The organism is Bacillus sp. lyk4-R2A-2, from assembly GCF_030209735.1.
Classification (GTDB): domain Bacteria; phylum Bacillota; class Bacilli; order Bacillales; family Bacillaceae; genus Bacillus; species Bacillus pumilus.
Map to the genome: position 1 here is coordinate 1 of NZ_JARVRK010000016.1, position 55,209 is coordinate 55,209.

Genomic DNA, 55,209 nt, shown 5'->3' on the forward strand with positions numbered 1-55,209 from the left:
TATAAAAACTCGAATTAACAGGTACGTTTTGTCTTGTTTAGTTTTCAAAGATCATTTTCGTTATCGCTCGTAAGCGACTTTAATATCTTAACATTTCGTATTGGTTAAAGTCAAGAATTTTTTTCAATTTCTTTTTTTAACCTCGTTGCTGTTTTGCGGCAACGAATAATAATATACCACCTTGATTCTTTCCTTGCAATAGTTTTTTTAAAAAAAGTTTCATTTTATGAAAAATAAAAAGCGCCATAGTTAAAATGGCGCTTTAATTGATGTATTAGCGGTTTCTCATTTGTGGGAAAAGCAGTACATCTCTGATTGATGGAGAATTTGTTAATAGCATGATTAACCGGTCGATACCGATTCCTAGTCCGCCTGTTGGAGGCATACCATATTCTAATGCTTCAACAAAATCGTCATCCATTAGATGCGCTTCGTCATTTCCTTCTTCACGTTCTTTTAATTGAGCTTCGAATCGTTCTCTTTGATCGATTGGATCGTTTAGCTCTGTGAATGCATTAGCATGTTCACGGCGTACGATAAATAGCTCAAAGCGATCAGTGAAGCGAGGATCTTCAGGATTTTTCTTAGCTAATGGAGAAATCTCCACTGGGTGTCCGTAAATAAAGGTAGGCTGCACCAATGTTTCCTCAACTTTTTGCTCGAAGAACTCATTGATGATATGACCTACTGTCATGTTTTTCGTAATTTCAATTCCGTGATCAGCTGCATGCTGTTTCGCTTCTTCTATAGACATCTCCTGCCAGAAGTCTACACCAGTTGCTTCTTTGACCGCTTCAACCATATGGAGTCTTTTCCATTCAGGCTTGAGATCAATTTCATCTTCTCCATATTGAATCGTGGTTGTCCCTAGTACCTCTTCGGCAATATGAGCAATCAGGTTTTCAGTTAGGTTCATGATGTCTTTGTAATCTGCGTAAGCTTCGTACAGCTCGATCATAGTGAATTCTGGGTTATGACGAGTTGATACACCTTCGTTACGGAATACACGGCCAATCTCGTATACTTTCTCTAGGCCACCGACAATGAGGCGTTTTAAGTGCAATTCAATCGCAATACGCATATAGAGCGGCATATCCAGTGCATTATGATGAGTAATGAAAGGACGTGCTGATGCACCACCAGGGATGCTGTGCATAGTTGGTGTTTCAACTTCTAGGTATCCTTTAGAATCTAAGTATCTTCTCATAGATTGAATGATCTTGCTTCGCATGATGAACGTCTGCTTACTCTCTGGATTTACAATCAGGTCAAGGTAACGCTGACGATAACGTTGTTCAACATCTTTAAGTCCATGATATTTATCAGGAAGTGGGCGAAGTGCTTTTGTGAGAACCTCAAAGCTAGTCGCTTTAATAGAAAGTTCTCCTACATTCGTTTTAAATACCGCTCCTGTTACACCGATAATATCACCTAGGTCTGAGCTTTTGAATAATTCGTAAGCTTCTTCTCCTACACTATCTTTACGAACGTAGATTTGAATTTGTCCTTCTAAGTCTTGTATATGCGCAAAGCCAGCTTTCCCTTTTCCACGCTTTGTCATCATACGTCCAGCGATTGTCACTTGGGCAGACTTTTCTTCTAAGTCTTCTTTAGAAAACTCATCGTATTCTGCAATAATTTGTGCAGATTGATGAGAACGGTCATATCGTTCACCGAATGGATCGATACCCTCTTCTCTCATTTTATTCATTTTGTCACGTCTGACCTGGAATTGGTCATTTAATTCTTCGTTATTAAGCCCTTCATTACTCATTTATATCACTCCAATAATGTATTTTGCAGAGAAAAGCAGAAAAACTGCCAGTACATGCACTAGCAGTGAGCTACAAAAAGAAAGATAGTCTTATCCTACTTTTATACTTTGAAGCTCTTTTGCCTCGGCTTCGATCGTAAAGTCATCAAGAACTTGTACAAGCTCCGCTCTCGTTTCGCTTTGATTGATTTGATTTCTCACGTCCGCATTGCCTCGGACACCTTTTAAGTACCATGCTGCGTGCTTTCTCATTTCTCTGACAGCCACATGCTCGCCTTTTAGATCAATAAGTCTGTCTAAGTGAAGCTTGCACACTGACATCTTCTCACGTACATTTGGCTCTTCTTTCAGTTCACCCGTTTCTAAATAATGAACCGTTCGATAGATCATCCACGGGTTTCCTAGTGCGGCTCTTCCGATCATGACAGCATCTACACCCGTTTCATCAAGCATACGTTTTGCATCTTGAGGGGTTTTAACATCTCCATTGCCGATGACAGGAATGGAAACAGATTGTTTGACCTCTTTTATAATATCCCAATTCGCTGTTCCTTCGTACATCTGCACACGTGTCCGCCCGTGAAGCGCAACCGCTTGTCCACCTGCTCGTTCAACAGCACGGGCATTGTCGATAGCGAAGATATGATCTTCGTCCCAGCCCATTCTCATTTTCACCGTAACAGGTTTATCTACAGCATCTACAACAGCAGAGACCATTTCATAAATCTTGTTTGGATCAAGCAGCCATTTCGCTCCTGCATCACATTTCGTAATCTTCGGTACAGGACAGCCCATGTTGATATCGATAATGTCCGCTGTGGTATTCTGGTCTACAAACTTTGCTGCTTCAACGAGAGTGTCTTTTTCACCTCCAAATATCTGAAGGCTCAAAGGCTTTTCCCGTTCATCAATGTATAGCATACCCATTGTTCTTGCATTGTTGATCAGGATCGCCTTGTCACTGATCATTTCAGCGCAGACTAAACCTGCTCCAAACTCTTTCACTGTCAGTCTGAAGGCAGAGTTGCACACACCAGCCATAGGTGCGAGCACCACTTTGTTTTTAATGTCGATATCTCCGATTTTAAACATCATTTCCCCTCCTTTCTTCTTCAAGAATTGGCGAAAGTTCTTCCACCGTTATATTTAAAGCATCTGCTATTTGATCAACCAATTGGTTTGTTGGTAATCGATTGCCTCGCTCAATTTCTCCTAAGACAGAGACAGAGATGCCCAGTCTTTTCGCGAACCCTTCCTGAGTATACCCTTTTAGCTTTCGGTATGCACGAATTCTTCTACCCCACATATCTTTTTCCATATGCTTACACCTTCTTGGTCTGTTACGGCATTTATTTGTACTTCGCCGATTTCAGGGCAAATCTCACTCATCGGAACGAGAACGAATAAACGTTCGTACATTCTAGGATGTGGCACTACAAGCTGTTCTGTTTCAATATTTTCACGATTATAAAGTAAAATGTCAAGGTCAGCCGTTCGCGGTCCCCATCTCACTTCTCTTGTTCTGCCTAACTCTTGCTCGATTTTCTGAGTAAGTGTCAGTAGTTCATACGGACGAAGCGAGGTGGAAATTTTCACAGCCATATTTAAAAAGTCATCTTGGTTTTCGTAACCTACAGGTGTTGTTTCATATATAGATGAGATTGATTCTACTTGAACCTCTGGATGTTCGTGCAGTTTTTTGACGGCTTCTTTTAAATAGGTTTCCTTTTTCCCTATGTTCGAACCTAAAGCGATGTATGCGGTATTGTTCATGCGCGCGATCTCGTCATTTCAATGGCAACGGACTGATAGTGTCCTGGAATTGGCGGATCTGGTTTGATCACCTTCACTGTACATTCCTGAACTGTCGGGAAGTCCTTTAACACTTGGCTCGCAATTCTTTCTGTCAGTGTTTCAACGAGGTTGACTGATTCACCCTCTACAATGCTTTTGCAGATATGGTAGAGCTCTGCATAATTGATCGTCTCATTGAGGTCATCCGTTTGTCCGGCTTTACTTAAATCAAGTGAAGCTGTTAAATCCACACGGAACCGCTGTCCTAATTTATTTTCTTCTGCAAATACGCCATGATAGCCGTAAAATTCCATTCCATTTACATATACTTTATCGATGATAAGCGCCTCCTTTATTCAACATGGCATCCATCATTTTTGCCATTCTTGCGATTTCTTTTACATCATGTACACGAACCATCGCACTGCCTTTTTGAATCCCAAGGCAGACCGTAGCCCCCGTTCCTTCAGTACGTTCTTCCGGTGGCAGGTCTAAGACAGCTCCGATGAATCGCTTTCGAGATGTAGCTAAGAGCAGTGGATACCCAAGGTGACAAAAATGTTCGAGCTCATTCATCACTATCAGGTTGTCCTCTTTATTTTTCGCAAACCCTATACCTGGGTCTAATATGATCATGTCATCACGGACACCCGCTTGTTTCGCAATTTGAACACTTTCTTTCAAATCTGCGATCATATCTGAAATTAGATGTGTATAGTTTCGCTCTGGCCGATTGTGCATTAAAATAATCGGCACATTGTGCTTCGCTGCCACATGCGCCATTTGAGGATCTGCCTTCGCTCCCCATACATCATTGATGATGGAAGCTCCGGCTTTCACTGCTTCATCTGCCACATGGGCCTTATACGTATCAATGGAAATCGGTACATCCAATTCTTTTGTGATCTTTTCAATGACGGGAATGACTCTTGAAAGCTCCTCTTGTTCTGAGACAAACGCCGCTCCAGGACGAGTCGATTCTCCGCCTATATCAATGATATGTGCCCCGTCCTCTATCAGCTGCGCTGCATGAGCCAGCGCTTTATCCACTTGATTAAACTTTCCTCCATCTGAAAAAGAGTCAGGTGTGACATTTAAAATGCCCATGACCAATGTCTTTTCTTCATAACTAAGGGTGTGGTGCTTGGCTTGTATGATTTTAGGCTGTTTTATCACTTGTTGTGTCATTGTGTCCACCTACTCTTTATGTTCTAGACGTTCTTTAGTATATTGTGTTCTCAATTTCGTTGAGATGATCCGGCTGTTTTGGTGCAAGGAGATTTCCCCTATACTTCCGAAAGGCACAATCCCTTGAACAGAATTGGTCATCCATGCCTCATCAGCTGATAGCAAATGGGAGACCGGGTATCGCCCTACTTTTAGCGACGCCTCCATCGCTTGGAGTGTTTCGATACAATATCGACGAGTGACCCCATTTAAAATGCCTGTATCAAGTGACGGTGTATAAATCACATCGCCTTTTCGCCAAAATACATTGGAGGTAATGCCTTCTGCCACATCATTTTCTTTTGTTAAAAAGATGCCTTCTAACGACGGATCATTCCCCACTTCTCTTTTAGCCAGCAGGTTGTTCATATAATGATGAGACTTGAGGCGCCTTGAACCTTCCGGCGTATTTCTTCTCGTTTGAAGAATGGCTCCCTGCTTCTCATCTAAAATAGATTCGGGCCGGAATGGAGAGATCATGACAAACACGACAGGCTCTTCATAAGGATCTGCAGAAAATCCATTGCCTCTGCCTGCAGAAACATTGAAGCGAATTCTCGCATGACCACCGGCTATTTCGTTTTTATTTAGTAAGGTATGAATGATGTCGAGTACAAATGGTTTCTCTATTGTGGATTCGATGCAAAGGTCACGCAATGATTGATTGAGCCTTTCAAGGTGCCAATCTAACAGAAAGACTTGTCCTGCCAGGCTGGTAAATGTTTCGAATACACCGATGCCATATAGAAAACCATGATCAAAAGGAGAAAGAGTCGCGTCTTTCTCCTCTATATACTGACCGTTCAGATAAATGATCATGCGTTTACTTCATGCCCCTTTTTACGATAGGTTTCAATGAAATTTTTCAGCATTTCTTTTCCGAAGGACGTCATAATCGATTCAGGATGAAACTGTACACTTTCAATTGGTAGCTCTTTATGGCGAATGGCCATGAGCTCGCCTTCCTTTGTGCTGGCTGTTGCGACAAAGCACTCCGGCAGCGTCTCGTTTTTGACAATTAATGAATGATATCTCGTTGCGACGAGCGGATTTTGGAGTCCAGTGAAGACACCTTTTCCGTCATGAGCAATCTCTGACGTTTTACCATGCATTAAGCGTTCAGCACGAACGACATCCCCTCCAAAGACTTGCGCAATGGATTGATGCCCCAGGCACACACCGAAGATCGGAATACTTCCCGCAAAGTGCTTGATTGCCTCCATACTAATTCCCGCTTCATCAGGACTGCATGGCCCTGGAGAAATCATGAGAAAATCTGGCTTGAGTTCTTCGATTTCTTGAATGGTTACTTGATCATTCCGTTTCACAATCAATTCTTCTCCAAGCTCACCTAAATACTGGACCAGGTTGTACGTAAATGAATCATAATTATCAATCATTAATATCATGCTCTGCTCACCTCTAACTCAAAATAGTCTCTTCTTTGCTCAACTGTAATGCTTTTTTTACTGCATAGGCTTTTTTAATCGATTCTTTGTATTCGTGCTTTGGTACAGAATCGATGACGATCCCAGCACCCGATTGCATAAAGGCTTTGCCTTCAGTGCAGTACGCCGTACGAATGACGATGTTAAAGTGCATATCTTGATTGAATCCAAACCAGCCTATAGATCCAGTATAAAGCCCACGCCTTGTCGGCTCAAGCTCTTCTATGATTTCCATTGTTCTCACCTTTGGAGCACCTGTAATTGTGCCGCCTGGGAATACAGCTCTCATGACATCTACTGCATCACAATCATCACGCAGTTCCCCTTGTACGTTGGATACAATGTGCATCACGTGTGAATATTTCTCAATCGCCATAAATTCGTTCACTCTTACTGAGCCATAAGTGGACACGCGTCCAAGGTCATTCCGCTCAAGATCCACGAGCATCACATGCTCCGCGCGTTCTTTTTCATTTTCAATGAGCTCTTTTGCCAGCGCTTGATCCTCAGCATCGTCTTTGCCTCTTGATCTTGTACCCGCAATCGGTCTTGTTTCTAATTGAGTCCCCTTTTTCTTAATCAGCAGCTCTGGAGATCCACAAACAATTTGGAAATCAGGCGTGTGCAGATAAGACATATAAGGAGATGGATTGACTTGACGTAACGTTTTGTATAAATCATAAGGGTGGGTGTGGAGCTGTTCATCTTGTCTGATGGACAAATTCACTTGGAACACATCACCGCTTGCGATATATTGCTTAATCTTCTCTACTGCTTCTCCAAAGGTTTCTTCGGTAAAAGGTGCTGCTGGTACACATTCTACAGAAGGTTCATAAACAGGTGATTGCGCTGATTCTTTTGCAGAGCTTGTCCACTTTTGCTTCAAATCTTCAAGTCTTTGATGAGTGACACTCACAGATTCCGCTCCCTCTGTATGAGTAATCAGCCACAGCACGTTTTCTTCATGATCAAAGACCGCAACATCATTAAACACGAGAAAATAAAGGTCAGGTGTTTTCAGGTCATCAATGGACAGCATCTTAAAATGCTCGATATATCTAGCATAATCATAGCTTAAAAATCCAATCGCCCCACCTTGAAAATCAGGGTATTCCTCATTCGTTTCGGTTCGAAGGGTTTGGAACCAATCCGTAAACGCTCTAAATGGATCGCCTTCTTTGAACAGCACCTCATCTTGATAATGGATGGTTGTCATCCCGTCTTTTCCCTTCGCTTTAGCGATTGGGTGAATGCCAGCAATGCTGTATGAACCACCACGAGCACTTTCAAGCAGAACATGGTGTGTTTCGCCAGCAGTTAATTGTTCGTATCTTTTCAAGAATGCATCTTTCGTAAAAGGAATTTTGATGCCCATCGGCCTGCGTTGTGTCATGTTATCATCCTTTTTCATTTTCATTAATCTTATTGTAATGCAATCCAATTTATTTAGAAAATAGTATTTGCTTTCCATCTACAGATTTCATAAAAAAACCCCAGCAAATGCTGGGGTAATCGGTTTAATCAAATTGATAAAGAGGTGTGCTGAGGTAACGCTCCCCATTACTTGGGATAATTGCGAGAACCTTTTTCCCTTTACCAAGCTTCTTCGCTGTTTGAAGTGCTGCGTAAATAGCTGCTCCTGAAGAAATACCGCCAAGGATTCCTTCCTCTTTCGCTGCTTTTCTTGCAAGCTCAAATGCATCTTCGTTTTTCACTTGGATAATGCCATCATATACTTCCGTGTTCAAGATGGAAGGGATAAAACCTGCCCCAATCCCTTGGATTTTATGTGGGCCTGGCTTTCCTCCTGATAGTACAGGAGAATCTGTCGGCTCTACCGCATAAAGCTGAATCGACGGGATGGCTTCTTTGAGGACTTCACCAGCACCCGTAATTGTGCCGCCCGTACCAACACCTGCAATAAATGCATCAAGCTCGCCGTCAAACTGTTCAAGAATTTCTTTTCCTGTAGTACGACGGTGAATCTCCGCATTGGCTTCGTTGTTAAATTGCTGAGGCATGAAGTAACCGTGCTCTTCTGCCAATTCTTCTGCCTTTTTGATGGCACCTTTCATTCCTTCTGCACCTGGTGTTAATACAAGCTCTGCACCATAAGCGCGTAAAAGGTTGCGACGCTCCTGACTCATTGTGTCTGGCATCACTAGAATTGCGTTAATTCCTTTAGCTGCCGCTACCATTGCAAGACCGATCCCTGTGTTTCCGCTTGTTGGTTCGATGAGCGTGTCGCCGGCTTTTAAAGTACCTTTCGCTTCAGCATCTTCGATCATCGCTAACGCAATGCGATCTTTTACACTGCTGCCCGGGTTCATATATTCAAGTTTCAAGTAGACATCCGCACTGTCTTCATCTACTAAACGGTTTAATTTAACGACTGGTGTATTTCCTATTAGTTCAAAAACTGAATTTGCAATACGAGCCATCACTAACACCTCTATCTCCGAGTAATTTTATTGTATTAATATTAAATTATCAATTTCGAAAAATTTTGTCAATGCTTTTAGTCCTGCTCGCCATCGTAAAACCATGTGACTTTTGCTTCTTTCCACAGGGTTTTAACATTCGCCTTTTCACCTAGATCTTCCATGGCAATCTGCCTTTTGATCTGATTTTTGACTTCTTCATACGGGAAGGAGCGGCCATCTAATTTTTCTTTCAATTGAATAATGGCATACCCGTTTTTGGTCTCGATCGGTTCTTTTGTCCATTCATCTGGCTGAAGCTTTTGAGCTTCCTGTATGTATAGGGCTGGGATACTTTCTTGTTCTTCTGTCACAAACCCAAGATCTCCGCCATATGGAGAGGTGTAGCGGTCAATGGAGCGTTCAGCTGCCACCGCTTCGAAGCTAGATCCGCCTTTTAGATCCTTCAATACATTTTCAGCTTCGCCCTTTGTCTTCACGACGATATGACGAATACGGTATGAATCATCATATTGATATAAGTCCTTGTTTTTTTCATAAAAGGATTTCGCTTCTTTTTCGGAAACGACAGCATCTCTCGTTAAAAGCTGCTCTAATAATATTTGATAACGAATCTGTTCTGTCCAGTCCTTTTCACTCGTATGTCCATCTTCGTAGAAATTATTTGATACCGCTTTAAGCATCAACAATTCACGATTGATTTCTTTTGAGGACACCTCAAGCTTGTTTTCTTTCGCAAGCTGATCGACCACCTTCTGATTAATCATTTGCTCAAGTGTTGCCTTTCCATAGCGGTCTTCCATCTTCTTTAACCATTCTTGACGTGTCACCTTCTCTTTTCCAATCGACGCAATTTCTTCACCGCTCTTCCCGTTTGAAGAAGCCTGTGACATTTGCGACTTTGTTAATACATATGCAATGACAACGGCATTGATCATAAGCAACACGAGAATAAATGTCCATACCACTCTTGCTTTCAGTCTCATCTTTCGTCTCCTTTCCATTCTAAAAAGAAAACCCGCTGCTTAGAGCTTAGCGGGTTATTTCTTCACGTAGCTCTTCTAGCTCTTCTTTTGTAAATACATACGTTTCGTTACAAAAATGGCATTGAGCTTCTGCTTGTCCGTCTTGTTCAATCATGTCTTCAATTTCGGCTTTTCCTAGGCTGATAATGCCATTAGAAAAACGTTCTTTTGAGCAGTTACAAGAGAATTCGACAGGTACAGTTTCTAAAATTTGTGGTTTTTCTCCGAGTACTTCTTCTAAAATTTCTTCTGGTGCCATCCCTTTTTCAATGAGTTTAGAAATGGGTTCAATGGTTGAGAGCCGCTTTTCTAATCTTTCAATGACAGCATCTTCTGTTCCAGGCAGTAATTGAATGATGAAACCGCCTGCTGCAAGGATCGAGTTATCTGGATTGACCAAAACCCCTACACCTACAGAGGAAGGCACTTGCTCAGAAGAGACAAGGTAATAAGTGAAGTCATCTCCAATTTCACCTGAAACGATCTCCGTTTGTCCTGTAAAGTGATCTTTCAGCCCGATATCTTTAACAACACTTAACGTTCCAGATGTCCCGACTGCACGTCTAACATCCAGCTTGCCATGTTCATTTAAGTCAAAATGGACTTGTGGGTTTGAGACATATCCGCGCACCTGGCCCTTTGCGTTTCCATCAGCAATGATGGCACCGATTGGTCCACCGCCTTCAATTTTGACCGTTAGCTTATTTTCACCTTTCAGCATAGCACCCATCATGACTGTAGCTGTCATTGTTCTGCCAATCGCTGCTGATGCTGTTGGCCATGTATGGTGTCTTCTTTGTGCTTCGTTGATTGTATCTGTTGTGTTTGCAGCATATGCTCGGACTTTTCCGTCATATGCTAACGCTTTAACTAAGTAGTCCATTCGATTTTAAACCTCCTATAGTACACCGACACGATTACGTTCATAAATGAGTTGAAGTCCTTTTAATGTTAAGAACGGATCAACAATATCAATGCAGTCTGATTCATTTCCAATCAATGTGGACAAACCACCTGTTGCAATGACTTTCGGTGTTTGTTTCGCTTGCTGCTTCATCCGTTTCACTATTCCCTCGACTTGCCCAACATATCCATAAAGGATGCCGGATTGCATCGCACTGATGGTGTTTTTTCCAACAATGTGATCTGGACGAACAATTTCAATTCTCGGCAGTTTCGCCGCTCTTGTATATAAAGCCTCTGTTGAGATGGTAATACCAGGTGCAATTGCCCCACCCATGTATTGTTTTTGTTCATTGATATAGCAGTAGGTTGTCGCTGTGCCAAAGTCTACGACAATGAGAGGTGCCCCATATAGATGAATCGCCGCTACTGCATTCACAATTCGATCAGCCCCGACTTCCTTTGGATTGTCACACATAATGTTTAATCCAGTCTTCATTCCAGGCCCTACAATTTGGGGAGTTATGTGAAAGTACTTCTCGCACATTCTTTCTAATGCAAACATCATTGGCGGGACAACAGACGAGATGATAATTCCTTCTATTTGGTCAAACATCAGCCCGACATAATCAAATAAAGACCTGATGGCCATACCAAATTCATCTTCTGTTTTATGACGGCTTGTTTCAATTCGCCAATGGTAGTTTAGATCGCCATTATGATAAACACCTAAAACGGTATTTGTGTTCCCTACATCTATCACGAGTAACAACTTCATCACCACTTTGAATAGTTTCTCAAAAAGAGCATTTTTCGACTTTCTATCATACCATACACGAATTGAGTTCCATTTGTAAACAATTCGAAACCGATCCATTCAGGAATCGAAATAAAAAAAGCTGCCGATGATCCCGGCAGCTTTCACAGAAGGAGATTAGATCTCCTCATCTTCTTCTTTTTTCTTGATGTTCACTTTCACATCATCGTTTTTCTCTTCGTCATCTGCGTATACACGCTCTGGAAGCTTTCCAGTTTCGTAAAGAGATTTAATTTGCTCAGCATCTAATGTTTCAACTTCTAGAAGAGCTTGTGCGATGATTTCTAGCTTATCTTTATTCTCAGTGAGAATTTGTTTCGCACGTTCGTAGCTGTCCTTGATGAAACGCTGAATTTCTTGGTCAATTTCGTAAGCGATCGCTTCACTATAATTCGGTTCGTTGTTAAAGTCACGGCCAAGGAATACTTGACCTCCTTGTGCTTGACCGAATTGAAGTGGACCAAGTTTATCAGACATACCGAACTCTGTAACCATTTTTCTTGCAATGCCAGTTGCACGCTGGAAGTCGTTGTGAGCACCTGTACTTACTTCACCAAACGTAATTTCCTCTGCAACACGACCGCCGAGCAAGCCGACAATTTTATCAAGAAGCTCTGGCTTCGTTTGGAAATAACGGTCTTCTCTTGGAAGCATGACCGCATATCCGCCTGCCTGACCACGAGGAACGATCGTTACTTTATGCACCATGTCCGCTTCGTCTAGGATAAGACCAATGACGGTATGACCTGCTTCATGGTAAGCCACGATATTACGTTCTTTCTTCGAAATGACGCGGCTTTTCTTCGCCGGCCCAGCGATGACACGGTCAGTCGCTTCGTCGATATCACGCATATCAATTTTCTTTTTGTTATGACGGGCAGCAACAAGTGCTGCTTCGTTTAGTAAGTTCTCAAGATCTGCTCCAGAGAACCCAGGTGTTCTGCTTGCAATGGCTTTCAAATTCACTGTATCATCAAGCGGTTTGTTTTTCGCATGAACCTTCAGTACTTCTTCACGGCCAATGACATCTGGGCGGTCAACCGTAATTTGACGGTCAAAACGTCCCGGACGCAGCAATGCAGGATCTAGGATATCTGCACGGTTCGTTGCAGCGATGATAATAATACCTTCGTTCGCACTAAAACCATCCATTTCAACAAGAAGCTGGTTAAGCGTTTGTTCACGCTCGTCATGACCACCGCCTAGACCGGCTCCACGCTGACGACCCACTGCATCAATCTCATCAATAAAGATTAAGCATGGTGCATTCTTTTTCGCATTTTCGAATAAATCACGTACACGTGATGCACCGACACCGACGAACATCTCGACGAAGTCAGAACCACTGATGCTGAAGAAAGGAACGCCTGCTTCTCCTGCAGATGCTCTCGCAAGCAATGTTTTACCTGTACCTGGAGGTCCTACTAGTAAAACCCCTTTAGGAATTCTTGCGCCAAGCTCTGCGAATTTACGTGGGTCCTTCAGGAACTCTACCACTTCTACAAGCTCTTGCTTTTCTTCATCTGCACCGGCAACATCTTTAAATTTCACACGTTTCTTCTCTTCAGTGTAAAGCTTCGCCTTACTCTTACCAAAGTTCATAACACGGCTTCCACCGCCCTGAGCTTGGTTCAGTAAGAAGAAGAACAGGATAAAGATGATGATGAACGGAATGATGGTTGTCAGAACTTGCAGCCATCCATTTGTTTCAGGTGCTGGTTCTACTTTTACATCTGTATTCTTTAGTGCACTGTAAATCTGGTCAACACCTTGACCATCTGGAACATGGGTAATGAAGTATTCATCTTTCTTCGCGCCATCTAATTGACCACGAATTTCATAAACCCCTCTTACAGGCTGAATGGAGATACTCTCCACTTTTCCCGCACTTAGATTTTGCGAAAATTTGCTGTAAGACATGTTCTCAGGCTTTTGATTAGGGGATCCTAACCAACTGACTACCCCTATCACAAGTAATAAAATAAGTATATAAAAAATCGTATTACGAAAAACCCGATTCATTCCTTACCTCCTCCCACAGTAAGCACAACTATGTTCAATAGTATCATAGAAAATCATTCCAATACAACCAATAACCTCATGTATACGTATGCTGATTAGCCTTCGTAAACAGATGGTTTTAACACTCCAATATACGGGAGGTTTCGGTAACGTTCAGCGAAATCCAATCCATAGCCGACAACAAATGCATCTGGCACTTCAAATCCAACATAATCTGCTTTGATGTCTGCTTTACGACCGCTTGGTTTATCAAGCAATGTCACAATTTTTATGGAGTTTGCTTTACGGTATCGGAAAAGCTCTACCAGATAGCTCAAAGTTAACCCACTGTCGATGATATCTTCCATAATTAAAATATCTCTTCCCTCAACAGAAGTATCTAGATCTTTTATGATCTTTACTTCTCCTGAAGATACGGTAGATTTTCCGTAGCTAGATACATCCATAAAATCAAGTTCTAAATATGTATCAATGTGTTTGATCAGGTCTGCCATGAATGGAAGAGCCCCTTTCAAAACACCAATAGCCAGGGGAAATTTACCATCATAATCGCTGGTTAATGTTGCACCCAGTTCCTTCACTTTTTGCTGGATCTCTTCTTCTGAGATCAAAACCTTTTCAATATCTTGTTTCATGCTTTTGCTTGCCCCCTACAAATTTTCATGCTGTCTATATTGTAATACAATGAGATCGCTGTTTGTCATATCAATTTCTTCAAAAACGGATTTTTTCAGACCTGGGATCCAGATGATTTGATGATCCGAGTCAGTGACGATCGGCCAGCTGTCTCTTTCTGCAAGAGGCACTTTTTTATCAATAAATATATCCTTCACCTTTTTTGATCCATTCATCCCTTTAAGTTTCATTCGATCACCATTTTTTCGTGAGCGAATGATCAAAGGGAAACGAACTTGATCTTTTTGAAGCAAGAAAAAATGGTTTCCGTTCCGTGCATCCTTCGGAACATGATTTGATACCACGATAGACTGCCCATTTGGAAGGAAAAGCTTCTCTCCAAGCTCACCCTTTAAGTGAAGAGCATAAGACTGGTCTAGTACAAGCGATCGTTCAAAGGTAAACATACAGTAATCATAAGACTTGACAGCTTGTAAACCTTTTGGCAAATCTAATGATCCAGACGGTTGTTCGGTATGAGATAACCAGTCCAAAGTCCCTAGAATATGCTGGTTTGAAAACGCTGATTGAGTGTTTTCATAAAGATAGTTTAATATTAGTTGAATGCCTCTTCTTTGTAAAGGCAAAGGCAGGTCAAGCAAAGGCTTCGTTTTGATCTTAATTTGCTTAGGCGATTGATTCGTTATCACTTGATTCATTTGTTCCTTTGTTAATGCCTGCAAATATTGCTCATCTTCAGTCAGCATGTCACTTACAAACTGAAAGCTTTCATGTACATGAGGTGCCTCTTCTTTTAACACGGGAAGAATGTGTCTTCTTATCCGGTTTCTCAAGTAGTCATCTGTGTGATTGCTTTGATCAATGACATAGGGAATATGTTCTTTTTCACAAGCGGTCAGCACGTCAGCCTTGGAATATCCAATGAGCGGCCGAATCAGCCATCCATCTCGATAAGGACGTTTTGCTTGGATACCTGCGAGTCCTATTCCAACTGTCCCTCTCACAAGCCTCATCATCATTGTTTCTACTTGGTCGTCTCCATGATGTGCAAGCGCTAGAAATTGAGCGTTGTATTGCTCCATCAATTGACGAAAGAAAGCATATCTGCACTCTCTTGCAGCTGCCTGTTTGTTTAAGTGGTTTTCTTTTGCATATTGGGCAACTTGTATGCGGGCCGATTCAAAAGGAATTCCTTGCTCCTTGCAGTATGCCTCAACAAATGCCAAATCAGCAAAGGATTCTTCTCCTCTGAACATGTGATCTACATGGGCTGCAATCAGCTGAAAGGAACCTTTTCGACGTTTGTTTAGTTCGTGCAGTAAAAGCATGGAATCTGGTCCGCCAGAAACCCCGACAATGACTGTCGTATTTTCAAGGTAAACATCATGTTTTTTCAAAAATGATTCAATTCTATTCACAACTTCCTCCTCACAAAGAGCAGGTAATTTAAAGATATACATATCCTATCACTTTCAGTAGCTCCAAGCAAAGATGAAGCCTGCTTTTTTACAGGTCTATAGCAGGAACAAAACTACATATGCACAGTAAAGAGCAAGTACACTGCACACGATAAGAACAGTTTCAAAAAGCCCGCCTGATTTTTTGCGTACTGGTGTTCTTTTTGCTGCTGCAACTCTCGATCGTGAAGTCACCTGTTGATTTTGTTGAACAGCGGGCTTTTGCCCGTTTTTTTGCTGCTTCTTTTGACTCGCTTTTCTTGAAGCGATCAGCTGTCCTTCTTTCAGCATTGCACTCTTCATAGCCGCCGCTGATTGATATTTACCTTGTAGAGCAGCCTTTAACACCCGCTCATAACGCTTTAATAAAGGATGTCCTTCAATGGCTCTGTAAAGCTGCTTTTCCGGTTCTGCTCCTTTTTTGAATTCTTTCTTATACGCACAGTTCACCATCACCATACTTAAGGCAAACAGATCATAAGATGGCTCTGCCTTTCTTGTGCCGAATCCCCAATAGCCTCGATCAAAAAACTCGGTATACTCCTTGATTGCCCTGCCTGCTTTTGTCGTTCCCCCTACATCAATGCACCGGATCGCGGCCGGGGGACCTGACACGATGAGATTATCTGGCTTCAAGTCACCAAAAATCCAGCCTTCTTGATGTAAATGAGCCAGGTTAGATAAAAGTTGAACCATTAAAACAACGATCCACTCATCATCTTTTTGTTTTACAAATTCAAGTAGTAATGGGCCTCTGACATACTCCATCACATAAAAGGAACGCTTTTGAAGCATGCCGGGATAAATCGCATCATCCATATCATAAAAAGAAGGCCCCATGGTTTTCACAGGAGCCTTAGAAAAGGATTTTAACACATTGACTTCAGATGCAATGAGCATACTGTCATCACTCACTTTAAGGGCTACTTGACCATTTGGCGATTCGGCTAGATAGACAATACCGTTCGCCCCTTTTCCTAGCTCTTTTACGATGCGGTAATGATGGTGATGCCATTTCCCATGAATCACCGTGCCTAACGGAATGTTAGAAGCCGAATTCATCATGCTCTTCCTTTGCTTCAAGCAGCCCTTTACGTGAACGAACTGATTTGAAATGCTGGAGTGCTTCTCGAAGCGCTGGTCCAGTTGGAGTAATTCCTCCCGTGGTCAGTTTCGGGAAAATAGATGACAGTGAATCGAATCGAGGCGTCCAATTCAACACAATTTCAGCATCTGAGTTTTTCCCGGGAAATATACACATTCCAAACTGATTTTCACCAATTCTTGAATTTAAACTAATGGAGAGGTCAATGAGTGCTTCTTTAACGGTCGGCAGCTTCGGTTTCATACTTGCACTTGTATCAACAAGCACAAGTACTTGAAGGTGAACCGTCTCTCCTAACTCATCGACTACTTCCATCACTTCCCCGCGCTTATCAGGCGGAAGCTCTTCAATTTCAGTGTCCTTACCAAGGATTTGCTGCAATTCTTTATTCACAACACCTTGCAAGGTTTGTGTCATCGCTTTTTTTGTAACCATTTGTACCGTTTGAGATAACTGCTGGACGTAGACAACTTGATGAATGCCTCCGCCTGCTAGAGCAATCCCCTCAACTTCTTTCATTGCTTCATGATCGTGTCTGTTTTCCTCCATAATGCCAATGACATTGACTGTAATCCCTTGTTCCTTTGCCAATGAGGCAATCGCAAGTGGATCTTCCCCGTGATTTGAGCAGCCATCTGTAATCAATAAGATTTGGTTTACGTGACCTTTTCGCATCTTCATTCCTCCTGGGATCGTAACTGAATGCTTTATATCCCCATCATCGCCAGAAGAAATTCATATTATACGATATTTCAAGAAATCTCTTGTTTCTCAAGATAGAATGTACCAGTCGGAATGGATGCCCATTTAGGCGTATTGTGATCAAGCCTGATGACAACAACCGTCATATCGTCATCAATTTGACCCGATCTTGTTCGAATGACCTCTTCCATTAATAAATCAGCAATCTCTTGCGGATCTTCTGTTTTAAAGCTTTTCATTTTGCGTTTCACCCAGAGATCATGATTTTCAATATGCTTTGGTCCTTCGAAAATGCCATCACTCATCATAATCAGCAGATCTCCTGCCTTCATCTGTTCACTCACAACCTCCACTTCAAATTCATCAATAATCCCAATCGGTAAGTTGCTCGCTTGTACCTTCATCACCTGATCACCCCGTTTAATAAAGCTGGGTGTTGAACCGATCTTAAGGAATTTACAGCTCGCATCCTGTAAATCAATAATGGACAAATCTAACGTTGAATAGATTTCATCTGTCGTTCGTAAAGATAAAATACTATTAATGGTTTTAATCGCCACTTTTTCATTGATGCCTGATGCCAATATTTTTTCTAACAGCTTAATCGTTTCATTGCTTTCAAAATGAGCCCTTGCTCCATTGCCCATTCCATCACTAATAGCCGCGGCATATTTGCCCGCACCCAGCTCCATCATGCTGTAGCTGTCTCCAGACACTAATCCTCCGCCTTTTGCTGCATGCGCTACGCCTGTAGCCACTCGATATGATTTTGCAGAGCCAAATACAACGTGGCAATAGCCTGTTGGGTGCTCTGCACACTGCTCTGCTTTGACTAAAATCTGTTCTTCTAAAATATCTGAGAGCATAGGGGCGATGATTTTTTCACATTCACCATGGCCCTGGCAATATGGGATTCTCATTTCAATATCGACATTCCCCTGCTCCAAGCTATAAATTTCTACTTGCTGAATTTCAATTCCAAAGTGCTGAAGTGCTTCTATCATCTGCTCTTCTTGAATAAAATGCTGTTCTCTTTCCCGTTTTATTTCCCGGGAAAAATCCTCCATCACTTGTGAGACACCCATCAGCTGTTCAGCTACAAGGCGTCTGCTGTCTTGGACTTTTTTCTTCAGAGTCTGGTTGGCTTTATAGTAAGCGATCTCCTCTTCAATCAATTCCTCGACATGTTTTGATTTTGAGCAGTGCTGGCTAAATTTCTTCTTCAATTTCCGGTTTTGCTCGTAGGTTTTTTCATCAGATTCATGCATAACTTGTTTCATCAGTTCATAGGTTGTATCAAAGTTCTGCACCCAGCATTTATTTTTCTTATAGCACGTTTGACAGGATCGTTCTGTGATCGTACTTAAAAAAAGATCTACATCCTCTTCCTGTTTCTTTTCTTCAGGAATGGAATCGTAAAATGTCGCAAAACTCTCAGACAGCGCATGAAATACGTTAGAGAATTGGTCTACCTTTTTTGCTGTCACATCTCGTACTTTCCGGGCGTATTGTTGCTGTTCCTGTACATGCTCTACCGTACCAGGAATATATTTCGCTACCTTAGAGGTCACTGATTGTGGCGTGAGCAAGAAGAGCGCAACCGCAATCAATGATTCATATAGCGTGGTTATGAGTCCTGCTGATCCTTCTCCGTACAAGGAAATAAGTAAGGAACCCACAATTAAGCCAATGGCTGCGCCTGCTTTCTTCCCCTCTTTCAGCAATCCTCCTAATAAACCTGAAAAGGCAAGAAGACTCATCTGATAAAGGTTTCCGATGTTAGCGAGACCGAGAATTAACCCAGTCACGACACCCACTGTACAACCAATACTCGCTCCTCCAATAAAGGCAAAGCTCAGCACTACATATCGTGACAAAATATGCTCTGCCTGCATTCCTTGAAATGTGATGCCTGCCAGACCTGTTAAAACTGAGGCAATCAAAATCATAAAGCAAATAATTTCTTCAACCTTTAAGGAGTGTTTGATTTTCCTGACTGTAAAAATCGGCAGGCTTTGAAGGAAAATCAGTGTCAAAATGAAGGCAAGTCCTGCTTCGACACCCGCCATGACGTAATCGTAGCTTTGCACAGCACCTTGCTCTAGGTAAACAAACACTCCTCTGGTGATCAGCATTGACAGCACAATGACAACCGGCAATGTTTTCACTGGGTCTTTGATGATGAAAGAAACCACCTTGGACATAAGAAGGAATACGATCAGCGACGCAAACACAAACAATGCATTTTGAGGTGATATCGTCATGGCTCCAGCAAGTAAAGCGAGACAAGCAAGCATGGACTTATCTCTTTTGATAAGTAGCATCGAGCCAAAGAAAGGCAGAGCAAACGGCATAATTTCAGATAATATAAAGGCTCGTCCTAATAAAAAACCAAGAACGACATAAATAAACCCTTTATAGAAAAAAAGAGAATGCGTATGATGAAGAAACAGGTTTTTCATCTTTTTTAACCCTGCACTGATTCTTTCAAACCCCGCTCCTGTTAAATCAGTTCTTCTTTCTAGTTTTTCCATCTTTTCATCCCCCACCTGATATTCGTTGCTTGTCATTATAGCGAAGGTGAAAAAGAAATTTTGTCAAAAGAAGTTGTCGTTTCCATAAAACGTTCGACGCTTTATTCGTCAAAAAGGCATACTTTCATGAAAGTCGATGTCTTTCATCAGAATTTTACGAAGACACAAAAAAACAGCTTTCCTAAAGAAAGCTGTTTTCGAAGATGACCCGTACGGGATTCGAACCCGTGTTACCGCCGTGAAAGGGCGGTGTCTTAACCGCTTGACCAACGGGCCTTGCTTTTATGTTCTAATAAAAAGGATAGCGGCGGAGGGGATCGAACCCCCGACCTCACGGGTATGAACCGTACGCTCTAGCCAGCTGAGCTACACCGCCATAATAAAAATGCGCTAAGAAGCACAAGATCTATAATACAAAGGAATCGCTTGTCCGTCAATAGGAAGTTTTAAATTAAATGACGAAATCTCAAAAAATGTCGTATGGATCAAGAAAAAAAGCACCTGCGGACAGCAGGTGCTTTGTTGTGAAAGATATATAGAAAGCAGCAACAAGTTAACCTCTTCTTGCTCCGCGTCCCCCACGTTTTGATTCCGTGTTACGTTTTAAAGATGTTAAGCGGTCTTCACTATCTTTTAAGAATTTGTTCATTTTTTGCTCAAACGATTCCTTCGGACGGAAATCATTTCTGCTCGGTCTTGATTGTTGTTGTTGAGGACGATCTTTTGCTTTTTTAATGGACAAGCCGATTTTACCGTCTTTTTCAACGTTAATCACTTTCACTTCAACTTGTTCACCGACTTTTAAATGCTCATTAATATCTTTTACATAGTTATCGGCTACCTCACTGATATGAACGAGACCAGTTGAACCGCCTGGCAACTCCACAAAAGCTCCAAAATTTGTAATGCCCGTAACTTTCCCTTGTAACTTGCTGCCAACTTCAATCGACATAAAAAAAGTGCTCCTCCTTAGACTTATAAAAAAATCTCATTTGTTCAATTATACATAAACTGAATTTTAAGTGTCAACAAGGCTAATCGCTCTTATTGCCCACATCAAAGATTTTTTCGCCTTTTTTGGACATATAATAGTCTCGTCGTGCCAGTTCGAGTACGTATTCCTTGCTTTTCAGCTTTTTAATTTCATCAGAAATATCTTCCTGCTTTGTTTGTAATTGCTTTAATTCTTTTTCGAGCGCAACCTTCTTCTCTTCTTTTTCCTTTAATGAGGACGATTGCGACCAGAGGGCACTTGTCACCAAGACAGCAAACATGAGCACGATCACACCAAACACGGTAAGCCTTCTAAGGAGTCCACGGCGTTTGCGTTTTAAGCGTTGTGCTTGCTGTTCCATTTGTTTTTGGTAATCATTTTGAATTTGTGCGATATTTCTTTTTCTCTTGTTCAAGGTTGAAGGCCTCCTCTCTTACTTTGTCCAGAATTGTTTCCATTTCGTTTTGATGGTACCAGATAATTTCTTGGTCCCTTGTAAAATTCCTGCTCCTTTAGAGAAAAACAATCTCATTGATGTTCGCCATTTTTCGGGAATCCGATGAATAATGGTCACATTAAGTAACCAGATGAGCGGATAACAAACAATGGACAGCACCTTCCACACGAGCCGAAACGTAAAACGAACAAGACGTAAGAGCGAGTGGAACAAGAACAGTATAACACTTATGACCATTGTGACAATCCAACGGATCGGCTGGAAGACGATCGACATGACCAGCCTTTTAAGGATGAGAACGGTTTGATAAATACACATCGTGATAAATTTGAGAATGTTCATATACAGCTGTTTCATCAATGCCTGATACATCGAGAAACCTAGTGCAACGGCTAGAAAGATATAAAGCCTGAATTCTCCCTCATTTGTCAGCAGCAGAACATAAAAGAATAAGAGACCCTGTACCAGCCAAAAAAGGAGATCGTGTATAATCAAAAGCCATTTTGCTGTCTTTTCCCGATTCACAAACAGCTTGTACGTATCAAGCGATGCGCCCAGCCAGATGCCCATCGCTACCATCGAAAGCATCGTATAAAACTGGACTGTCAGCGTCATTTAAACAGCTTGCTAAAAAATCCTTTAGCTTTCTCCCCGTGCTGCTCATCTACATAAATTAAGTCAAAGACACGTCCTTTAATCGACACAACGCCTTTTTCGACGTCTAGGTTTTTCATTTGCAGATTTTCTCCACGGATAGCGAGAATCCCCATGACCGTCTCAAGCAGAAATTCTTCATTATCAAAGCTTTCCACCTGTTTGACGCCGGTAATATCTAAATGCTTTCTGTTTCGCATTGTGATATTGTGTTCCGCTTCTGATGACAGCTTCGTGCCTTGAGGTTGATTATAATATTGATTCATTTATACATCCCCCATATCTCATACTTGCATTGTTACTGCATTGTATGTGACAGGAGGATCATTTAGAACAAGCCCTATTCTGCTGTTTTTTCTTCTTTTAGCACAGTATACATGCCAGCGGCTTCTTCTTTTTTCGTTGTGTCCTTTAACTCGTTGACTTGAACCGTCACTAGTTTTTGACCAAAACGGATTTTAAGCTCGTCTCCTTCTTTCACATCAGAGCTGGCTTTCGCCTGTGTGCCGTTAATCGAAATTCTGCCTTGATCAGCGACTTCTTTTGCCAATGTTCTTCTTTTGATTAAACGGGACACTTTTAAAAATTTATCTAGTCTCATGTATGCTCACCTCTTTCTATACGTTTGGCATCGTTCCATAGATCGTCCATTTCCTCTAGCGTTAAGTCCTCTAATGAACGTCCCATGTCCTTTGCTTTTTGTTCGATATGCTGAAAGCGACGCATGAATTTTGTGTTGGCGGAAGCGAGCGCCGTTTCAGGTTCTAGCTGATAGAACCTTCCAATGTTGACGAGAACAAACAAAAGATCTCCAAATTCGTCTTTCATCTGCTTCGTTGCACTTTCGTCCGGCTTCTCTGCCACTTCAACGAGAAATTCCTGCTTTTCTTCTTCGTATTTGTTCCAAATATCTTTCACATCTGTCCAATCAAAGCCTACTTTGGCGGCTTTCTTTTGGAGCTTATATGCCTTTGTTAATGCTGGAAGCGTCGCCGGGATGGATTGCAACATAGAGGCTGCCCGCTCCGGCTTCTCCTGCTGCTTGATTTTTTCCCAGTTGACGACCACTTCTTCTGCTTCAGAAACATTTGTGTCGCCAAACACATGGGGATGTCTACGAATCATTTTTTCTGTGACATGCTGGATGACGTCATCAATTGAGAAAAAGCCGTCATCTTCACCAATTTGAGCATGAAGTAACACCTGCAGCATCACATCTCCGAGCTCTTCCACCATGTGGTCTGGATCATCTTCATCTATCGCTTCAAGCAGTTCATAGCATTCTTCAATTAAATAGGGTTTAAGTGACTCATTGGTTTGTTTTTGATCCCATGGACAGCCGCCCGGACCTCTTAATGTACGGATGACGTCACGGAAGGTGTCAAATTGTTGGTAAAGCAGCTTTTCATCTTGAATCGGAGGCACATAAACACTCGTTAAGTTATTTATCGACACATCTCGATCAAGTTCAAATAAAGGAACGGCAGTAATCTGTTCCAGGCTGCTTCCAGCCGCAGTCACAATATAGACTTCATAATCGTCTGGAAGCTTTTCCATCAGCGTGAGTTTCACATTCGAAGCGGTGAGCTGATCATATACCTGACAAATGAGGACATGCTGGGTCAATTTCAGATCGTCCGCTCTCATATCTCCTGCATCAACGAATTGGAATCCCTCGATGGGGTCGATCTGCAGGGAGTTAAACGTCGCATCCAAAAAGCTTTGTCCACCAGCAACGGACACCTCAATCCCGCGCTCTTGCTGCTGAGAAACTAATAGCTGGACGGTCTTTTCAGCGACAAATGGGTGACCTGGTACTGCGTACACAATCTCCTTTTCCGCAGCCTCTGTAAATAAAATTTCCGTGATTTCCTGATAGACCGAATCAAACTGATCGTGCTTTTCATAAATCTCATCAAAAAAGGTCAGCGATGGAACCTCCTGCATCAACTCTGCGGTAAGCGGGTGGTCCTGCGTTCTCATAAATACTTCTTTCGCCTGCTTCAGCTGCTTGTATACACCGAGCGTCAGCTGATCCATGTCGCCTGCCCCAAGACCGACGACGGTAATCTTACCTGCCATTTTGATTCCCTCTCATCTGTTTAAAATAAAAAATCTTTTCTCCTAATGGAATGAGTCTCCATTCCTCGTCCGTAAATACTTCTAGCTTAAGAATACTATATAAAAAGGCGAAACCACCAATAAAAACTGACGTCAGGCTCTCTAAAACGGAAAAAGGACGTTTTTCAAAGGGAATGACCCAAGAAAACAGTGCCTGATACCCTATTAAGACAATGGCCATGAAAGCGGCCGATAAAAGAATTTTCACTGGAAACAGCTCTCTCAACGAAATCCATCCTTTATGCCTCAAATAAACGGCATTGAGCAGAGCGGCAGCGAGAAAACCGCACACGGTTGACCATGCGGCACCGTAGATGCCAAATAGCGGCACAAGTGCAAGCGTGAGTATCCATTTCACTAGCACACTGAGAAGCACCACAACAGCCGGATACACAGTATGCCCAAGCCCTTGAAGTAAAGCTGCTTGCGTAATCGCAATCGATGTAAATGCGATGGAAATACAGAATATTTGCAGCGCATCGGTACCTAAATCATTACGAAAAAGCATGGTATTGACTGACGAAAGAATACAAATCAGCCCAACTGCGGAACCAATCCCTAAAACTGACGTGGTTTTAAACGATGTACGTACTTTTTGCCTGATCGCTTCATGCTCTCCATTCCTCATGGCAGCAGATAAAAATGGCACAAGAGAGGTCCCGATGCTAATGGCAAACACTGTCCCTAGCTGTAAAAACGGCTGCCCTCGGTCATACACACCTTTTGCCGCCTTTGCCGCGGCTTCACTCAGTCCCTCACTGCGCAGCAACGCATACAGATGAAAGGCATCAATCATTTGCATCCATAAAATGAGCAATCCGCTGACACAAATCGTGAATGTATACAGCACCAAACTCTTCAAAACATCCTTTTTCCGAAGTGTCGCCCGCTTGACTGTCATAGGTGCAGAAGACTGTTTTCGGTAAGTCAGCCAAAGGAAAAGAAGCAGTATAAGCGAGGCCGCGCTTCCCGCTATGGAGGAGAAGACTGCACCCGCCCCTGTTTCATAAAGCGAATAGCCGTGCCTGACGAAATAGAAGGATAAAACAAGCAGGACGCCTACCCTGATGAGCTGCTCAACCAATTGAGAAACAGCTGTTGGAAGCATCATACCGTCACTCTGAAAAACGCCTCTCAGCATCACGGTAAGCGGCAGAAATAAAAACACGAAAGCACTCATTTGGATGAGCAGGATTAATTGACTGTCCGCCATAAGGCTCGCAATACTGCCTGCTCCTATGTAAAGACAAAGAAATAAGACCAGGCTCAGTAAAGTGATATAGACCAAGGATACCCTTGTAATAATTCGTCGATTCTCCTCCCCATGCTCACTCAAAAGCTTGGACACCATGACAGGAAACCCTGTGGTGCCGAGCATGATCGCAATACCTAGGAAGGGGTACACTTGCTGATAAATATAAAACCCTGTGTCTCCTACGATGTTCTGGAACGGAACACGATAAACGGCACTTAGTACCTTTGATAACAAGCCTGCGATGGTCAAAATCACCGCACCCTGGAAAAGCCAATGCGGCTGATTCACAGCATTTTTCATGGATGACTCCTTTAAAAATAGATCTACAGTTAAACGCACTCATTATATCATACGTGAATGAAAAGCCGTTTCTTTCTAAGGAGTAGACGGCACATTTCTTGTTTTGTTTCATTCCATATAAAAAACGCCGACAAAATCAAATGATTTCATCGGCATTCTTTCGTTTCATCAAAATGATATAGAATTATTAGACCTAGTGTTCCATTTGACGGGCTAGGAAGCCAGCTGCTGTTTCTGCCGCTTTATGCTCCACTTCCCCCATTGAACGCTCTTTAGAAAATAAGACGACGGCGCCAATCGGATCTCCGTTTGCAACAATAGGTGCAATGGTATAAGCAGATACGTCATCATCAATACCATCGACAAGTTGAATTTCTTTTTTGCTTTCTTCTAATACAGAATTGCGCTGGTCCATTGTTCGTTCAAGTAAATCACTGATGGATTTGTTTAAGTACTCTTTTTTCGAACTGCCGGATACAGCAATATACGTATCTCGATCACAAATCAGGATGGAATGACCCAAACTGTCGAATAATGCATCAGCATATTCCTTCGCAAAGTCTCCTAGCTCACTAATCGGCGAATACTTCTTCAAAATGACTTCTCCATCGCGGTCGACGAAAATCTCAAGCGGATCTCCTTCCCGGATGCGCAATGTTCTGCGAATCTCCTTCGGAATAACCACTCTACCTAGATCATCGATGCGGCGTACAATTCCAGTTGCTTTCATTCACTGCTGCCTCTCTTTCGTTTGATGATGTGTTGGGTGAATGGAGCAAAAGCGTCCACTTTATGCAACATTCACCACTTGACCCTGAGATTAGTATCCGTCACATCAACCGTAATATACACGAGAGACAAACAAATTTTTATGAAGATGGAATGGTTTCTTTTTTCACATCTTGAAGACCCCGAAGCATATTCAGAACGATTTCAAGCCATTCCCCTGTCTTCTTGCCTTTCGTTTGGACAGAAATAATTAGCTTGCTGCCTTCCATTCCTAGGCCAATATCACGGCCATATTTACTGCCGAGGGCAAATAATTTTTGACCGTCGATTTCACTGCTTGCTTGCTCTTCAAGGGTGAGCCTGACAATGCCTTTCTCCATCTTGATCAGTTCGACACGTTCCTGCACTGCGTATACTTTCATCGTCGCAATCGTGAACAAGTCCGCCACTTCTTGCGGATATTCACCGAATCGGTCGATCATCTCATCTTGAAGCTCTTTTCGCTCTTCAATTGATCCAATCGCTCTGAACTGTTTATACATCTCGATCTTTTGCTTCCCATCCGAAATGTAAGTGTCCGGGATGTAAGCATCGATTTGCAGATCGATTTCCGGTTCGAATTTATCTTGAGCCGTTGTATCGCCTCTTCTTTCCTCAATGGCTTCTTTCAGCATTTGAGAATAGAGGTCGAATCCAACAGAATCAATGAATCCATGCTGCTGTGCACCAAGTAAATTTCCTGCTCCTCGAATCGTTAAATCACGCATCGCAATTTTAAATCCTGATCCGAGCTCTGTGAATTCTTTAATAGCTTGAAGTCTCTTCTCTGCTACTTCAGAAAGAACTTTATCTTTTCGATACGTGAAATAAGCATATGCGACCCGATTCGAGCGTCCTACTCGTCCTCTTAGCTGGTACAGCTGAGAAAGCCCCATTTTATCCGCATCGTGGACGATGAGCGTGTTCACATTTGGAATGTCGACTCCCGTTTCAATGATGGTGGTACTGACCAATACATCTGATTCACCTTCAAGGAAATTGATCATCACTGATTCCAGCTCGTTCTCACTCATTTTCCCATGTGCATAGCTGACTTTCGCATCTGGAACTAACATAGAGATTTCATCTGCTTTTCGTTCAATATCCTCGACACGGTTGTACAGGAAGTACACTTGACCACCGCGTGCTAGTTCTCGCTCAATCGCTTCTCTGACTAAAGCGCCATTGTACTCGACCACATAGGTTTGAACAGGGAAACGGTTTTCAGGCGGTGTTTCAATAACCGATAAATCCCGTACGCCAAGCATAGACATATGCAGCGTACGCGGAATTGGCGTAGCCGTTAATGTCAGTACATCGATATTGGCTTTCATCTGTTTAATTTTCTCTTTATGGGTCACACCAAAACGCTGCTCTTCATCAATAATCAACAAACCTAAGTCTTTATAGACAATATCTTTAGAAAGCAAACGGTGTGTACCAATAACCATATCAATCGTTCCATTTTTCAACCCTTTTAACGTTTCGGTTGTTTCTTTTCTTGTACGGAAACGGCTCAGCTGAGCAATTTTGACCGGATAGTCTTGGAATCGGTCCATAATCGTGTCAAAATGCTGCTGCGCTAAGATGGTTGTCGGCACGAGTAGAGCAACTTGCTTCCCGTCAGCAATCGCTTTGAAGGCGGCTCGAATCGCCACTTCTGTTTTTCCGTATCCCACATCTCCACAAAGTAGGCGGTCCATTGGACGCTCCCGCTCCATGTCTTGTTTGATTTCATGAATCGAACGGATTTGATCATCTGTTTCCTGGTAAGGGAACGCTGATTCAAACTGGTGCTGCATCTCATGATCAGGCGAGAAGGCATACCCTTTGCTTGCCTCACGCTCTGCGTACAGCTTAATGAGATCATCTGCGATGTCCTGTACAGAGGACTCTACTTTTTTCTTCACACGTTTCCAATCGCTGCCGCCTAGTTTGTACAGCTTTGGCTCTTTACCTTCTGATCCCACATATTTCTGTACCTGATCAATTTGTTCAACCGGTACATAAAGCTTGTCGCTTCCTTGATAATGAATATTTAAATAATCTTTATGAATGCCGCCGATTTCAAGCGTTTCAATTCCTAAATACTTACCGATCCCGTGGTTAATGTGCACCACATAATCGCCGACTTGAAGCTCTGAATAGCTCTTAATTCGCTCTGCATTGGTCAGCTTTTGCTTACGCGCCTGCTTCTTCACACGTTTCTTGAAGAGCTCGCCTTCTGTGATCACGGCAATTTTTGATAACGGCAGTTCAAAGCCTGTTTGCAGCTCACCTTGTAAAATATACACCTGCCCGCTTACAAGCTCTGCGTCCGGCTTGGCAAGAGCGGCTTCAATGTCATAATCATGTAAGACAGAAGACAGTTTGTCTGTCCGCTCTTCATCCGCACCTAAGAAGACAACTGTATATTGTTGTTTTTTGTAGCGTTCAATTTCACTTGCAAGCACATTCATCTGACCGTGGAAATTCTGCATTTGCTTACTAGATACATTGACGATATTTTGCGGATTTGTCTGCTGGACATGTCTCAGGAACAAGGAGTAGTACAGAATCGACCGCGATTGCTGATTGATCAGTTGTTGGAACGGGAAAGAAAGGGATAAATCATGAAGAATATTGCCTTCTTCAAGCAGGCTAATTGTCCAATCGGCTTCTTCCTGCTCAAGCTGTTCTTCCATCTCCTGAATCCTGCTAATTTCATCTAAAATAATAATCGTATCCTGTGAAGTGTAATCTAGCAAACTAGCAGGTTTTTCATAGAAATAGGACAAGTACTTCGTCATTTCCTGTGTCACGATACCTTCTAGCAGCTTCTCTCGATCAGCAGAAATATGTTGATGCAGCAATTCTTTTTGCTGGTCCGAGTTGAATTTCTTTAAGCTCTTCGCAAGTCCTTGATCAAGCTGTTCAATGGCTCTCACTCGTTCAGGCCCTCTCACAATCAGCTCTTTTGCGGGACCGATTTTAATTTCTTGAAGTGTTTCTAATGAACGCTGTGTATCCGAGTGGAACGTTCGAATTGAGTCTACTTCTGTATCAAACAGCTCAATACGAATTGGATGATCTTCCGTTAACGAATAAATATCTATGATTCCTCCGCGCACACTAAAATCTCCGGGCGCAGCAACCATTGACGTCCGGTCATAACCGATTTGTACAAGCTGTTTTGAAAACGCCTCCAAATCAATTTCTTCACCAAGCTTTAAATGGATCTGACTCTCCTTCCAGAGCTCAACTGGCGGAAGCATTCGACGCACCGCAGCAGCCGGGGTGACGATAATGGGGGTTTCTCCATTCGCCAGCCGGTTCAGAACATCTAGACGCTGTGCTCTGAGCTCAGGGCTTGCAACGGCAATTTCTGAAGCAATGAGTTCATTCACAGGATAAAGAAGGACCGAGCGATCTGACATCACACTGGCAAGATCATCTGTTACCTTCTGCGCTTGATACAAGTTGTGAGTCACAATAAACATTGGCCGCTTAAGTTCGTCTGATATAGCGGCTGTAAATAAAGATCTGACGGAGCCTGATAGTCCGGCGAGCAGCTGTTCTTTTAACCCTTCCTTTAGCCCATTAAAAATGGACTGAAAATCATCACTTTGTTTGATAAATGATTGTATATTTTTCATTTGGCTCCTCCTCCCTGCTTGTTTAAAACAGAAAAACGCTTTGGTCTATTATCTACACCAAAGCTTTTTATTGAATAAAGGTATGATACTGATGGTAATCAGGATTTCTTTCGAGCGCCTCTTGGCAATCCTCACAAATGGTTTGTACATGTAAATCACCATTTTCCCTATAAGAAATCATATCGTTTCTTTCCTCATTTGTTAAGTGATGAAATCCAAGTGCTTCACTTTGAACAGCGGATTCATCTAGACTGCCAACCTTTACACCACAGTGCCGGCAGTAATAATGCAAAGCCATACGTGATCCTCCCATGCTGAGATTTTATGATCAGTATGTGCTTTGCTTATCATTCTTATACCTTTTTGTTAAAATCATTCATCACTTCTAAAAATGGCTTAGTTAAAGCCGCCTCACAAGCTTCGACAGACGCCTGAATGGCTGATGCAATGTCAGGCTGCTCCTCTTCTGAAAAGCGTCCTAGCACGTAATCGACGACCTTCATGCCATTTTGAGGGCGTCCAATGCCAATACGGAATCGATCAAACTCAGGTGACCCTAAATGCTGAATCAACGATTTGATTCCATTATGCCCGCCAGCACTTCCTTTTGTACGCAAACGAATCCGGCCAGTTGGCAAATCAAGATCATCATAGATGACTTTCAAATGTTCAAGAGGAATATCATAGTAATCCATTAGCGGACGCACGCATTCTCCTGATAAGTTCATATATGTAAGCGGCTTTACAAGTAGAACCTTTTGCCCTGAAACAAACCCTGTTCCAAACAGTCCATTGAATTTTGACTGATTTAAAGGGATGTCCCATTTTTTCGATAATTCATCTATTGTCATAAACCCGACATTATGTCTTGTTTTTTCATATTCTTTTCCTGGATTACCTAATCCAACGAATGCAAGCATGAAACCAATAACCTCCTTTGTCACAAAGCACACGCCTAAAAAATGAGCCAATAGGATTGCCTCATGTAAAACGTATGAATTCTTTTCATTCTAGCACAAAAGACGCAACCGCGGGAGGGTTACGTCTCTAAATGACCAGTTATTCTCCATCGTTATCCTTTTCTTTAATGGCCTCAGGTTCTTTTGGTTCCTCTGCGCTATCTGGTTCAGGAACCTCTGATTGCTGAGGCGGTAAAATGGATGCCACGACTTCTTCTGGATCGTTATTCACTTGATATGATGACTGAACAGACAAATCAGCGACTGTTAGGACATCATTCACTTCTAAGTTTGTAATATCTGCTTCTATATGCTGAGGGATATCTTTTGGTTTCGCTGTAATGGATAGTTCAAATAGTGGCTGCTGAAGCACACCGCCATCTTTAACTCCTTTAGATTCGCCAATCAGTTGAACAGGTACATCCGCTTCAATTTCACGCTGTAAATCGACCACTTGGAAATCTGCATGGACAAGCTCATTTTTCAGCGGGTCTGTTTGTAATTCTGTGACCATCACAGATTTTGTTTCACCATTCACGTCTAGTGTGATGATTGTATTCTTCCCTTCATCACGTAAGGTCTTTAATAAATCGATGCTGTCTAGTGAAACAGCCAGGTTGTCTGTATTTTTTCCGTATATGACACCAGGAACGTGTCCTGAATGACGGATTTTTTGCAGTGTGGAACGTTTGAAATCAGTTCTTTTATTTGCTTTTAAAGTTGCCATATTCAGCACCATCCTATTTCATTTTTGTCACTACTCTCATAATTACCCATAACCGAATCATTTTAAACCTATTTGCTGTGAATGATGATAGCAAAAAGACCCTAAGCGGGTGCCTAGGGCCTTTTTTAATCAGAAAATTAGCTGAAAAGGTAGCTCACAGATTCTTCTTCATGTACACGGATGATGGCTTCTGCAAGCAAAGGCCCAACTGAAAGTGGAATGAATTTTCCAACTTTCTTGTCATCTGTTAAGTGAATACTGTTTGTCACAACTAATTCTTTAATTTTAGAATTTGTGATACGTTCTACTGCTGGTCCAGACAATACTGGGTGAGTACAGCAAGCATAGACTTCAGCCGCTCCATTTTCCACAAGTGCATTTGCAGCAAGTGTAATGGTACCAGCTGTATCAATGATATCATCGATGAGAATCGCCGTTTTGCCTTCAATGTTACCAATAATGTTCATCACTTCAGCAACGTTTGGCTTTGGACGACGTTTGTCGATAATTGCGATTGGCGCTTTCAGGCGATCTGCCATTTTACGCGCACGTGTTACACCACCGTGGTCAGGAGATACAACGACGATATCATTCAAGTTTTTCTGTTCGAAATAGTTTGTTAAGATTGGCACAGCCATTAAGTTATCGATTGGAATATCAAAGAAACCTTGGATTTGCGGCGCATGAAGATCAAGTGCAATGACACGTGTAGCACCCGCTGTTTCAAGTAAGTTCGCAAATAGCTTCGCAGTGATTGGCTCACGAGGTTTTGCCTTACGATCTTGACGTGCATATCCGTAATAAGGGATCACAATATTGACCGTTTTCGCAGAAGCGCGTTTTAGTGCATCTACCATAATGAGCAGCTCCATAATGTGCTCATTCACTGGCGCACTAGTGGATTGAATGACATAACAATCACAGCCGCGGATACTTTCTTCAATATTGATTTGGACTTCACCGTCACTAAAGCGTTTAACAGAGCTCTTTCCTACATCAACTCCGATACGATCGGCAATTTCTTTCGCAAGTTCAGGGTTTGAATTCAAAGAGAATATCTTTAAATTCGCATCAGCATAACGATTAGACATGGTAAACCTCCGGGTATTTGGATTATTTTTTATGAATATTTTTCACATAATCTTCTTTATTGACTTGTCTTGCTCTAGCAATAGACAATGCATCCTGCGGTACATCTTCTGTAACCGTTGAACCAGCTGCAACATATGCCCCTTTTCCGACAGTGACTGGTGCCACGAGATTAGAATTACAGCCAATAAAAGCGCCATCTTCAATCTTCGTTAAGAATTTGTTCTTCCCATCATAGTTGACTGTAATAGATCCACAGCCAAGGTTTACATCAGTTCCGACCTCTGCATCTCCAATATAGCTTAGATGAGATGCTTTGCTGCGGTCACCGAAAACCGTTTTCTTGATTTCGACAAAATTCCCGATCTTCACTTCATCGCCAATTTTCGACAACGGGCGAATATGAGCAAACGGCCCAATTGTCACATCGACTCCAACCTCACTATCGCAGACGACAGATTGCTTAATCACTGTGCGGTCTCCGATGATGCTGTCAACAATTTCAGTGTTTGGCCCAATAGTGGCGTCTGCACCAATTTTCACATTCCCTTTGATGACCGTCCCAGGATAAATCATTGTATCTTCACCGATCACTGCATCAGGTGAAATATACGTGTTCTCAGGATCAATCAAGGTCACACCATTCTTCATATGCTGATGATTAATACGTCGCTTCATGAATTGCTCTGCTTGTGATAGAGCGATACGATCATTGACTCCAAGTGTTTCTTCAAAATGCGGTGTTTGATATGCTGCAACCGTTTGTCCTTCATTCTTTAAAATTTCAATGACATCTGGCAAATAGTATTCGCCCTGTGCATTTTCATTCGACACTTGCTCAATCACACGGAAGAGATCTTCATTTGAAAAACAATAAGTCCCTGTATTAATTTCATTCACTTGACGTTCCGCATCATTCGCATCTTTATGCTCCACAATTTTCACGACAGCACCGGTTTCGTCACGAATAATACGACCATAACCTGTCGGGTCATCCGCATGTGCTGTTAAAATAGTGACTTTCGCTTGATGTTTTTGATGCTCGCTCAACATAGCTTCCATTGTTTCCGCTGTCAATAATGGCGTATCACCACAAATGACAATGGTTGTTCCCTTTTCCTGCGCAAGGAACGACTTTGCTTGCTTGACGGCATGTGCTGTTCCCAGCTGTTCTTCTTGAAGTGCATACTCACTTCTGTCTCCAAGCTGCTCTTTGACGTTCTCTGCTCCATGACCGACAATCGTCACTAGCTTGGCTAAAGAAAGCTTTAACGCTTCATCTGCCACATGCTCGACCATTGGCTTTCCGCAAACTGGATGAAGTACTTTGTATAGCTTTGACTTCATTCTCGTTCCTTTTCCCGCTGCTAAAATCACTGCGAACCGCTTATCCATTGATTGGCCTCCAATATCCCTATTATCCATAGAAAAATATATCCTAAATAAGGACTGATTTCAAGGATACATGAGGAAGTACAATATTTTTCTAACGGATGAAACATATAAGACACATGAGGAAAAACGCAAAAAAGACAGCATTTAAAAGAAAACATCCATTTTCTCTTAAAGCTGCCTTTTTAGGTTAACGTATCATTAAGAAGCTCCAGCTTCTTCATATTCAATTGTCTCTTCCTCTTCGCCTAAGCGATGATATTCATTTAATACAGCATCTTGGATTTTTCCCCGAGTACCTGAATTAATTGGATGTGCAATGTCGCGAAACTCTCCATCAGGCGTGCGTTTGCTAGGCATTGCAACAAACAAGCCATTGTTTCCATCAATCACACGAATATCATGAACAACAAATTCGTGGTCCAGCGTGATGGATGCAATCGCCCTCATGCGACCATCGGTATTCACGCGGCGTAATCTTACGTCAGTAACTTCCACAGTAGTTCACCACCTTTTCCCAATATAAAAGCATTACTTAGGTATTCAACGATTGTGGTGATTCTCCTGCTCTTTTTTTAAACTTTTTTTGAAATATCGGGATATTTATACATTTTTTGTCATTTTCGTGACGACGCTTACATTCTCTGCGCGAAAAAAAGACATCATGATGATGTCTTTTCCTGCATATGATGAAACCAAACGGCTTTAGTTACGATTGCCTGTTTACTTTACTAATGCAATCACTTCAATTTCTACGAGTGCATCCTTAGGAAGTCTTGCCACTTCCACACAAGAACGAGCTGGCTTATGTGTATGGAAATACTCACCATACACTTCATTTACTTCTGCGAATTGTTCCATATCTTTGATAAAAACTGTTGCTTTCACGACTGTTTCAAAGGAAGCACCTGCTGCTTCAAGTACGGCCTTAAGATTACGGAACACTTGATGAGTTTGTTCTTTAATATCTCCATTTACAAAGTCTCCAGCTGCCGTTAATGGAATCTGCCCGGAGCTGTAAAACATGTTATTGACAATAATCCCTTGAGAGTAAGGTCCAATGGCTGCTGGTGCATGTTTGGTTTGAACAACTTTTGTCATATCAATCTCTCCCATTCAACTACATGTTTATCAATGCTTAAGCTTTCGAATGAAAAAACTCGTGGAAATTGCCTTCATTGATCTCAATGATCTTCTGCTTCATATCAATGGTTGAAAGCTTTAAAAGCGATACATACTCATCAACGAGACGTTCATCTACGCCTTCATCTTCTAAAAGAACACCGATCCCTGCAACATTTGCATTAAATTCCTCAAGCAAATTCACCATGCCGTTAATGGTTCCGCCAGCTTTCATAAAGTCATCAATGATCAGGACATTGGATCCTTTATCTAAGCTCCGCTTTGCAAGTGACATGGTTTGAATTCGATTAGACGAACCTGACGCGTAGTTAATACTTACAGTTGATCCCTCAGTTACTTTATTATCTTTTCTAACGATCACAACCGGCACATTTAAATAACCCGCAACAGAATAGGCAATAGGAATACCCTTTGTCGCAACAGTCATGACGACATCAATCGCACGATCTGCAAAGATGGTCGCAAATAGCTTACCGATTTTCGCAAGGATTGAAGGATTCCCTAAAACATCGGTTAAATATAAATAACCGCCAGGAAGTACACGTTCAGGAGTCGATAGAGCTTCTCCGATATCGTTTACCACGTCGTCTGCTTCTTTTAGGTGAATCTTCGGAATATATTTCACTCCGCCAGCAGCACCAGGTACAGTAAGCAATGTGCCTATTCCCTGCTGTTCGAAGGTCTGTTTGATAATCGTTAAGTCTTCACTAATGGAGGACTTCGCAGATTGATATCTTTCTGCAAAAAAAGTTAACGGTACTAGTACGTGCGGGTGGGCTAACAAATAATTTGTTAAGTCCACCAATCTGCCGCTTCGACGAAACTTCATGAACTTACCCCCAGAACCCGAATAATTTATGATAAATATAACTTAATATACGGATTTAATCAAGGGCATTTTGTTCGCCGATCATGCGGACAGCGTATACTTGATCACAAAATCCTCTCAGTCCGTTATATATTCTTTGTACCTTCGATTCATATTGAATCAAGCCAAATACTGTAGGGCCGCTTCCACTCATTAAAACAGCGTCAGCACCGAAACGCTTCATCTGTCTTTTGATCATATCTACTTCTGGATACATCTTTAATGTCACAGACTCTAGAACATTTCCGAGTGAGCCGCACATCTCTTTATAATCTTTCGCTTCAATCGCTTCAATCATACGCTTTACATTCGGGTGTTCTACTTTGCTTGCGTCATATTGTCTATAGACTTCAGCTGTAGATACCCCAATCACCGGCTTCGCTAAAATCACCCAGCAATGCGGCGGTGTCGCAATATGCTGCAGCTTTTCTCCACGTCCTGTCGCTAGTGCTGTGCCTCCGTGTACACAAAAGGACACATCTGAGCCGATCTCCGCTCCAAGCTCAGCTAGTTCATCTAACGTGAGGTTCAGCTTCCACAAACGATTTAAGCCGCGAAGTGCTGCTGCTGCATCACTGCTGCCTCCAGCTAACCCTGCTGCGACTGGAATTGTTTTTGTGATGACAATGGATACACCTTTTTGAATACCGAACCTTGTTTTAAGTAATTTAGCCGCCTGATAAGCCAAATTACGCTGATCATCTGGCACAAATCGATTATGAGATGATACACGGATTTCATCCTTGTCCAGCTCCGTCAGCTCAAGTCGATCTGCAAGGTCTATTGTTGTCATCACCATCTCCACTTCGTGATATCCATCCGGTCTTTTTCCATGAACATCAAGTGAGAGATTAATTTTCGCCGGTGCTTTTTCTAAAATACGCAAACATTTCACCTACTTCTCCATCTAAACATAAGTATCAATATTGTATCACATTTGATCGATCTGATGAATATAGGCTTTTACGCTGAGCACACTGACTTTTTCATCAAAAAAAGCCAGAGACACCCGAGGTATCCCTGACCGTTTTTCTATCGTTGATTCTCATCCTGAGCCATGTGCTGTTGAGCTAATTCAATAGCACGTTTGACCATATTACCTGCGTCACGCGCACGAATCTCTCCCCAGCCTCCATTTTTGACGGTATCATAAAATCCAAGATCCTTCGCCAGCTCGTATTTGAACTCATCTGACATAATGCCTCGGCGTCTACCCAAACGAAACAGCCCCTTTAGTCGAGAATTCGAATCAGTGCCACCGCTTGTGTGGCTTTCTTATTTTGTATCGAATCCTTTCTTTTACCCCTTTCAAAAAATGGACAGACTCCCATTCAGAAAAAAAGGCAAAACAAAAAGCAGTAAACAAAAAGTTCACTGCCCATTAATAGGCGACTGAGCTAGCGGTATCATCGAACGTTAATTCGACCGTCTCAGTCAGTATATCTGCATAACTATAAGAAACTCTTTCAAACGAATTCTCATCTTGATCTAATTGAATCACAAATACAGAAGGGTACGTTTCAGCTAAAATGCCCGAACGCTCAATTGTTTTACGGCGGCCCCCGTTAGCCTTTAACGTCAAACGTTTACCTAAGTTACCATCAAGCGATCTTTTGATGTCGGACAAAGTCTTCGCCATTGCATCCACCTCACTGAGATAATTATACAACAACGGCCCGTTTTTGTCAAATAAAAATTAAATTATATCAACGAACACGAGCCATTGTCAACAAAATAATTTTGACAAACTTCTACCTTTTCTCCTCCCTATTTTTCTCAATTTCCGGTGAATTATGTATCCTTTTGCAATTTCTTTTTGAACATAAAAAAAACCAGACTGAAATCAGTCGGGTTATGTCGATTCATGATCTCTTTTATATGGCATACCTACCCTTAGAACACCCTTCGTCTCGATGCCTCCGAGCCCTTTTTCTCTTGTTAATGTATTTCGGAGCACATCCCACACGTTGATTCGATCTACAAATGGAGTAAAGCTGATCTTCGCAACGATATAGACGGGGTCGAGCGCATGGATATTCACACGGGAAGGCGAGCTCGCAAAATTGGCACCTGCTTGGATCAATGATTCGAAATGAGATTGACAGGCACCAGCAAAGATCACAAGCTGATCTAAATGAGGGATTTTCCGTCTGGCTTTTTGAACCGTTTCAACGAAATGCCGAGAATGACGATATGCACTGATATCATGTACGCCGCCCTTTTGCTTGGAATACGCATCATGTCCTGTGATAACCAATATATCTGGCCGATATTGATCAATTAACGAGTCAATCATGCTTGGCATTTTCTTCTCATGGCAATGCACCCCATACACAGGTACACCAATTCGTTCATATACATCTAAGCATTTCTTTAAGTATGAAGCATCTCCATCTAAATGAAGGACCTTTCCAGGCATGTGAAAATACTGCTCCTGATGCTGATATTGTCCAGAAGTATAATACTCTTGTTTTTCCCGCAGCAGCTGATAATCCTGTCTTAGTAAATCGAGCGATTCATTGATTTTTCTTTCGTCATTTTTCTCTCTAGTCAGCTGTTCCTCTTTTTGAACCTTGACGAGATCTGACAACTTGGCATCAGCAATCAGCCTCACTTCATTCCCATGCAATATGGCGGTGGCTTCGTGCTGATCGGTCTCATCAATTCGAATAATTCGAAACAAAATATCCATTTGATAGGATGCCCTTGTCACCATATCTCCTATTTGAAATTGCATGCTTTTCACTCCACAATCAGGCTCATATCCTGTTGGTATCGTCTTGCGCTAAATATGTTCGCTTTCATGGTGCTGTTCTTTCTAGCCTATGCCCGAACAAACGAAGTGGTGAAAAACAAAAGAAAAAAGCCCTTAAGACAGGGCTTTTTGTAAAACATTCGCCAAACGGGCAAATTCCTCAATGGATAATGACTCGCCGCGGCGCTTTCCATCAATGTCTGCTGTTTGAAGTGCTTCTTCAATGATCGCTTTATGTTGCTTTCCATCAGGTAAGTTGTTCATGAGATTATTCATCAATGTTTTTCGGCGCTGACCAAAGCTCGCACGGATCAATTGAAAGAAAAACTCATCATTTTCTACTGAGACAGCAGGCGTTTCACGAACGGTCAGCTTGATCACAGCCGAATCGACATTTGGCTGTGGAACGAAAACCGTTTTAGGCACAACCATCACCGTTTTCGCTTCCGTATAGTATTGAACTGCGATAGACAGCGAATTGTATTCCTTTGATGAAGGGACAGCGGCCATACGATCTGCTACTTCTTTTTGCAGCATGACTACAATCCCTTTCAATGGAAGGTTTTCTTCAAGCAGCTTCATAATAATCGGTGTCGTCACGTAATATGGAAGGTTGGCGACAACCATCACTTCTTTACAGTCAGCAAAATTTTCCTCGATGACCTTTCCCACATCTGCCTTTAATACGTCTTGATGAATGATCGTAACATTATCATATGGAGAAAGTGTATCGTTTAAAATGGGCAATAACCGCTGATCGATTTCAAACGCGGTGACTTTCTTTGCACGCTTAGCGAGCTGCTCGGTCAATGCACCGATACCAGGCCCAATCTCAATCACGCCGGTCTCATCCGTCACCTCTGCGTGATCGACAATACGATCGAGTATATTTGTATCAATTAAAAAGTTCTGCCCTAAGCTCTTTTTAAAAGAGAAACCGTATTTCTTCAGTATTTCCTTCGTTCTGATGGGTGTCGCTATATCTTTATTCATCGGCTTCCTCCTGCATGACGGTCTTTAAGGCCGCAATAAAATCATGTTTGGTTATTTGGAACATGTGAAGGCGCTTATGCAGCTGCTTCGCATTGGTATATCCTATATTTAATAGCACACCTAGTCGTTCTCGGCGGCGTTTCGATGATTCGCCTCCGATTAGGCCTGCGTCAAATAAGTCATCTAATGTAATGTCACTTTCCGTTACTTCCATTTCCTCATGGACATGGGCAAGGCATTCCCGAATACTGTCCAAGGAAGCATGCTCGACACCAATTCCTTTGTCCCGCTTCGCCTTCGCAAGATGTTTTGGCAAAAATGCGTGCTTACAGCCAGGAACCGCTTCTGCGATGGTTTTCCGGATCTTCTCCCCAGGGAAATCAGGATCAGTTAAAATAATGACCCCTCTCGTCTCCTGAGCAAGACGCACTTGTTGAATAACTGTATCGCCAATGGCTGATCCGTTTGTTTCGATCGTATCTGCATCAACTGCCATCTTCACTCTCGCAGTGTCGTCACGACCTTCCACCACAATGATTTCTTTGATTTTCATGTATTCCTCCGCTTGCAAAAACAATAAACAATTTTTGGTTAAAAAATGAAACCTTTCTTGCTGTTTTTGCGTCTAATTAATTAGAAAACAGTGCTTCTATTATAACCAAAAAAACAGAGGGTGCGCAAAGCCCTCTGTTCATATAAATGATTTGATGTGTTTATTTGAGTACTCTAATTTTCACTCGTTTATTTCCCCATTGATAAGCTGCCGACTTATTTGGGACGAACACATCAATTTTATTCCCTTTTATAGCAGATCCAGTGTCTGATGCAACGGCATATCCATAGCCTTCCACATACACTTTAGAGCCTAGCGGAATGACACTCGGATCAACTGCTATGACCTTTGCACCTGGATTTGATTTTAAATTATAGCCAGTTGACGTTCTGCCCGTACATCCAGCACAGCTCGCTGTATAGGCTGTCGATGCCACATAAAATTCTTTTCCTGACGATTCATTGCTTCTTGAAACGGCAGGTGTCGCTTTAGGCTCTTTTTGGGACTCTTGTGTACCAATGGCCACTAAACGATCCTTGCTATCTTTTTCAGTCACTTCTTTAATCAATTCTTTAGACACCACTTTGCCGTTTTCTTTCACAATGGCATAGTGCTTCTTCAATTTACCTTCTTCACCTTTTTTAAGCACCTTCTCTTTTCCTTTTTCAAGAGAACGATCCTTTTTATGTTTGGTATCAAAAGCAATTTTCTCTTCCACTACATCGGTGACTTTTTCCACCCGAGTGATCTGGATATCTGCGCTTTTATTAGAAATGTGACTATGTAACGCAGGTTTGATCTTATCGTGCTTCTTGAGCTTCAGCTCTTGTTGCTTTAAAAAGTCAGCGACCGTAGTCGAAGTGGTCCACACTTTTTTCTCTTTTCCTCCATCATTTACGCTGACCTGGAAGGCCTGCTCAACCACAAGATCCATATCCTTTTTAATCTTGTTATTCTTTCCTGGAGTTACTTGATCGTGCTTCCCAATATCTATCTTCTCATTCTTCAATAATGCTCCAACCGTCTGATCTGTTGTCCATATCGTTTTCTCTTTCCCATCTAGGGTCAGATGAACCGGTATAGCCGCATCATACACAATGTTCATGTTGTCTTCAATCTTTGTATTTAGACTTGGAGAGATATGATCCTCCGCCTTGGTCTTTATTCCAAGGTCTGAAAACAGCTGTGCTACTGTCTCTTCATGTGTACGAATTGTCTTCTCTTTACCATTGATTGAAATGGTAATAGACTGCTTAGTGAGCTCATGCGCACCGTAAGCCGTCCCAGTTCCAGCTAAAAGCAAGCAAACAACTAGTAATAAAACCTTGCCTTTTCCTAGCTTAACAGAAAACAGATTTTTCATTTTTTGTACGATGAAAAACGCCTCCTTCTCCTCGGAGAGATTATATAGAGTATCTCAAAACCTGTCAACCCTTCCACCCACTGTACAAAAATGCTCGATTGTAACCCTATTATGGGAGATTAATGGAAGGAAGGGAAGAAAGACTTATCGACAACTTATCCTATGAAGAGGCGTAAACGTGTAGAACATTTTCGTTATGTTTCACAAATGGACAAGCTTAAACAAGGATTGACATCATATACTGTCAGTTTATACCGAAAACTTTTTTCGCATTTTTTGTGGTCAATTCAGCAAGCTCTTCAAAGCTTATTTCTCGTAACTCCGCAATTTGTTCTGCGATATATTTCACATAACTTGGCTCGTTGCGTTTTCCTCTAAATGGCGCTGGTGTTAAGTATGGGCAGTCTGTTTCAATCAAAAGTCGGTCACTTGGTATGTCTTTGACAACTTCCTTCGGTTTTTTGGCATTTTTAAATGTCACGGGTCCACCGAATGAAATATAAAAGTTCATATCCATACACGCTTTTGCGATTTCTAGGCTGCCAGTAAAGCAATGCATAATCCCTCCAACTTCAGCCGCTCCCTCTTCCTTTAAGATCGTCACGACATCTTCCGTTGCGTCACGATTATGAATAATGATCGGAAGATTCACTTCCTTCGCAAGAGCAATTTGACGTCTAAAGACTTCTTTTTGCACATCTTTTGGCGACTTGTCCCAATAGTAATCGAGACCCATTTCTCCAATTGCAACGACTTTTTCATGTTGAGATAATTCTTTGATCCACAGCAAATCTTCATCTGTCATATCGATGGCGTCGACTGGGTGCCAGCCAATGGCTGCATAGATGAAATCATACTCTTCAATTAATTCCATTGCTCTCGTAATTGTCGGGCGGTCAAACCCTACCACTACGATTTTTTCGACTTTTTCACTCTTCGCTCTTTCGATCACCTGCTCTAAGTCTTCATTATATTGTTCCGCATTTAAGTGGGCATGTGTATCAAATAACATCGTTGATTGCTCCTTTCGACAATTCTTCTAAAAAACAAAAGGTGTTCGACGAAATGTTACACGTGGAACACCTTTGTTGATTTATAAAATTTTTGTTCCATTTGCTAGAGATTGATCCACTTCAAGAACCTGCAATTTCCCGCTAGTTTCTCCAGTTAAAATCATTCCCTGGGAAATTTCCCCTCTGAGTTTAACTGGTGTGAGATTTGCTACACAGACGAGCTTCTTCCCTACTAATTCCTCAGGTTGATAATGCTTGGCTATCCCTGAAACAATTTGTCTCTTTTCAAATCCAAAATCAAGCTGCAGCTTTAAGAGACGATCTGCTTTTTTCACTGGGGCTGCTTCCAGTACCTGTGCGACTCGAAGATCAACTTTTGAGAAATCATCAAAAGCAATTTCTGCTCCTAGCTCAGGTAATTCTGTTTCTACTTTCTCTTCTTCTACCTTTGGTGCACTTCCCTGCATTTTCTCTTTAATATATGCTACTTCTTCTTCAACCTCTAAACGCGGGAACAAAGGCTCGCCTTTTTGTACCGTCGCTTGTTGAATCGCACCGAAAGATAGAATGCTATCCCAGCTTTTAAGCTTCTCTTCTTCAATGCCAAGCTGGAAGAAAATTTTCTCAGGTGTTTTCGTTAGGAAAGGCGTTAAGAGCACTGCTGTGATGCGGAGTGATTCTGCTAAATGATACATCACAGAATGCAGCTCTTTTCGTTTTGTTTCATCCTTTGCCAGCACCCAAGGAGCTGTCTGGTCAATATATTTATTGGTTCTGCTGATTAATGTCCAAACATTTGAAAGAGCCACAGAGAATTCAAGGTTTTCCATCGCTTCTTCATAGGCTTTGACTGTTTGCTCAGCTACTGCTTTAAGCTCCTCATCAAACTCATTAACTGGACCCTTATAGCTGCTTAATGTACCGTCAAAATATTTTTGAACCATCGCAACTGTACGGTTAAGCAAGTTACCTAAGTCATTGGCAAGGTCATAGTTTACACGTTCCACGAATCCTTCTGGTGTAAACACACCATCCGCACCAAATGGTACTTCACGAAGGAGGTAATAACGAAGGGCATCAAGACCGTAGCGATCTATTAATGTGACCGGATCTACTACGTTCCCTTTTGATTTAGACATCTTACCATCCTTCATCAACAGCCAGCCGTGTGCGAAAATTTGTTTCGGCAGCGGCAGATCGAGTGCCATCAGCATAATTGGCCAATAAATCGTATGAAAACGAACAATTTCTTTCCCTACGAGGTGCACGTTGGCAGGCCAATATTTTTTATATTTTTCATCCTGATCAGTTCCGTAACCAATCGCAGTTAAATAGTTGAACAACGCATCAATCCATACATAGATGACGTGCTTTGGATTGTTTGGAACTTTAATTCCCCAGTCAAAGGTTGTTCTTGATACAGCTAGATCCTCTAAACCTGGTTTGATGAAGTTATTGATCATTTCATTCTTTCTTGATTCAGGCTGAATGAACGTTGGATTCTTTTCGTAATAGTCTAGTAAACGATCCGCATACTTACTCATACGGAAGAAATATGATTCCTCTTTAATTAATTCGACAGGATGTCCGCTGTCAGGGCTTTTCCCGCCAGTGACTTCTCCTTTTTCATTCCGCTCAACATCCACAAGCTGTGTTTCCGTATAGAATGTCTCATCAGGAATACTGTACCAGCCTTCATATTGGTCTAAATAAATATCGCCTTGATCAAGCAGCTTTTGAAACACTTGCTCAATGATTTTCGTATGTCTTTTTTCTGTTGTACGGATGAAATCATCATTGGAAATGTCGAGTTTCTTCCATAGTGATTGAATGTCTGCTACGACAGGATCTAAATACTCGATCGGTGTGATGTTTTGTTCTTCAGCTTTTTGCTGAATTTTTTGTCCGTGCTCATCTGTACCCGTTAAATACATCACATCATAGCCTTGAAGACGTTTATAACGAGCCATAGCATCCCCTGCTACTGTCGTATAAGCATGTCCAATATGTAATTTTCCGCTCGGATAGTAAATAGGTGTTGTCAGATAGAACGTTTTTTTCTTTTCCGGCATGTTGGAACCTCCTGCGTGTGTGTAAATGTCAAAAACTCCCGCCCAATGGACGAGAGCGGTTATCATCATTACATGAAAATGTGTTAGATCCATTTATTAAATTTTGCACTTGTGCTTTCTCTATGATACCATCTTAGCCTTTAAGATCAAGCATATATACATAGAACAAGATGAAATGATCGAAAAAGATGAGTTTTTCGAAAAAAACGACAAACCTGTCGACATTTTGTCGAATATTGTCGTATGAAATCTATCTCCAGATTTACAATTGGCTAATTTAGGGCAAAAGTCTTGTTAATCTGAACTCGTCATTTCTCATATTTTCATAGAAAAAAGCCGCAAAATCCTTATAAATCAGTAGTTTCAAGGTCTTTTGACTTTAAGAGTCATATTTTACAAACAATAGTAAACAAAATGATTGACGATTTATGGAAACCTTGTTATGCTATGAATGTAAGGAATTTGTCGAATAATGACGAAGATAATATTATATTAAGAATAAGAACTCTTTGGGAGGAGAATGAAGATGAAATCTACAGGTATTGTACGTAAAGTTGACGAATTAGGGCGCGTGGTGATTCCAATCGAACTTCGCCGTACTCTAGGAATCGCTGAAAAAGACGCTTTGGAAATTTATGTTGATGATGAAAAAATTATCCTAAAAAAATATAAACCAAACATGACTTGCCAAGTTACAGGTGAAGTATCAGACGATAACCTTAAACTTGCTAATGGTAAATTAGTTCTTAGCCGTGAAGGTGCAGAGCAAATCATTAACGAAATTCAAAACCAACTTCAATCACAAAAATAAGTTTGATATAAAGAAAGGTTCTTGCACCGTTTGCAAGAACCTTTCTTTATTGTTCAATATGATAGGCATCGTATATGGTGCGCTTTGGTACACCGCGTTCGACGGCTGTATGTTTAATGGCTTCCTTCGACGTTAATCCTTCCCCTATGTAATGGATTACGTGTTCCTTTTCAGATAAGGACTTCCACCAGACATCTTCATTTAGCTCTTCTTCATCTTGATCGTTACCTTGTACGACTAGACAGAATTCACCTCGGATTTGATTCTCTACCGCCCATATCAGCACAGACTCTAAATCTCCACGAATAAACTCTTCAAATTTTTTCGTTAGTTCTCTCGTAATGGCGATATTCCGGTTGCCCCACACTTCCTTCATCAAAGTCAGCGTTTCTTTTAACCGATGAGGCGCTTCATAGAAAATGATTGTTTCTTGACGCTTCTTCAAAGCTTCGAGCTGTTTTTTCTTTTCCTTTTTTTGTCGGTCAAGAAATCCATAAAAGAAAAATGGCTGCGGCGTGATCCCTGAGGCAATGAGTGCTGTAAGTGCAGCATTTGCTCCAGGTAACGGAACGACATAACCGCCGATATTCGTAAAGTCACGGACCACTTCAGCACCTGGATCAGAGATCGTCGGTAAACCAGCATCGCTCACGAGTGCGATGTTTTTTCCTTCTTTTAACCATTCGATCAACTTGTGGCCGCTACTGTCTTTGTTATGCTCATGATAACTCGTTAATGGCGTATCAATTTCATAGACATGACAAAGTTTTTTCGTTTGTCTTGTATCCTCTGCGGCAATATAGTCTACATCTTTTAATGTTTGTATGGCTCGAAACGTCATATCTTCTAAATTGCCAATTGGGGTTGGGACGAGATATAGAATGCCCATATCTGATTGACCATCAAAGCTTTTCTGTGTTTTCATGTGCCGCCTCCTTTTCAATACGCATTTCTTCTATATAAAGATCCTTCTTTTTCCGTGTCCACGTTTTGAAACGATATTCTTGCTGCATGGCTTCTCTTTTGGTTGCAAAACATTCATGATAATACAGCTCAACTGGCCGTCTTGCTCTTGTATACTTTGCTCCCTTTCCACTATTGTGGGTCGTCAGTCTTTTTTGTAAATCATTTGTATAACCTGCATATAGGCTGCCGTCTGCACATTTCAATACATAGAAATAATGATTATGCTTCTCCATACAGTATCGTCCTGATTTCCTCAGTATACTCTTGATCATCTCCATAAACAAAAAGAGGCGGGAGAATTTTCAGGTCTGGTTTTCCATCTTTTATCCCCTCTACTAAGATGGTATTGGCTTCCTTACCCTGTTTTGGATAAACAAATTGAATTCGTTTTGGCTCAATTCGGTACTTCTTCATCAATTCCACAATCTCAAGCAGCCGTCCCGGCCGATGAACCATCGCCAGTTTCCCTCCTTGCTTCAGCAGCGTGGAAGAAACGCGAATGACATCTTCTAATGTACAATGAATTTCATGCCGAGCAATGGCCAAGTATTCATTCTCATTGATTTCTTCTTTAGAAGGTGTCTTAAAATATGGTGGATTACATGTGATGACATCTACTTTGTGATTGCCGTAGCGTGCTGGCATATCATTCAGATCGCCATGAATCAGTTCTATCTGCTTTTCAAGTTGATTATACGCCACACTTCTTTTTGCCATATCAAACAGCCGCTCTTGAATTTCGACCCCAGTAATGGAAGCCTTAGATCGAGTCGAAAGCAGCAATGGCACAATGCCATTTCCCGTGCAAAGATCAATGATCTCTCCTTTTTGGATGGGCACATACGCAAATTTTGCTAATAACACTGCGTCCAATGAAAAGGCGAAAACCGTTTTACTTTGAATAATTTTCATATCTTCGGCGAGCAAATAATCTAATCGTTCATCTTCTCTTAACGAAACCATGATGTATCCTTTCTTTTCCTGTGAAAAAGGCTTCCGATTCAGCGGAAGCCTTTTCTCATTTTTTATTTAAAAATGACAGACAGAACAAACAGTCTCCCTCTTTACGTATGCTTCCATAATGTACATTGCAAATATGGAAGCCCTCCTGATATAACCGAGCCAGGTTATCATGACCTTCTCCTATATCAGAATGACCTGGTTTCTGAGCAGAATCATTCTCTGTCTCAGACGATTTGTCCCGATCGGACTGATCCAGACGTTCACGCAAGTGCTGATTCTCCATCTGCAGCTGATGATTTTCTTCAATCACTTCACCGATATGATTTTTCAAATCACCTAACTGGCGATAAAGAGAACCAATTTGTTCTTCTAAATTGATCACCGTATCAAATAGTTCCTTTTTATCCAAGGTGGCACACCTCGTTACTCAGTTGTTTGTGCAGATACAACGCCTTCTTGTAATAATTCTTCCCAAGTATATTCTACCACTTTTTCTTGCCCGGTTAATTCAACTTGCAAAATTCGTTCTAAAATGTTGAGCCCTACTACCTTTGCAGAGCCACTAGATGTTTGAATCGTTTCACCGATATCCGGCAATTGTTCTTTCGCTGTTTCATACTCATCATTCTCATATTTCAAGCAGCACATCAAACGACCGCAAAGCCCTGAAATTTTCGTGGGATTTAGCGACAGGTTTTGATCTTTTGCCATCTTAATGGATACTGGTTCAAAGTCTCCTAAGAATGTCGAACAGCAAAGCATTCGCCCGCAAGGTCCTATGCCACCCAGCATTTTTGCCTCGTCTCTTACACCAATCTGGCGAAGTTCAATTCTCGTTTTGAAGATCGATGCAAGATCCTTCACTAGCTCACGGAAATCTACTCTGCCATCCGCTGTGAAGTAGAAAATGACCTTGTTTCGGTCAAATGTAAATTCAACATCAACCAGCTTCATTTCAAGACCGTGTTCACTTACCTTCTGAAGACATGTATCAAAGGCTGTCATCGCTGCTTCTTTGTTTTCCTCAACGATGAGTCGGTCTCGTTCGTCTGCTACACGAATCACCTTACGCAGAGGAAGAACGACATCGTGTTCATCTACTTTTTTATTAGCGATGACCACTTGTCCGTACTCAACTCCTCTGACCGTCTCTACAATGACACAACTATCATTTTCTATATGAAATCCATTAGGATCGAAATAATAGATTTTGCCCGCTTTTTTAAAGCGAACACCAATTACGTTGTACAAGCTTATCCCTCCTGCAACATCAACACCAATTGCTCCATCAGCCCTTGGGCATTCACGTTGGATTGAAGTCTCTTTTTCGCTTCTAATACAGCAAGGATCTGGTTCGTCACCATCTGCTGTGTGGAATGCAGCGCGTGCTGCTTCATTGTCTGGAATAAGTCTTGATAAATGACTTTATCTTCATTTCCTATTTGAATCGACAATACATCACGATATATAAATAAAAGCATATCCAGACCTGTTTCTTGAAGGTCTTTCTCTTTGAAATAAGGCATCCATTGATCCTGTATATAAAAAAATGCATGTTCTTTTCGCTGGTGTAAGACTTCATACAATTTTATCACTTTCGCTCTAGACTCTGCAAACTGATCATTTCGACTTAATTCGAGTGCTTCTGCTAAATTGTTGGTTAAATTCGACAAAAGCCTTGCAAGATGCTGAGATACGCCTTCTTGTAATAGCTGCTGCTCCAAGGATTGTGGCTGCAGCGGCTGAAAGCTGAGCATCTGACATCTTGAAATAATCGTATCCAACATTTTATGCGATTGCTCAGTGATTAAAATTGCCATCGTTTCCCGGTTAGGCTCCTCTAGGAACTTTAATAAACTGTTCGCAGCATTAACCGTCATTTTGTCCGCATGAAGAATGATATACATTTTTCGGTGAGATTCCACACCTGCTTTTGTAAATTCCTCTTGCAATGCCTGTACTTGCGCTTTCTTAATTGATTGACCATCAGGCTGCACGAGATGTAAATCGGGATGGTTACCTGACTCAATCCTCTTGCAGTTTTGACAGGATTCACACGGTTTCACTCCTGATTCCAAGCAAAAAAAACTCTTAGCCAAAAGCATCGCAGCATCCCGCTTACCAGTACCCTTTTTTCCTTCAAATAAGTAGGCATGCGCAAGTCGATCTTTATCAATACTATTAAAAATCAGCCGCATGACGCGCGGCTGCAACTCATTCATGTCATCCCAGCTAATTGCCATGTTATCACTCTCTATGTGTAAAGGTTAATCAATAAACCTTTTATTTCTCCAATACGTTCAAGCAAATCAATAGATGGCTTCTCTTGGTCCATCATATCCTCTGTTAATTCAATCAGCTTTTCATCTAATGCTTTGACTAAAGCGAGTGTACGCGTGTTGCCATAAATGTCAAAGCTTCTTGATGTTTCTATATTTAACCCATTATCGACTGTCTCTTTCACAAAGCGCTTCACAAGACCTTTAAACCTAGCCAAGTCCTTTAAGTTTCGTGACTTTGTCAGCTTTTTACCGAACACTTCGATATCACTCAGCATAACCGTCAGCTGCTCTAAGCGCATTTTGCCGCTTTGCGTCTCCATCGATGCTTTAAAGGAGGCAGATGTCTGGCTTCCTTTCATGCCTTGGAGTTCACGCTTTTCTAAAAGCAGCCGCATATCTTGATTAATTTTCACAGCAACCCATCCTTAGAATTGATGAAATTGTTCAACTGGCAGAATAAAGACAGTAGCTCCACCAACTTCAACCTCAACAGGGTATGGTACATATGAATCTGCGTTACCACCCATTGGAGATACAGGTGCAATCATTTGATCACGTTTACGGCAATTTTCTTTTATAAGCTGTAACGCTTTATCCACTCGGACATCATCACAACCAATGATAAAAGTCGTATTCCCAGACTTTAAAAACCCACCAGTTGAAGCTAATTTTGTCACGCCGAATTGATGTTCAGTCAATATTTTCAACAACTTGCTGCTATCTTGGTCCTGTACAACGGCAACAATTAATTTCATTTGATTGGCCTCCTTTGTTTTAGGCACAGGTGACATGCCGATGTCTTCCTCTATATTATAACAACGATTGGGAATGAGGTCATTTTTGATTTTTCTTTAATGTGTCCTGAATCACTCGAAGTACTTCTTCATAGACATCTTGCATTGGCTGAGAAGCATCCACTACATGGAATCGTTCTGGTGATTGCGCAATAAGTAGTTCATAGCCTTCTCTGACCAACTGGTGGAAATTCAGCGTCTCCATGTCTAATCGATTCTTTTCTCTTCCTTGATTGGCGTGAATTCGCTTTAGCCCTTCCTCAGGTGTAATGGAAAAGTAAATCGTCATTTGCGGCATCGTGCCATCAATAGCAAAGTCGTTAATTGATCTGACTTGGTCAATTCCAAGCCCTCTCGCATAGCCTTGATAAGCAAGAGAGCTATCAACAAAACGATCACACAAGACTGTCTCTCCACGCTGCAATGCCGGTTCTACCTTTTCAGCCAAATGCTGCCTTCTTGCTGCTGCATACAGCAATGCCTCTGTTTTCGCGTCCATTTTTGTATTTTTTTCATTTAAAATGACTTCACGGATCTGTTCAGCAATGTCAATCCCACCCGGCTCGCGTGTCGCCATCACTGCATATCCTTGACGTTCCATTTCTTCGTACACTTTTCGTATCACTGTCGTTTTTCCGGCACCCTCTGGCCCTTCAAACGTAATAAACATACCACTCATAGTGTCTCCTCTTCTATATAAACATATAATTTTCTCTGATGAATGACCTGACTTGCTTGAATATGAACCTCGTGACCAAGCAAGCGGCTTAACGCCTCAATTTGTTCTTTTTCAATACGCTCTCCCTTAATCATCAAAGGAATTCCAGGTGGATAGGGAATAATGGATTCTGCACTCATCCGGCCTGCTGCATGTTCAAATGGGACAGCCTCTATGTCTTGATTTTGTACATCAGTCTCAATAGATATCGTCTCATTTTGGATATGTTTTTTTCCTTTGAGCAATGAATCACTTTGCTTAAGAGCCTGCTCGATCCGCTTGAAAGGAACGTTCTGCCTCTGTTCTAAGCTAAGTACAAGTAAAACCTGATGTTCGTCCGCAAGCTCTGGATGAACATCCACTGATTCAAGCACCTGCTTTAGTTCGTAACCAGTCAGTCCTTTTGTTGATCGAATGACGCATTTTAAAGGATCGGAATGTAGCGAGTCAGGTTCAACCACTTCAAGATGGGTCAGACGGTTGAACTGATCTTTCAGCTCTGTCAGTTCTTTCATGATTACATCCAATGTCCCTTTTCCTTTGATCTCCTCGACATAAGCTCTTGCTACATCTAATGAGGCCATAATTGGATAAGAGGGCGAACTACTTTGAAGCATCGTGAGCAAGGTTTTCAAACGCTTCGCATCGATTCGGTCCCCTTGAAGATGAAGATAGGAACCCATCGTCATTGCCGGAAGGGTTTTATGTGCTGATTGTACCACCACGTCCGCTCCATAGGAAAGAGCAGATGGAGGAAAGGCACCGGCTAAGACAAAATGCGCACCATGTGCCTCATCAACCAAAACAACCATACCTGCTTCATGACACATGTGAATCAGCTTTGATAAATCAGCTGCGTGTCCGTAGTAGTTCGGATAAGTCAAAACGATTGCCCGGCAATGAGGATGTTTTGCTATGGCTTTTCTCACTGTATCATCCGTCACATGTGTTGGAACGTGCAAGTGTGCGTCTATCTCAGCGTCTATCAAAATAGGCGTTGCCCCTGCAAGCTCGATCGCATGAAAGACAGACTTATGGCAATTACGCTGGACAAAAATCTCGTCTCCCGTGCGGCATGCTGTCATCACCATCGCCAAATTTCCGACTGTTGTGCCATTCACAAGGAAGAAGCTTTGACCTGAACCATATAGCTTAGTCAATAAATGTTCTGCCTCTTGGATGACCCCAGTCGGGTGATGAAGATCATCTAGGCCTTCAAGCTCCGTCACATCCAATTGAAGGATTGAAGCATAGTGAGACCGTGCCTCATCAAAAAAGACATCTCCATTGTGATGTCCTGGAACGTGAAAAGAATAAGGCTTCTTTTCCGCATGCTGTGCTAATGCTGTATATAAAGGTGTTCTCAAACAAATCGACCCTTTTCACTTTAACGATATCTTAAGTCTATTATAACGTTCAAACAAGTGAACCGAAAGATGGTTTCTCATTCCTTTATTGGATTCGCCAACTGCTGCTCTGCCTCATACATTCTGCTTTTCAATTGAGCTCGCTCTTGGCTTCCATGCTCTTTCACCTGTAATGTTTCCTGTAATGTTTCAGCTAATTGACGTTGAACCTTTTTCAACGTATCTATAGGGGCTAAAGATGCCTCTTCAAGAATCTGCCCCTGCTGTTTCGATACATTTTCATATGTTTTTTGGATTCGGTTCTCAAGAGCTGAATTGGCCCGCTGCTGAATATGTGTTAATGCAATCGACATTTGGTTGATCCATAGAGGAATAGATGCTGAAACAGTTGATTGAATGTGATTGGCCAATGTATGATTCGTATGCTGGATCATCCGAATTTGAGCATTACATTGCAATGCAATTTGCCGGCTTAACAGCAAATCATACTTTCGTTCCTTTAGTCTCTCCACATACTCTTCTTCATTGACTTCTTGACTCATCAATTGCTCCTCTAACGTCCGTTCAACAGAAAGTTGCGTTTCTGAAAGAGGCTGCTGCTCTAACGTTGTCATTTTCGCTTCAACTGCGGCAACCTGCATCGTCATCTCTTGAAAATATGTTTGATTTTCTTCAAATAAACGCTCTAATAATATATGATCCGAGATTAATACACCTCTTGCATAACGAAGCCTTGCGGACAATCTCTCGATCTGTGATTTTGCATGTTGAAATCGTGATATGATCTCCTGAATAGATCGCTTATCCCGTTGAAACCATTTCAAAAAAAAGCCCTGTTTCTTTGGCACTAAATCCTCAGGCTCCACTACTTGCAGCTGCTGCAAAAAGGCTTCAAGCACGTCTCCTATTTGATCGATATCTTTTTTCTCAACATATTTCATCATCTGTTGTGATTGTTCCAATAGTCGTTCCTGCACACGTGTACCATAGAAAAGGAGCTTTTGCGGATTTTCAGGGATCTGCTGAGCTCGCTGCACAGCTTCTTTTTTCTCTTCATCAGATAAGGTATCAAACACCCGAAACTGAAGATCTGTATTGGAGGCAGGTGATGTTGTGGCGCGATCTTCCGGTTTCATCGAGTTTGACTCCTTTCATCTATTTCTTCATCATTTTATCAGCTACTTCAAGCTCAATATGAAGAGCCTCTATATCTCTTCCTAACACTTGCTGCAAATCATTCGTCAATTGCTTTTGCAGCTCTGTCAATGTCACTCGGGTTTGGCTCAATGTCATTTCCAGCTCATGACTACGATTAGGCTGATTATACAAGAGTGCATATTTCTCAGTTAGTTCAACGACAGAATCCAAGCTTTCAAAATAAAAACGCTGTGCATCATAAAATCGATTAGGCTCTTTTTTTGTTATTGTATAGATTCGTCGTGCAAGCCGAAAAACTTCATAATTATGTTTGATCGTTTGTACGTTTTTCACAGCAAATAAAGCTTTTTTTAAACGCACAAGCTTTTGTCCTGCTTCTTTTAAATGCTGTTTGATATATACATAATCACTACGAGACAGTCCGTGTTTCTTTAAAAACAATTGGAAAGCAGTCCATCTGCTCCCCACAAACATCACGCCCCACCCAATCATCGCATACAGTATCGATAATCCAACATGATGATGGAAAACCCCTATACTGACGGTTAAAATCACAAGCGAAAAAAAAGTAGAGAGGATGGCCCATATAAATGTATAAAAGATTGATTTCATGTTCATCGACTCCTATGAATAATCAGGCTCTCTGTTTATCTTATTATGAATTACGGATGATGTCCAAACTAAGTTCCAAAAAACAAGCCCAATCCTTCATAGCTCATAAAAAAAGACCATCTAGTGGTCTATGAATACAAAGGCGGCGTATGAAGATTTTTAAGCTTTCTCACATAATCGGAATAGCTAGGATCCGAGGTCGATGTAGAAATTAACTTTCGCTCACAGTCGCGGCACAAAAACTGATGATATAAATAAATTCCCTTTGTCTTTTTCTCTTCACAAATCAAACAAATCGCTTCTCGCTCTTTTTTGCTCATTGTGACACCTCCACTTATAGCTTCAGTATGCCCTAGCGCTTTCAATTGTATACAAAATTAAGAATGTTTCAGATGGTAGTTTAGTATATGTATCCATGTCAGATCGGGTGTTTGTTCCTTTTCTTAAAAAACAAAAAAGACCAGTTCCGTATGGAACTGATCCTTATACAAGCTTGGCGGCGTCCTACTCTCACAGGGGGAGACCCCCAACTACCATCGGCG

Annotated in this window: 58 protein-coding genes, 2 tRNA genes and 1 pseudogene; 1 reads left to right on the forward strand and 60 read right to left on the reverse strand. The window is 41.8% G+C overall.

Features of this window, described 5'->3' with window-relative positions:
- Window positions 1–274: 274 nt before the first annotated feature.
- The 47 genes and pseudogenes from lysS to metG all read right to left on the reverse strand — a co-directional run bounded on the left by lysS (window position 275) and on the right by metG (window position 44,996).
- Window positions 275–1,774: a lysine--tRNA ligase gene (gene lysS / locus QRN39_RS18095; RefSeq protein WP_003217915.1), complete on the reverse strand. Its 1,500-nt coding sequence runs from the start codon at window positions 1,772–1,774 to the stop codon at window positions 275–277.
- A 90-nt stretch (window positions 1,775–1,864) separates the two neighbouring features.
- Window positions 1,865–2,866 (reverse strand): tRNA dihydrouridine synthase DusB, encoded by a 1,002-nt coding sequence (gene dusB / locus QRN39_RS18100; protein ID WP_003217922.1) that lies wholly within the window; start codon window positions 2,864–2,866, stop codon window positions 1,865–1,867.
- Window positions 2,859–3,092: a helix-turn-helix domain-containing protein gene (locus tag QRN39_RS18105; RefSeq protein ID WP_212046553.1), complete on the reverse strand. Its 234-nt coding sequence runs from the start codon at window positions 3,090–3,092 to the stop codon at window positions 2,859–2,861. Before QRN39_RS18105 ends, dusB begins: the two co-directional genes overlap by 8 nt.
- Window positions 3,044–3,547, reverse strand: a complete 504-nt coding sequence (gene folK, locus QRN39_RS18110; RefSeq protein WP_284907831.1) for a 2-amino-4-hydroxy-6-hydroxymethyldihydropteridine diphosphokinase — start codon at window positions 3,545–3,547, stop codon at window positions 3,044–3,046. Before folK ends, QRN39_RS18105 begins: the two co-directional genes overlap by 49 nt.
- Window positions 3,544–3,906, reverse strand: a complete 363-nt coding sequence (gene folB / locus QRN39_RS18115) for a dihydroneopterin aldolase (protein WP_034620891.1) — start codon at window positions 3,904–3,906, stop codon at window positions 3,544–3,546. The genes folK and folB overlap by 4 nt, the downstream gene beginning before the upstream one ends.
- Window positions 3,899–4,756, reverse strand: a complete 858-nt coding sequence (gene folP, locus QRN39_RS18120; RefSeq protein ID WP_106036312.1) for a dihydropteroate synthase — start codon at window positions 4,754–4,756, stop codon at window positions 3,899–3,901. Before folP ends, folB begins: the two co-directional genes overlap by 8 nt.
- Before the next feature lie 9 nt (window positions 4,757–4,765).
- Window positions 4,766–5,614, reverse strand: coding sequence for an aminodeoxychorismate lyase (gene pabC / locus QRN39_RS18125; RefSeq protein WP_284907832.1), 849 nt, complete (start codon window positions 5,612–5,614; stop codon window positions 4,766–4,768).
- Window positions 5,611–6,204 carry an aminodeoxychorismate/anthranilate synthase component II gene (pabA, locus tag QRN39_RS18130; RefSeq protein WP_268459739.1) on the reverse strand — a complete coding sequence of 198 codons (594 nt, stop codon included), beginning with the start codon at window positions 6,202–6,204 and terminating at the stop codon, window positions 5,611–5,613. The genes pabC and pabA overlap by 4 nt, the downstream gene beginning before the upstream one ends.
- A 13-nt stretch (window positions 6,205–6,217) precedes the next feature.
- Window positions 6,218–7,636, reverse strand: a complete 1,419-nt coding sequence (locus QRN39_RS18135) for an anthranilate synthase component I family protein (RefSeq protein ID WP_284907834.1) — start codon at window positions 7,634–7,636, stop codon at window positions 6,218–6,220.
- Between the two features lie 124 nt (window positions 7,637–7,760).
- Window positions 7,761–8,684, reverse strand: coding sequence for a cysteine synthase A (gene cysK, locus QRN39_RS18140; RefSeq protein WP_003217917.1), 924 nt, complete (start codon window positions 8,682–8,684; stop codon window positions 7,761–7,763).
- Window positions 8,685–8,761: 77 nt separating this feature from the next.
- Complete coding sequence (locus QRN39_RS18145; RefSeq protein WP_284907850.1) at window positions 8,762–9,664, reverse strand: peptidyl-prolyl cis-trans isomerase; 903 nt, start codon at window positions 9,662–9,664, stop codon at window positions 8,762–8,764.
- Between the two features lie 52 nt (window positions 9,665–9,716).
- Window positions 9,717–10,592 (reverse strand): Hsp33 family molecular chaperone HslO, encoded by an 876-nt coding sequence (gene hslO, locus QRN39_RS18150; protein WP_212046557.1) that lies wholly within the window; start codon window positions 10,590–10,592, stop codon window positions 9,717–9,719.
- A gap of 15 nt (window positions 10,593–10,607) precedes the next feature.
- Entirely contained in the window at window positions 10,608–11,384 is a 777-nt protein-coding gene (locus QRN39_RS18155; protein ID WP_008341820.1) for a type III pantothenate kinase, read from the reverse strand.
- Window positions 11,385–11,546: 162 nt separating this feature from the next.
- Window positions 11,547–13,451, reverse strand: a complete 1,905-nt coding sequence (gene ftsH / locus QRN39_RS18160; protein ID WP_034620893.1) for an ATP-dependent zinc metalloprotease FtsH — start codon at window positions 13,449–13,451, stop codon at window positions 11,547–11,549.
- A 95-nt stretch (window positions 13,452–13,546) separates the two neighbouring features.
- Window positions 13,547–14,086: a hypoxanthine phosphoribosyltransferase gene (hpt, locus tag QRN39_RS18165; RefSeq protein WP_003217950.1), complete on the reverse strand. Its 540-nt coding sequence runs from the start codon at window positions 14,084–14,086 to the stop codon at window positions 13,547–13,549.
- Window positions 14,083–15,505 (reverse strand): annotated as a pseudogene (tilS, locus tag QRN39_RS18170) (tRNA lysidine(34) synthetase TilS). The gene hpt and the pseudogene tilS overlap by 4 nt, the downstream one beginning before the upstream one ends.
- Before the next feature lie 96 nt (window positions 15,506–15,601).
- The gene (locus tag QRN39_RS18175) at window positions 15,602–16,606 is read right to left on the reverse strand and encodes a protein kinase domain-containing protein (RefSeq protein ID WP_284907837.1); all 1,005 of its coding nucleotides are present in this window, start codon (window positions 16,604–16,606) and stop codon (window positions 15,602–15,604) included.
- Window positions 16,590–17,324 carry a vWA domain-containing protein gene (locus QRN39_RS18180; protein ID WP_003217969.1) on the reverse strand — a complete coding sequence of 245 codons (735 nt, stop codon included), beginning with the start codon at window positions 17,322–17,324 and terminating at the stop codon, window positions 16,590–16,592. The genes QRN39_RS18175 and QRN39_RS18180 overlap by 17 nt, the downstream gene beginning before the upstream one ends.
- 77 nt (window positions 17,325–17,401) lie before the next feature.
- Window positions 17,402–19,885, reverse strand: coding sequence for a stage II sporulation protein E (spoIIE, locus tag QRN39_RS18185; RefSeq protein WP_284907838.1), 2,484 nt, complete (start codon window positions 19,883–19,885; stop codon window positions 17,402–17,404).
- Window positions 19,886–20,089: 204 nt separating this feature from the next.
- Window positions 20,090–20,161: transfer RNA gene (locus tag QRN39_RS18190), tRNA-Glu, on the reverse strand.
- A gap of 26 nt (window positions 20,162–20,187) precedes the next feature.
- Window positions 20,188–20,261: transfer RNA gene (locus QRN39_RS18195), tRNA-Met, on the reverse strand.
- A gap of 177 nt (window positions 20,262–20,438) precedes the next feature.
- On the reverse strand, window positions 20,439–20,837 hold the full coding sequence (locus QRN39_RS18200) for a S1 domain-containing RNA-binding protein (RefSeq protein ID WP_003217901.1): 399 nt from the start codon (window positions 20,835–20,837) through the stop codon (window positions 20,439–20,441).
- 82 nt (window positions 20,838–20,919) lie between these two features.
- Window positions 20,920–21,294 (reverse strand): FtsB family cell division protein, encoded by a 375-nt coding sequence (locus QRN39_RS18205; RefSeq protein WP_003217952.1) that lies wholly within the window; start codon window positions 21,292–21,294, stop codon window positions 20,920–20,922.
- 18 nt (window positions 21,295–21,312) lie between these two features.
- On the reverse strand, window positions 21,313–21,951 hold the full coding sequence (yabQ, locus tag QRN39_RS18210; protein ID WP_003217942.1) for a spore cortex biosynthesis protein YabQ: 639 nt from the start codon (window positions 21,949–21,951) through the stop codon (window positions 21,313–21,315).
- Window positions 21,948–22,256: a sporulation protein YabP gene (gene yabP / locus QRN39_RS18215; protein ID WP_003217974.1), complete on the reverse strand. Its 309-nt coding sequence runs from the start codon at window positions 22,254–22,256 to the stop codon at window positions 21,948–21,950. The genes yabQ and yabP overlap by 4 nt, the downstream gene beginning before the upstream one ends.
- Window positions 22,257–22,330: 74 nt before the next feature.
- On the reverse strand, window positions 22,331–22,591 hold the full coding sequence (locus QRN39_RS18220) for an RNA-binding S4 domain-containing protein (protein ID WP_003217975.1): 261 nt from the start codon (window positions 22,589–22,591) through the stop codon (window positions 22,331–22,333).
- Window positions 22,588–24,072, reverse strand: a complete 1,485-nt coding sequence (gene yabN / locus QRN39_RS18225; RefSeq protein WP_003217954.1) for a bifunctional methyltransferase/pyrophosphohydrolase YabN — start codon at window positions 24,070–24,072, stop codon at window positions 22,588–22,590. Before yabN ends, QRN39_RS18220 begins: the two co-directional genes overlap by 4 nt.
- Window positions 24,062–25,666, reverse strand: a complete 1,605-nt coding sequence (locus tag QRN39_RS18230; RefSeq protein WP_284907839.1) for a putative polysaccharide biosynthesis protein — start codon at window positions 25,664–25,666, stop codon at window positions 24,062–24,064. The genes yabN and QRN39_RS18230 overlap by 11 nt, the downstream gene beginning before the upstream one ends.
- Window positions 25,667–25,859: 193 nt before the next feature.
- Window positions 25,860–26,396, reverse strand: a complete 537-nt coding sequence (gene spoVT / locus QRN39_RS18235) for a stage V sporulation protein T (RefSeq protein WP_003217990.1) — start codon at window positions 26,394–26,396, stop codon at window positions 25,860–25,862.
- A gap of 139 nt (window positions 26,397–26,535) precedes the next feature.
- On the reverse strand, window positions 26,536–30,069 hold the full coding sequence (gene mfd / locus QRN39_RS18240) for a transcription-repair coupling factor (RefSeq protein WP_284907841.1): 3,534 nt from the start codon (window positions 30,067–30,069) through the stop codon (window positions 26,536–26,538).
- A gap of 67 nt (window positions 30,070–30,136) precedes the next feature.
- A complete protein-coding gene (gene fin, locus QRN39_RS18245; protein WP_003217967.1) occupies window positions 30,137–30,367 on the reverse strand; it encodes an anti-sigma-F factor Fin in 231 nt (76 codons plus the stop codon).
- A 55-nt stretch (window positions 30,368–30,422) separates the two neighbouring features.
- Entirely contained in the window at window positions 30,423–30,989 is a 567-nt protein-coding gene (gene pth, locus QRN39_RS18250; protein WP_212046561.1) for an aminoacyl-tRNA hydrolase, read from the reverse strand.
- A 139-nt stretch (window positions 30,990–31,128) separates the two neighbouring features.
- Window positions 31,129–31,755, reverse strand: coding sequence for a 50S ribosomal protein L25/general stress protein Ctc (locus tag QRN39_RS18255; protein WP_003217956.1), 627 nt, complete (start codon window positions 31,753–31,755; stop codon window positions 31,129–31,131).
- A 137-nt stretch (window positions 31,756–31,892) separates the two neighbouring features.
- A complete protein-coding gene (locus tag QRN39_RS18260) occupies window positions 31,893–32,846 on the reverse strand; it encodes a ribose-phosphate diphosphokinase (protein WP_003217907.1) in 954 nt (317 codons plus the stop codon).
- 22 nt (window positions 32,847–32,868) lie between these two features.
- Window positions 32,869–34,239, reverse strand: coding sequence for a bifunctional UDP-N-acetylglucosamine diphosphorylase/glucosamine-1-phosphate N-acetyltransferase GlmU (gene glmU / locus QRN39_RS18265; RefSeq protein WP_003217924.1), 1,371 nt, complete (start codon window positions 34,237–34,239; stop codon window positions 32,869–32,871).
- A 198-nt stretch (window positions 34,240–34,437) separates the two neighbouring features.
- Window positions 34,438–34,734, reverse strand: a complete 297-nt coding sequence (spoVG, locus tag QRN39_RS18270; protein WP_034324487.1) for a septation regulator SpoVG — start codon at window positions 34,732–34,734, stop codon at window positions 34,438–34,440.
- A 225-nt stretch (window positions 34,735–34,959) separates the two neighbouring features.
- Window positions 34,960–35,337: a 2-iminobutanoate/2-iminopropanoate deaminase gene (ridA, locus tag QRN39_RS18275; RefSeq protein ID WP_003217959.1), complete on the reverse strand. Its 378-nt coding sequence runs from the start codon at window positions 35,335–35,337 to the stop codon at window positions 34,960–34,962.
- A 37-nt stretch (window positions 35,338–35,374) separates the two neighbouring features.
- Window positions 35,375–36,208 carry a pur operon repressor gene (purR, locus tag QRN39_RS18280; protein WP_003217919.1) on the reverse strand — a complete coding sequence of 278 codons (834 nt, stop codon included), beginning with the start codon at window positions 36,206–36,208 and terminating at the stop codon, window positions 35,375–35,377.
- 55 nt (window positions 36,209–36,263) lie between these two features.
- Window positions 36,264–37,133, reverse strand: a complete 870-nt coding sequence (gene ispE, locus QRN39_RS18285) for a 4-(cytidine 5'-diphospho)-2-C-methyl-D-erythritol kinase (RefSeq protein WP_034620899.1) — start codon at window positions 37,131–37,133, stop codon at window positions 36,264–36,266.
- Between the two features lie 146 nt (window positions 37,134–37,279).
- Window positions 37,280–37,465, reverse strand: a complete 186-nt coding sequence (locus QRN39_RS18290) for a small, acid-soluble spore protein, alpha/beta type (protein ID WP_012008653.1) — start codon at window positions 37,463–37,465, stop codon at window positions 37,280–37,282.
- A gap of 163 nt (window positions 37,466–37,628) precedes the next feature.
- On the reverse strand, window positions 37,629–37,886 hold the full coding sequence (veg, locus tag QRN39_RS18295) for a biofilm formation stimulator Veg (RefSeq protein ID WP_003217979.1): 258 nt from the start codon (window positions 37,884–37,886) through the stop codon (window positions 37,629–37,631).
- Window positions 37,887–38,099: 213 nt separating this feature from the next.
- On the reverse strand, window positions 38,100–38,984 hold the full coding sequence (gene yabG / locus QRN39_RS18300; RefSeq protein ID WP_034620903.1) for a sporulation peptidase YabG: 885 nt from the start codon (window positions 38,982–38,984) through the stop codon (window positions 38,100–38,102).
- A gap of 132 nt (window positions 38,985–39,116) precedes the next feature.
- Window positions 39,117–39,995 (reverse strand): 16S rRNA (adenine(1518)-N(6)/adenine(1519)-N(6))-dimethyltransferase RsmA, encoded by an 879-nt coding sequence (gene rsmA, locus QRN39_RS18305; protein ID WP_251191533.1) that lies wholly within the window; start codon window positions 39,993–39,995, stop codon window positions 39,117–39,119.
- Window positions 39,988–40,548, reverse strand: a complete 561-nt coding sequence (gene rnmV, locus QRN39_RS18310) for a ribonuclease M5 (RefSeq protein WP_012008650.1) — start codon at window positions 40,546–40,548, stop codon at window positions 39,988–39,990. The genes rsmA and rnmV overlap by 8 nt, the downstream gene beginning before the upstream one ends.
- A gap of 160 nt (window positions 40,549–40,708) precedes the next feature.
- Window positions 40,709–41,911: a G5 and 3D domain-containing protein gene (locus tag QRN39_RS18315; RefSeq protein ID WP_284907842.1), complete on the reverse strand. Its 1,203-nt coding sequence runs from the start codon at window positions 41,909–41,911 to the stop codon at window positions 40,709–40,711.
- A 244-nt stretch (window positions 41,912–42,155) separates the two neighbouring features.
- Window positions 42,156–42,923, reverse strand: a complete 768-nt coding sequence (locus QRN39_RS18320) for a TatD family hydrolase (RefSeq protein ID WP_050945797.1) — start codon at window positions 42,921–42,923, stop codon at window positions 42,156–42,158.
- 81 nt (window positions 42,924–43,004) lie between these two features.
- On the reverse strand, window positions 43,005–44,996 hold the full coding sequence (metG, locus tag QRN39_RS18325; protein WP_284907844.1) for a methionine--tRNA ligase: 1,992 nt from the start codon (window positions 44,994–44,996) through the stop codon (window positions 43,005–43,007).
- A 520-nt stretch (window positions 44,997–45,516) separates the two neighbouring features.
- On the opposite strand from metG, the gene QRN39_RS18330 reads away from it, so the two are divergent.
- Entirely contained in the window at window positions 45,517–45,807 is a 291-nt protein-coding gene (locus tag QRN39_RS18330) for an AbrB/MazE/SpoVT family DNA-binding domain-containing protein (RefSeq protein WP_087975202.1), read from the forward strand.
- 46 nt (window positions 45,808–45,853) lie between these two features.
- On the opposite strand, the gene rsmI is transcribed toward QRN39_RS18330, so the two are convergent.
- The 13 genes from rsmI to QRN39_RS18395 form a co-directional block, all read right to left on the reverse strand.
- On the reverse strand, window positions 45,854–46,732 hold the full coding sequence (rsmI, locus tag QRN39_RS18335) for a 16S rRNA (cytidine(1402)-2'-O)-methyltransferase (RefSeq protein ID WP_284907845.1): 879 nt from the start codon (window positions 46,730–46,732) through the stop codon (window positions 45,854–45,856).
- Window positions 46,710–47,006, reverse strand: a complete 297-nt coding sequence (locus tag QRN39_RS18340; RefSeq protein ID WP_003217970.1) for a GIY-YIG nuclease family protein — start codon at window positions 47,004–47,006, stop codon at window positions 46,710–46,712. Before QRN39_RS18340 ends, rsmI begins: the two co-directional genes overlap by 23 nt.
- The gene (locus QRN39_RS18345; protein WP_044140390.1) at window positions 46,993–47,736 is read right to left on the reverse strand and encodes a tRNA1(Val) (adenine(37)-N6)-methyltransferase; all 744 of its coding nucleotides are present in this window, start codon (window positions 47,734–47,736) and stop codon (window positions 46,993–46,995) included. Before QRN39_RS18345 ends, QRN39_RS18340 begins: the two co-directional genes overlap by 14 nt.
- 55 nt (window positions 47,737–47,791) lie before the next feature.
- A complete protein-coding gene (gene yabA, locus QRN39_RS18350) occupies window positions 47,792–48,145 on the reverse strand; it encodes a DNA replication initiation control protein YabA (RefSeq protein ID WP_003217957.1) in 354 nt (117 codons plus the stop codon).
- 14 nt (window positions 48,146–48,159) lie between these two features.
- A complete protein-coding gene (gene ricT, locus QRN39_RS18355) occupies window positions 48,160–48,987 on the reverse strand; it encodes a competence/sporulation regulator complex protein RicT (protein ID WP_003217932.1) in 828 nt (275 codons plus the stop codon).
- A gap of 2 nt (window positions 48,988–48,989) precedes the next feature.
- The gene (holB, locus tag QRN39_RS18360; protein WP_284907846.1) at window positions 48,990–49,979 is read right to left on the reverse strand and encodes a DNA polymerase III subunit delta'; all 990 of its coding nucleotides are present in this window, start codon (window positions 49,977–49,979) and stop codon (window positions 48,990–48,992) included.
- 11 nt (window positions 49,980–49,990) lie between these two features.
- Entirely contained in the window at window positions 49,991–50,431 is a 441-nt protein-coding gene (locus tag QRN39_RS18365; RefSeq protein WP_044140388.1) for a YaaR family protein, read from the reverse strand.
- A gap of 12 nt (window positions 50,432–50,443) precedes the next feature.
- Window positions 50,444–50,773 (reverse strand): cyclic-di-AMP receptor, encoded by a 330-nt coding sequence (locus QRN39_RS18370; protein WP_012008640.1) that lies wholly within the window; start codon window positions 50,771–50,773, stop codon window positions 50,444–50,446.
- Window positions 50,774–50,852: 79 nt separating this feature from the next.
- Complete coding sequence (tmk, locus tag QRN39_RS18375; RefSeq protein WP_003217977.1) at window positions 50,853–51,491, reverse strand: dTMP kinase; 639 nt, start codon at window positions 51,489–51,491, stop codon at window positions 50,853–50,855.
- Window positions 51,488–52,897 (reverse strand): aminotransferase class I/II-fold pyridoxal phosphate-dependent enzyme, encoded by a 1,410-nt coding sequence (locus QRN39_RS18380; RefSeq protein ID WP_106036300.1) that lies wholly within the window; start codon window positions 52,895–52,897, stop codon window positions 51,488–51,490. Before QRN39_RS18380 ends, tmk begins: the two co-directional genes overlap by 4 nt.
- Window positions 52,898–52,974: 77 nt before the next feature.
- Window positions 52,975–54,033: a toxic anion resistance protein gene (locus QRN39_RS18385; RefSeq protein ID WP_284907848.1), complete on the reverse strand. Its 1,059-nt coding sequence runs from the start codon at window positions 54,031–54,033 to the stop codon at window positions 52,975–52,977.
- A gap of 19 nt (window positions 54,034–54,052) precedes the next feature.
- A complete protein-coding gene (locus tag QRN39_RS18390) occupies window positions 54,053–54,667 on the reverse strand; it encodes a 5-bromo-4-chloroindolyl phosphate hydrolysis family protein (protein WP_212046568.1) in 615 nt (204 codons plus the stop codon).
- Window positions 54,668–54,795: 128 nt separating this feature from the next.
- A complete protein-coding gene (locus QRN39_RS18395) occupies window positions 54,796–54,987 on the reverse strand; it encodes a sigma factor G inhibitor Gin (protein ID WP_003217973.1) in 192 nt (63 codons plus the stop codon).
- Between the last annotated feature and the right edge of the window lie 222 nt (window positions 54,988–55,209).

Excerpts from the sequence above, each read along its gene's own strand:
- lysS (WP_003217915.1), bottom strand. The coding sequence starts at position 1,774 with ATGAGTAATGAAGGGCTTAATAACGAAGAATTAAATGACCAATTCCAG.
- dusB (WP_003217922.1), bottom strand. The coding sequence starts at position 2,866 with ATGTTTAAAATCGGAGATATCGACATTAAAAACAAAGTGGTGCTCGCA.
- QRN39_RS18105 (WP_212046553.1), bottom strand. The coding sequence starts at position 3,092 with ATGGAAAAAGATATGTGGGGTAGAAGAATTCGTGCATACCGAAAGCTA.
- folK (WP_284907831.1), bottom strand. The coding sequence starts at position 3,547 with ATGAACAATACCGCATACATCGCTTTAGGTTCGAACATAGGGAAAAAG.
- folP (WP_106036312.1), bottom strand. The coding sequence starts at position 4,756 with ATGACACAACAAGTGATAAAACAGCCTAAAATCATACAAGCCAAGCAC.
- pabC (WP_284907832.1), bottom strand. The coding sequence starts at position 5,614 with ATGATCATTTATCTGAACGGTCAGTATATAGAGGAGAAAGACGCGACT.
- pabA (WP_268459739.1), bottom strand. The coding sequence starts at position 6,204 with ATGATATTAATGATTGATAATTATGATTCATTTACGTACAACCTGGTC.
- QRN39_RS18135 (WP_284907834.1), bottom strand. The coding sequence starts at position 7,636 with ATGACACAACGCAGGCCGATGGGCATCAAAATTCCTTTTACGAAAGAT.
- cysK (WP_003217917.1), bottom strand. The coding sequence starts at position 8,684 with ATGGCTCGTATTGCAAATTCAGTTTTTGAACTAATAGGAAATACACCA.
- hslO (WP_212046557.1), bottom strand. The coding sequence starts at position 10,592 with ATGGACTACTTAGTTAAAGCGTTAGCATATGACGGAAAAGTCCGAGCA.
- ftsH (WP_034620893.1), bottom strand. The coding sequence starts at position 13,451 with ATGAATCGGGTTTTTCGTAATACGATTTTTTATATACTTATTTTATTA.
- hpt (WP_003217950.1), bottom strand. The coding sequence starts at position 14,086 with ATGAAACAAGATATTGAAAAGGTTTTGATCTCAGAAGAAGAGATCCAG.
- QRN39_RS18175 (WP_284907837.1), bottom strand. The coding sequence starts at position 16,606 with ATGAATTCGGCTTCTAACATTCCGTTAGGCACGGTGATTCATGGGAAA.
- QRN39_RS18180 (WP_003217969.1), bottom strand. The coding sequence starts at position 17,324 with ATGCGAAAAGGTCACGTAAACCAAATCTTATTGATTACAGATGGCTGC.
- spoIIE (WP_284907838.1), bottom strand. The coding sequence starts at position 19,885 with ATGGAAAAACTAGAAAGAAGAACTGATTTAACAGGAGCGGGGTTTGAA.
- QRN39_RS18200 (WP_003217901.1), bottom strand. The coding sequence starts at position 20,837 with ATGTCGATTGAAGTTGGCAGCAAGTTACAAGGGAAAGTTACGGGCATT.
- yabQ (WP_003217942.1), bottom strand. The coding sequence starts at position 21,951 with ATGACGCTGACAGTCCAGTTTTATACGATGCTTTCGATGGTAGCGATG.
- yabP (WP_003217974.1), bottom strand. The coding sequence starts at position 22,256 with ATGAATCAATATTATAATCAACCTCAAGGCACGAAGCTGTCATCAGAA.
- QRN39_RS18220 (WP_003217975.1), bottom strand. The coding sequence starts at position 22,591 with ATGAGACTAGATAAATTTTTAAAAGTGTCCCGTTTAATCAAAAGAAGA.
- yabN (WP_003217954.1), bottom strand. The coding sequence starts at position 24,072 with ATGGCAGGTAAGATTACCGTCGTCGGTCTTGGGGCAGGCGACATGGAT.
- QRN39_RS18230 (WP_284907839.1), bottom strand. The coding sequence starts at position 25,666 with ATGAAAAATGCTGTGAATCAGCCGCATTGGCTTTTCCAGGGTGCGGTG.
- spoVT (WP_003217990.1), bottom strand. The coding sequence starts at position 26,396 with ATGAAAGCAACTGGAATTGTACGCCGCATCGATGATCTAGGTAGAGTG.
- mfd (WP_284907841.1), bottom strand. The coding sequence starts at position 30,069 with ATGAAAAATATACAATCATTTATCAAACAAAGTGATGATTTTCAGTCC.
- fin (WP_003217967.1), bottom strand. The coding sequence starts at position 30,367 with ATGGCTTTGCATTATTACTGCCGGCACTGTGGTGTAAAGGTTGGCAGT.
- pth (WP_212046561.1), bottom strand. The coding sequence starts at position 30,989 with ATGCTTGCATTCGTTGGATTAGGTAATCCAGGAAAAGAATATGAAAAA.
- QRN39_RS18255 (WP_003217956.1), bottom strand. The coding sequence starts at position 31,755 with ATGGCAACTTTAAAAGCAAATAAAAGAACTGATTTCAAACGTTCCACA.
- QRN39_RS18260 (WP_003217907.1), bottom strand. The coding sequence starts at position 32,846 with ATGTCTAATCGTTATGCTGATGCGAATTTAAAGATATTCTCTTTGAAT.
- glmU (WP_003217924.1), bottom strand. The coding sequence starts at position 34,239 with ATGGATAAGCGGTTCGCAGTGATTTTAGCAGCGGGAAAAGGAACGAGA.
- ridA (WP_003217959.1), bottom strand. The coding sequence starts at position 35,337 with ATGACAAAAGTTGTTCAAACCAAACATGCACCAGCAGCCATTGGACCT.
- purR (WP_003217919.1), bottom strand. The coding sequence starts at position 36,208 with ATGAAGTTTCGTCGAAGCGGCAGATTGGTGGACTTAACAAATTATTTG.
- veg (WP_003217979.1), bottom strand. The coding sequence starts at position 37,886 with ATGGCGAAGACTTTGTCCGACATCAAAAGATCGCTTGATGGTAACTTA.
- yabG (WP_034620903.1), bottom strand. The coding sequence starts at position 38,984 with ATGCAATTTCAAATAGGAGATATGGTGACAAGGGCATCCTATCAAATG.
- rsmA (WP_251191533.1), bottom strand. The coding sequence starts at position 39,995 with ATGAATAAAGATATAGCGACACCCATCAGAACGAAGGAAATACTGAAG.
- rnmV (WP_012008650.1), bottom strand. The coding sequence starts at position 40,548 with ATGAAAATCAAAGAAATCATTGTGGTGGAAGGTCGTGACGACACTGCG.
- QRN39_RS18315 (WP_284907842.1), bottom strand. The coding sequence starts at position 41,911 with ATGAAAAATCTGTTTTCTGTTAAGCTAGGAAAAGGCAAGGTTTTATTA.
- QRN39_RS18320 (WP_050945797.1), bottom strand. The coding sequence starts at position 42,923 with ATGTTATTTGATACACATGCCCACTTAAATGCGGAACAATATAATGAA.
- metG (WP_284907844.1), bottom strand. The coding sequence starts at position 44,996 with ATGCCGGAAAAGAAAAAAACGTTCTATCTGACAACACCTATTTACTAT.
- QRN39_RS18330 (WP_087975202.1), top strand. The coding sequence starts at position 45,517 with ATGAAGATGAAATCTACAGGTATTGTACGTAAAGTTGACGAATTAGGG.
- rsmI (WP_284907845.1), bottom strand. The coding sequence starts at position 46,732 with ATGAAAACACAGAAAAGCTTTGATGGTCAATCAGATATGGGCATTCTA.
- QRN39_RS18340 (WP_003217970.1), bottom strand. The coding sequence starts at position 47,006 with ATGGAGAAGCATAATCATTATTTCTATGTATTGAAATGTGCAGACGGC.
- QRN39_RS18345 (WP_044140390.1), bottom strand. The coding sequence starts at position 47,736 with ATGGTTTCGTTAAGAGAAGATGAACGATTAGATTATTTGCTCGCCGAA.
- holB (WP_284907846.1), bottom strand. The coding sequence starts at position 49,979 with ATGGCAATTAGCTGGGATGACATGAATGAGTTGCAGCCGCGCGTCATG.
- QRN39_RS18370 (WP_012008640.1), bottom strand. The coding sequence starts at position 50,773 with ATGAAATTAATTGTTGCCGTTGTACAGGACCAAGATAGCAGCAAGTTG.
- tmk (WP_003217977.1), bottom strand. The coding sequence starts at position 51,491 with ATGAGTGGTATGTTTATTACGTTTGAAGGGCCAGAGGGTGCCGGAAAA.
- QRN39_RS18385 (WP_284907848.1), bottom strand. The coding sequence starts at position 54,033 with ATGAAACCGGAAGATCGCGCCACAACATCACCTGCCTCCAATACAGAT.
- QRN39_RS18390 (WP_212046568.1), bottom strand. The coding sequence starts at position 54,667 with ATGAAATCAATCTTTTATACATTTATATGGGCCATCCTCTCTACTTTT.
- QRN39_RS18395 (WP_003217973.1), bottom strand. The coding sequence starts at position 54,987 with ATGAGCAAAAAAGAGCGAGAAGCGATTTGTTTGATTTGTGAAGAGAAA.